The sequence below is a fragment of the Verrucomicrobiia bacterium genome (genome assembly GCA_019634625.1).
Taxonomy (GTDB): Bacteria; Verrucomicrobiota; Verrucomicrobiia; order Limisphaerales; family CAIMTB01; genus CAIMTB01.
The window spans coordinates 1-57,671 of record JAHCBA010000034.1 but is presented as its reverse complement, the minus strand read 5'-3'; the positions used below and the strand labels follow the sequence as shown (position 1 = coordinate 57,671).

The 57,671-nt window shown below is 65.9% G+C and carries 52 protein-coding genes and 1 pseudogene (1 of these 53 running past the window's edge); 38 read left to right on the top strand and 15 right to left on the bottom strand.

All coding sequences use genetic code 11. The annotated features are described in order from the left end of the window. The 3 genes from KF833_17930 to KF833_17920 form a co-directional block, all read right to left on the bottom strand. Positions 1–890, bottom strand: partial view of a cobalamin-independent methionine synthase II family protein gene (locus KF833_17930; GenBank protein ID MBX3747190.1) — the 5' portion only. Its footprint begins 361 nt before the window's first position; 890 of the gene's 1,251 nt are visible here — the first part of the coding sequence; it begins with the start codon at positions 888–890; its stop codon lies off the left edge, out of view. Positions 891–1,168: 278 nt separating this feature from the next. Further along, entirely contained in the window at positions 1,169–1,570 is a 402-nt protein-coding gene (locus tag KF833_17925) for a hypothetical protein (GenBank protein MBX3747189.1), read from the bottom strand. After that, on the bottom strand, positions 1,567–2,052 hold the full coding sequence (locus KF833_17920; GenBank protein MBX3747188.1) for a leucine-rich repeat domain-containing protein: 486 nt from the start codon (positions 2,050–2,052) through the stop codon (positions 1,567–1,569). The genes KF833_17925 and KF833_17920 overlap by 4 nt, the downstream gene beginning before the upstream one ends. Between KF833_17920 and KF833_17915 the strand changes: the two genes are divergently transcribed. From KF833_17915 to KF833_17780, 28 genes are all read left to right on the top strand, one after another. Continuing rightward, on the top strand, positions 1,992–2,459 hold the full coding sequence (locus KF833_17915) for a hypothetical protein (GenBank protein ID MBX3747187.1): 468 nt from the start codon (positions 1,992–1,994) through the stop codon (positions 2,457–2,459). The genes KF833_17920 and KF833_17915 overlap by 61 nt on opposite strands. Next, entirely contained in the window at positions 2,456–3,013 is a 558-nt protein-coding gene (locus KF833_17910; protein ID MBX3747186.1) for a vanadium-dependent haloperoxidase, read from the top strand. Before KF833_17915 ends, KF833_17910 begins: the two co-directional genes overlap by 4 nt. A gap of 473 nt (positions 3,014–3,486) precedes the next feature. After that, on the top strand, positions 3,487–4,482 hold the full coding sequence (locus KF833_17905) for a type II secretion system protein (protein MBX3747185.1): 996 nt from the start codon (positions 3,487–3,489) through the stop codon (positions 4,480–4,482). Positions 4,483–4,550: 68 nt separating this feature from the next. Then, positions 4,551–5,369 (top strand): hypothetical protein, encoded by an 819-nt coding sequence (locus KF833_17900; protein MBX3747184.1) that lies wholly within the window; start codon positions 4,551–4,553, stop codon positions 5,367–5,369. 12 nt (positions 5,370–5,381) lie between these two features. Next, positions 5,382–6,284, top strand: coding sequence for a hypothetical protein (locus KF833_17895; GenBank protein MBX3747183.1), 903 nt, complete (start codon positions 5,382–5,384; stop codon positions 6,282–6,284). 53 nt (positions 6,285–6,337) lie between these two features. Continuing rightward, positions 6,338–8,827: a hypothetical protein gene (locus tag KF833_17890; protein ID MBX3747182.1), complete on the top strand. Its 2,490-nt coding sequence runs from the start codon at positions 6,338–6,340 to the stop codon at positions 8,825–8,827. Between the two features lie 329 nt (positions 8,828–9,156). After that, a complete protein-coding gene (locus tag KF833_17885) occupies positions 9,157–9,921 on the top strand; it encodes a 3-oxoacyl-ACP reductase FabG (protein MBX3747181.1) in 765 nt (254 codons plus the stop codon). A gap of 448 nt (positions 9,922–10,369) precedes the next feature. Then, the gene (locus KF833_17880; protein MBX3747180.1) at positions 10,370–11,095 is read left to right on the top strand and encodes a single-stranded DNA-binding protein; all 726 of its coding nucleotides are present in this window, start codon (positions 10,370–10,372) and stop codon (positions 11,093–11,095) included. A gap of 40 nt (positions 11,096–11,135) precedes the next feature. Then, the gene (locus KF833_17875; GenBank protein MBX3747179.1) at positions 11,136–12,596 is read left to right on the top strand and encodes a HipA N-terminal domain-containing protein; all 1,461 of its coding nucleotides are present in this window, start codon (positions 11,136–11,138) and stop codon (positions 12,594–12,596) included. Positions 12,597–13,482: 886 nt separating this feature from the next. Beyond that, positions 13,483–16,644 carry a hypothetical protein gene (locus KF833_17870; protein MBX3747178.1) on the top strand — a complete coding sequence of 1,054 codons (3,162 nt, stop codon included), beginning with the start codon at positions 13,483–13,485 and terminating at the stop codon, positions 16,642–16,644. Positions 16,645–17,202: 558 nt separating this feature from the next. After that, complete coding sequence (locus tag KF833_17865) at positions 17,203–19,854, top strand: ankyrin repeat domain-containing protein (protein MBX3747177.1); 2,652 nt, start codon at positions 17,203–17,205, stop codon at positions 19,852–19,854. Positions 19,855–20,060: 206 nt separating this feature from the next. Further along, positions 20,061–21,326 carry an ATP-binding protein gene (locus tag KF833_17860; protein MBX3747176.1) on the top strand — a complete coding sequence of 422 codons (1,266 nt, stop codon included), beginning with the start codon at positions 20,061–20,063 and terminating at the stop codon, positions 21,324–21,326. A gap of 521 nt (positions 21,327–21,847) precedes the next feature. After that, on the top strand, positions 21,848–23,038 hold the full coding sequence (locus KF833_17855) for an efflux RND transporter periplasmic adaptor subunit (GenBank protein ID MBX3747175.1): 1,191 nt from the start codon (positions 21,848–21,850) through the stop codon (positions 23,036–23,038). Further along, entirely contained in the window at positions 23,035–26,133 is a 3,099-nt protein-coding gene (locus tag KF833_17850; GenBank protein ID MBX3747174.1) for an efflux RND transporter permease subunit, read from the top strand. Before KF833_17855 ends, KF833_17850 begins: the two co-directional genes overlap by 4 nt. Before the next feature lie 15 nt (positions 26,134–26,148). Beyond that, positions 26,149–26,391, top strand: a complete 243-nt coding sequence (locus tag KF833_17845; protein ID MBX3747173.1) for an AbrB/MazE/SpoVT family DNA-binding domain-containing protein — start codon at positions 26,149–26,151, stop codon at positions 26,389–26,391. Continuing rightward, the gene (locus tag KF833_17840; protein ID MBX3747172.1) at positions 26,375–26,797 is read left to right on the top strand and encodes a type II toxin-antitoxin system VapC family toxin; all 423 of its coding nucleotides are present in this window, start codon (positions 26,375–26,377) and stop codon (positions 26,795–26,797) included. The genes KF833_17845 and KF833_17840 overlap by 17 nt, the downstream gene beginning before the upstream one ends. A 35-nt stretch (positions 26,798–26,832) precedes the next feature. Beyond that, entirely contained in the window at positions 26,833–26,979 is a 147-nt protein-coding gene (locus KF833_17835) for a hypothetical protein (GenBank protein ID MBX3747171.1), read from the top strand. A gap of 94 nt (positions 26,980–27,073) precedes the next feature. Continuing rightward, positions 27,074–27,385 carry a hypothetical protein gene (locus KF833_17830; protein MBX3747170.1) on the top strand — a complete coding sequence of 104 codons (312 nt, stop codon included), beginning with the start codon at positions 27,074–27,076 and terminating at the stop codon, positions 27,383–27,385. Positions 27,386–27,575: 190 nt separating this feature from the next. Further along, positions 27,576–28,298 (top strand): DUF1559 domain-containing protein, encoded by a 723-nt coding sequence (locus tag KF833_17825; protein ID MBX3747169.1) that lies wholly within the window; start codon positions 27,576–27,578, stop codon positions 28,296–28,298. A 73-nt stretch (positions 28,299–28,371) separates the two neighbouring features. Further along, positions 28,372–29,469, top strand: a complete 1,098-nt coding sequence (locus tag KF833_17820; protein ID MBX3747168.1) for a zinc ABC transporter substrate-binding protein — start codon at positions 28,372–28,374, stop codon at positions 29,467–29,469. Continuing rightward, the gene (locus KF833_17815) at positions 29,466–30,419 is read left to right on the top strand and encodes an ABC transporter ATP-binding protein (GenBank protein ID MBX3747167.1); all 954 of its coding nucleotides are present in this window, start codon (positions 29,466–29,468) and stop codon (positions 30,417–30,419) included. The genes KF833_17820 and KF833_17815 overlap by 4 nt, the downstream gene beginning before the upstream one ends. Continuing rightward, entirely contained in the window at positions 30,416–31,252 is an 837-nt protein-coding gene (locus KF833_17810) for a metal ABC transporter permease (protein MBX3747166.1), read from the top strand. The genes KF833_17815 and KF833_17810 overlap by 4 nt, the downstream gene beginning before the upstream one ends. Continuing rightward, the gene (locus KF833_17805) at positions 31,249–32,493 is read left to right on the top strand and encodes a choice-of-anchor M domain-containing protein (GenBank protein MBX3747165.1); all 1,245 of its coding nucleotides are present in this window, start codon (positions 31,249–31,251) and stop codon (positions 32,491–32,493) included. The genes KF833_17810 and KF833_17805 overlap by 4 nt, the downstream gene beginning before the upstream one ends. After that, complete coding sequence (locus tag KF833_17800; protein ID MBX3747164.1) at positions 32,490–32,966, top strand: hypothetical protein; 477 nt, start codon at positions 32,490–32,492, stop codon at positions 32,964–32,966. The genes KF833_17805 and KF833_17800 overlap by 4 nt, the downstream gene beginning before the upstream one ends. An 89-nt stretch (positions 32,967–33,055) precedes the next feature. Then, positions 33,056–33,808, top strand: coding sequence for a choice-of-anchor M domain-containing protein (locus tag KF833_17795; GenBank protein ID MBX3747163.1), 753 nt, complete (start codon positions 33,056–33,058; stop codon positions 33,806–33,808). Positions 33,809–34,002: 194 nt separating this feature from the next. After that, entirely contained in the window at positions 34,003–35,028 is a 1,026-nt protein-coding gene (locus KF833_17790) for a hypothetical protein (GenBank protein ID MBX3747162.1), read from the top strand. Positions 35,029–35,164: 136 nt separating this feature from the next. Further along, positions 35,165–35,989, top strand: coding sequence for a choice-of-anchor M domain-containing protein (locus tag KF833_17785; GenBank protein ID MBX3747161.1), 825 nt, complete (start codon positions 35,165–35,167; stop codon positions 35,987–35,989). A 139-nt stretch (positions 35,990–36,128) separates the two neighbouring features. After that, positions 36,129–36,503 (top strand): hypothetical protein, encoded by a 375-nt coding sequence (locus tag KF833_17780; protein MBX3747160.1) that lies wholly within the window; start codon positions 36,129–36,131, stop codon positions 36,501–36,503. Between the two features lie 125 nt (positions 36,504–36,628). Here the strand turns inward: KF833_17780 and KF833_17775 are convergent, their stop codons facing one another. Together KF833_17775 and KF833_17770 are read right to left on the bottom strand one after the other, a co-directional pair. Then, positions 36,629–37,057: a type II toxin-antitoxin system VapC family toxin gene (locus KF833_17775; GenBank protein MBX3747159.1), complete on the bottom strand. Its 429-nt coding sequence runs from the start codon at positions 37,055–37,057 to the stop codon at positions 36,629–36,631. Next, positions 37,054–37,326: a type II toxin-antitoxin system prevent-host-death family antitoxin gene (locus KF833_17770; protein ID MBX3747158.1), complete on the bottom strand. Its 273-nt coding sequence runs from the start codon at positions 37,324–37,326 to the stop codon at positions 37,054–37,056. The genes KF833_17775 and KF833_17770 overlap by 4 nt, the downstream gene beginning before the upstream one ends. A gap of 80 nt (positions 37,327–37,406) precedes the next feature. Between KF833_17770 and KF833_17765 the strand changes: the two genes are divergently transcribed. From KF833_17765 to KF833_17745, 5 genes are all read left to right on the top strand, one after another. Continuing rightward, positions 37,407–38,225, top strand: coding sequence for a TonB-dependent receptor plug domain-containing protein (locus KF833_17765; GenBank protein ID MBX3747157.1), 819 nt, complete (start codon positions 37,407–37,409; stop codon positions 38,223–38,225). Positions 38,226–38,281: 56 nt separating this feature from the next. Beyond that, the gene (zigA, locus tag KF833_17760; protein ID MBX3747156.1) at positions 38,282–39,553 is read left to right on the top strand and encodes a zinc metallochaperone GTPase ZigA; all 1,272 of its coding nucleotides are present in this window, start codon (positions 38,282–38,284) and stop codon (positions 39,551–39,553) included. Continuing rightward, positions 39,550–40,350, top strand: a complete 801-nt coding sequence (locus KF833_17755; protein ID MBX3747155.1) for a prepilin-type N-terminal cleavage/methylation domain-containing protein — start codon at positions 39,550–39,552, stop codon at positions 40,348–40,350. The genes zigA and KF833_17755 overlap by 4 nt, the downstream gene beginning before the upstream one ends. Then, positions 40,347–41,570 (top strand): PepSY domain-containing protein, encoded by a 1,224-nt coding sequence (locus tag KF833_17750; protein ID MBX3747154.1) that lies wholly within the window; start codon positions 40,347–40,349, stop codon positions 41,568–41,570. Before KF833_17755 ends, KF833_17750 begins: the two co-directional genes overlap by 4 nt. Before the next feature lie 127 nt (positions 41,571–41,697). Further along, positions 41,698–46,014 (top strand): choice-of-anchor M domain-containing protein, encoded by a 4,317-nt coding sequence (locus tag KF833_17745; GenBank protein ID MBX3747153.1) that lies wholly within the window; start codon positions 41,698–41,700, stop codon positions 46,012–46,014. 71 nt (positions 46,015–46,085) lie between these two features. Here KF833_17745 and KF833_17740 read toward each other — a convergent pair whose 3' ends face one another. Both KF833_17740 and KF833_17735 read right to left on the bottom strand, forming a co-directional pair. Next, the gene (locus KF833_17740; protein ID MBX3747152.1) at positions 46,086–46,517 is read right to left on the bottom strand and encodes a PIN domain-containing protein; all 432 of its coding nucleotides are present in this window, start codon (positions 46,515–46,517) and stop codon (positions 46,086–46,088) included. Next, a complete protein-coding gene (locus KF833_17735) occupies positions 46,514–46,795 on the bottom strand; it encodes a type II toxin-antitoxin system prevent-host-death family antitoxin (GenBank protein MBX3747151.1) in 282 nt (93 codons plus the stop codon). Before KF833_17735 ends, KF833_17740 begins: the two co-directional genes overlap by 4 nt. On the opposite strand from KF833_17735, the gene KF833_17730 reads away from it, so the two are divergent. The 3 genes from KF833_17730 to KF833_17720 are packed head-to-tail and all read left to right on the top strand — an operon-like array spanning position 46,721 to position 48,542. Next, positions 46,721–47,293 (top strand): GTP-binding protein, encoded by a 573-nt coding sequence (locus tag KF833_17730; protein MBX3747150.1) that lies wholly within the window; start codon positions 46,721–46,723, stop codon positions 47,291–47,293. The two genes, KF833_17735 and KF833_17730, sit on opposite strands and share 75 nt — an antisense overlap. Positions 47,294–47,333: 40 nt before the next feature. Continuing rightward, positions 47,334–47,525, top strand: coding sequence for a hypothetical protein (locus tag KF833_17725; GenBank protein MBX3747149.1), 192 nt, complete (start codon positions 47,334–47,336; stop codon positions 47,523–47,525). 18 nt (positions 47,526–47,543) lie between these two features. Continuing rightward, a complete protein-coding gene (locus KF833_17720; protein MBX3747148.1) occupies positions 47,544–48,542 on the top strand; it encodes a WD40 repeat domain-containing protein in 999 nt (332 codons plus the stop codon). 107 nt (positions 48,543–48,649) lie between these two features. On the opposite strand, the gene KF833_17715 is transcribed toward KF833_17720, so the two are convergent. The 6 genes from KF833_17715 to KF833_17690 form a co-directional block, all read right to left on the bottom strand. Continuing rightward, positions 48,650–48,841: a hypothetical protein gene (locus tag KF833_17715; protein ID MBX3747147.1), complete on the bottom strand. Its 192-nt coding sequence runs from the start codon at positions 48,839–48,841 to the stop codon at positions 48,650–48,652. Between the two features lie 8 nt (positions 48,842–48,849). Further along, positions 48,850–49,731, bottom strand: coding sequence for an FkbM family methyltransferase (locus KF833_17710; protein MBX3747146.1), 882 nt, complete (start codon positions 49,729–49,731; stop codon positions 48,850–48,852). A 67-nt stretch (positions 49,732–49,798) separates the two neighbouring features. Continuing rightward, a complete protein-coding gene (locus tag KF833_17705; protein ID MBX3747145.1) occupies positions 49,799–51,574 on the bottom strand; it encodes a hypothetical protein in 1,776 nt (591 codons plus the stop codon). Positions 51,575–51,594: 20 nt separating this feature from the next. Next, positions 51,595–52,437 carry a prepilin-type N-terminal cleavage/methylation domain-containing protein gene (locus KF833_17700; protein ID MBX3747144.1) on the bottom strand — a complete coding sequence of 281 codons (843 nt, stop codon included), beginning with the start codon at positions 52,435–52,437 and terminating at the stop codon, positions 51,595–51,597. 9 nt (positions 52,438–52,446) lie between these two features. Next, the gene (locus KF833_17695) at positions 52,447–53,244 is read right to left on the bottom strand and encodes a prepilin-type N-terminal cleavage/methylation domain-containing protein (GenBank protein ID MBX3747143.1); all 798 of its coding nucleotides are present in this window, start codon (positions 53,242–53,244) and stop codon (positions 52,447–52,449) included. Positions 53,245–53,298: 54 nt separating this feature from the next. Further along, positions 53,299–54,099 carry a DUF1559 domain-containing protein gene (locus KF833_17690; protein MBX3747142.1) on the bottom strand — a complete coding sequence of 267 codons (801 nt, stop codon included), beginning with the start codon at positions 54,097–54,099 and terminating at the stop codon, positions 53,299–53,301. Between the two features lie 1,281 nt (positions 54,100–55,380). On the opposite strand from KF833_17690, the gene KF833_17685 reads away from it, so the two are divergent. Next, on the top strand, positions 55,381–55,827 hold the full coding sequence (locus KF833_17685) for a PIN domain-containing protein (protein ID MBX3747141.1): 447 nt from the start codon (positions 55,381–55,383) through the stop codon (positions 55,825–55,827). 53 nt (positions 55,828–55,880) lie between these two features. Here the strand turns inward: KF833_17685 and KF833_17680 are convergent, their stop codons facing one another. Together KF833_17680 and KF833_17675 are read right to left on the bottom strand one after the other, a co-directional pair. Continuing rightward, positions 55,881–56,513, bottom strand: a complete 633-nt coding sequence (locus KF833_17680) for a Uma2 family endonuclease (protein MBX3747140.1) — start codon at positions 56,511–56,513, stop codon at positions 55,881–55,883. Between the two features lie 21 nt (positions 56,514–56,534). Beyond that, positions 56,535–56,789, bottom strand: a pseudogene (locus KF833_17675) (ATP-binding protein). On the opposite strand from KF833_17675, the gene KF833_17670 reads away from it, so the two are divergent. Further along, a complete protein-coding gene (locus KF833_17670; GenBank protein MBX3747139.1) occupies positions 56,789–57,472 on the top strand; it encodes a sigma-54-dependent Fis family transcriptional regulator in 684 nt (227 codons plus the stop codon). The pseudogene KF833_17675 and the gene KF833_17670 sit on opposite strands and share 1 nt — an antisense overlap. The last annotated feature ends 199 nt before the right edge of the window (positions 57,473–57,671 follow it).

The window sequence follows — 57,671 nt, the reverse complement described above, 5'->3', positions numbered from 1 at the left end:
AGGTCGTTTTCGGTGGCTTCGATGGTCCAGACATCGCCCTTGAGGCGGTCGAGGTAGATCTCCATGGACTGGGCGTAGGACTCGTCCTTGAAGACCTTCTGCATGTTGGGATTGCCCCAGCAGGTGTGGATCCAGACCTCGACATCGTCGAGGCCCTCGATTTCGCGGTTGAAGGCGTCCACGAGGAAATCGATGAATTCCTTCTGATCGGGGGAGTAGCGGGCCATGAAGTGGAGGGTGGGTTCCTCGACCTGGATGACCTTGCAGCCGGAGGCGGCGAGCTGGCGGAGTTCGAGGTTCATGGCCTCGGCCATACTCCAGATCAGTTCGCGTTTGTCGTCGAGGGAGTAATGGGGCGTGTGGGAATCGAGGAAGAAGGCGAGGACCTGGGCGGAGCAGGTGCCGAACTTGATGGGGCGTCCGGAGGAGGCGGCGGCCTGCTGGGCGATGCGCCAGATCTTGGCGTATTCGAGGGGATTGCGGGGGTCATGCTGGACCTTGCCGACGACGCGGGGCCAGCGCCAGGTCTTGTAGATCGAGTCGAGCATGGTGCCGACCGGGTAGGAGAGGAGGGGGGAGCGGGTTTTTTCGGTCTGCAATTCCTCGTGCTCGAGCCCTTTCCAGCGCTGGAGCGGGTAATGGTGCCAGGAACGGCCGGCAACATCCTCGTCGAGGTGATAATCCCCGGTCGTGAGGATATCGAGTCCGGCGCGGCACTGGTCGGAGACGACCACGGCATGAGCGTCGGCGAACTGTTCGCGGAACCAGGGGTCCATCATGGCCGTATCGAGAGGGCGGCCCCACAGGTTCACGTTGTACCAGCGCGGGCGGGGCCAGGAGCCGGTGACGGTGGCGGGCAGCAGCAGGTCCTTGGTGGATGTCCATGCCATGGCAGTTCCTTTTCCTCGATGGGTTCCGAATGGGCCCCGGCCTCCGGGGTATTCCCCGGGGGCGCTGCCCTGTTCCGTTCCCGGCAAAGGGAAGCGGGTGGGGCGGTTGGGGTGGTGGGAAGGCTCTACCGTGACGCGGCGGCGGCGACAAGGATGGAGACGCGGGGGATTGGGTGGGCCGTGAATCCCGGAGTTGTGGGCGGATCACGGCCTCTTGCTTCATCCGTGCAAGTCGCGTTCCTGGATCCAGGAGATCGCCAGACCCGCGCTCTCGCTGGTCACTGCGCCAGGATCACCCGGTGGAACGTGGCGGACGCGGACGCCTCGAAAAGCAGTCTCGTCTGCCCCGAGCCGGCGGTGACAACCGCCGTGGTGTTCCAGGGACCCTCCGGCGACTCGGCAAATTGCGCCCCGTAGCTCCTGCCCGGAATGCTGCGGAAATACACGGCGCGAAGGCCCGGCCCGATCTCCGTCCGGTCCGCATCGGTCAAAGCCTCCGGTCGGGGTACGGTCTCAAGGGTCAGAACGGATACCGGGTCCGTGGGATCCGTCCCTGCGAGCATCTCGGCACGGTTGTTCATGCCGTCTCCATCCGGATCGTCTTGCTCCCCGCTGGCCTCGGGGTGCGCGGTCGGCAGCCCGCTGGATGCCAGCCAATCGGCGTAGAGGGGCGGCGTCACCCATCGTGCCGTGGGACGTTCTTCGAAGGTTGGCCCCCAACCCGAGGTCCCGGCTCGAGAATAGACAATGGCGCCCGGACTCTCCCGAAAGACAGGCTGCCGCACCCCTCGAACGCCAGTGCCCCGAGATTCGTGACGGTGTTCGGGATGGTCACACCAGTGAGCCGGAAGCATCGGGCAAAGGCCTGATTCTCCAGGGTCGTGACGCCATGGGGGATCGTGACACGGGTGAGGTCCTCCCGATTCGAGAAGGCGCGCACGCCGATGGCGGTGACCGGCAGTCCGGCGATCGTGTCCGGAATCGCGACGTCCGCAGGACCGGCAAAATGAGTTGGCCACCCCGGACCCCGCGAATGCGCATTGGTGTCGGAACTCGCCGGCCGCCGTTCACTGGCCGCGTCGCGTTCCCTCTCAATCGAACATGAAATCCACGAAATCCCACGAAACGCCCCCAGCCCTCCGTTCCGGACAACGACGGGCATGCCTGCTCCTCGCCGGCCTCCTTGGACTGACAGGCTGGACCGAACCCGACCCGGCCCGCGCCGCAGTCGGGCCCGTGCCTCCTTACTCTTCGCAGGTCGTCCGCACCTGGAACCTTCACACCATCGCCGCCATCACGACGGACGACGGTTACGCCGATCCCCTCCAAGCCACTCGCACCTTGGCCATGGTCCACGTCGCCATGCACGATGCGGTCAATGCCGTGCTCCCGTTCTTCGAATCCTATGCCTTCGACGGACGCGATGCCGCCGCCGATCCCGAAGCCGCCGCCGCGGCTGCCGCGCATGGGGTCCTTCTGCGCCTCTTCCCGAACCATGAGTCCCAACTCGACGCCTGGCTCCTTGCCTCGACTGGTACGAGTTCTCCGACCTGGGCTGGAACCGGGTGACTCGACTCGTCGGGCAAGGCTCCGGCCTGTCCCTCTGGGAGGCGGCCCGACTCTTCGCCCTTGTGAACATGGCCATGGCCGACGGCTACATCGCAGGCTGGGACTCCAAACTTCACTACGACTTCTGGCGTCCCCTGACCGCCATTCGGGCCGGCGACACCGACGGCAATCCGCTCACCGGACCGGATGCGAACTGGTCTCCGCTCCTGCCGACGCCTCCCATCCAGGACTATCCCTCCACCCATAGCGTGCTGGGCGATGCGGCCGCCGAAATCCTGGGACGCGTGCTCGGCGACCGGACGCCGTTCGCAATGGAATCGCCCACCGCGCTGGATCCCGTCGCTGGAACGCGGTCGTTCGAGTCCTTCACCCAGGCCGCCGACGAGAACGGGAACTCCCGGGTCATGGCCGGAATCCACTTCCGCTTTGCCGTCCGCGAGGGCCAGCGTCTCGGTCGTCGGATCGGGCAATGGGTCCATACCCATCATCTCCAGCCGAAAAAAGCCAGGGTGATCCCGGGCTTCGATTCGCGACGCGCCCCCGCTCGCCCGTGAGGCGGCTCGCCGGCAGCCGATTCCGATCCTCCGAAACTTCCAGGGCGGCGTTCCACGCCGCCCTTTTCGTTGCTCGACACGACTGCCACCCCGCCGTAGCAGCACGCCGTCCACCGCCATCGCATGGTGAAGCGGGATGGTGAGATCGGAGGGCTGGGTTCCACGAGGCCGCAGGGGGGTGGAGCGATGGATTGCGGACTCGCGGAGCTCGTCCCTCCGATTCACGGGATGCGCCGAGCGGACGATTGGCATGGCGGTTGGCATTGACTTCGCGGGGGGCACGACGTACACCGCCGAGGTCACAACGGCGTTCATGCGTGCCTGTTCCCGAATCCTCCTGGCGGTGATGCTCAGCGTGTCGCTGGGCTGGCACTGGGGGATGATCCAGTCGGTGGCGTGGGCGTCGATGTTCGCGGAGCGGGTGCGGACGGAACCGGTGGGGGTGGCGTTGGCGATGACCTTCGACGGCGATCATGCGTGCGGGATCTGCCTGTTTGTGCGCGAAGGGCGCCAGGCGCAGGGCAAGGCCGAGGTGCCGGTCGTGCAGCAGGTCAAGCTGGAGCTGGGGCAGCCGCTGGAACCCATGGCCCTGCTGTTCCCGCCCCCGCGGCTGGAGCCCGTTTTCCTCTCCTTCGAATCTTCCGGACGGCGTCTTGAAGCGCCGCCCTATCCTCCTCCCCGCAGGGCCTGATTCCCCATCTGGCGCGCCCGTGACGGCGCGTGTGAACGGTCGTCCGCGTGGGCGGGTGTTCCGTATCGGTCCATACCATACCGGGAGGAGTGTCGCTCTTCCCCCATCCTGCGGGAGTTCTGTGCCGTCTCGAAAGATCCATGCATTCACCCTGATCGAGCTGCTGGTCGTGATCGCCATTGTGGCGATCCTGGCGAGCCTGCTGCTCCCGGCGCTGGGGCAGGCCAAGGCGCGGGCGCGGGCGATCCATTGCGGTTCCAATCTGCGGCAGATCGGATTCGGCTGTGCCCTGTATGCGCTCGACCATGACGATGCGCTGCCGCGCTCGGCGCACCAGGGAGCATCGTGGATCGGACGGCTGGCGGTGTACGGGGTGACCAATGTGTACCGGTGTCCGGTGGATCCCCACCGCCTGCGGTTCACCAGTTTCGCGCTCAACGATTTTCTGACCCCGCACCCGTATGGGGCCGCGGAATTGAACTTCTCCCGGATGACGGCGATTCCGTCGCCCGCGGAGACGATGCATCTGGCGGAGGCGCACCCCGAGTTCGAGGGGTCGGACCATTTCCATTTCGCCGATGCGGCCGGGGGCGGGTACACGCCGCCCGCCTTTGCGACGCAGGTGGCGTCCGGGCGGCATCGGCACGCCGCCAACTACCTGTTCACCGACAGCCATGTGGAGTCCGTGCCCTGGGCGACCGTTCAGCGGCGCCTGGTCCAGACCGGGTCGCGCTTCGTGCGACCGGACGGGCATCCGGAAGCGCCGGCGGACGACTGATTTTCTCTGCCGATCGAGGCAGCAACCAACCTGAACAAGAACGAAAGCAGACACTGATGAAGGATCCGATGAACGACATGGAAATGAGCGACCGCTCCTCCGCCGGAGCGCCTTTCAGCCCGGCACCGGTACCCGGTGGGAGGTTTGGCGGGATGCCGCGATGGCCGCGAATGGGCCGGGCGGTACGTCTGGTGTGGGCGGGCGCCGCGGTGATGGGCATGGCGGCGGGAAGCTGGGCCCAGCACGGGCACCTCAACACCGGGGCAACGGGCACGAGCCAGGGGGACTCGCTGATGTTCGCCAATGGACACCTGTTCGCGGCGGAATCCGGGTATGTGAAGGACCTCCCGCTGGCCGACTCCGGCCGCTTTGCGGGGTTCTTTGAAGGCAACATCACCTTCACGGTGCTGGCCACCACGGTGGACAACGGCGGGCCGGTTCCCAACGCGCCGGCGTCGGGCAGTTTCGTCATGGCCGGGATCCAGTCGGTGTCGGGTCCGGAAGGGGGCCGGTTCGGGTTCTGGGAGGCGGGATCGACGGTTCCGACCTTTGAGTATGGGGTGGGTTATGACGTCGCGATCCCGACCGGGTTGTGGGCATTGAGTGACGCGAGTCTGGGAGCGGGGACGCCGGGGGCGGATCCGTACGGGCACCTGCATGGGCGACGATTCACGGCCACCGTGCCGGGTTTGTACGAGGTGTCCTTCCGGGCGTTCGATCTCTCGGGCAACGGCGCGGGCGGCGGGCCGATCCATACGCCGTCCGACGTGATCACCATTGCCTTCAACGCCGTTCCGGAGCCGGGCGTGGGAACCCTGCTGGGGATGGGGACGCTCGGCCTGCTGGCAATGGGATGGATGCGGCGCGGCGGCCGGCGCCAATCCTGATCGCCCAACCGGATGAACACCCTTCCTGATTCAGGAAGGCATGCACCCGCGGGCCGGCCTGACCGGTCGCCCGCGTGGTGTCATGCCCGAAGGCGCGTGCTGGCGGTGAGCCTGATCCTGGCGTCGATGCCGGCGTTGGGTTCCCACCAGCACATCAACGCCGGGGCGCTCGGGTCGCAGGCGGGCGCGCCGCTGTCCTTCGTGAACGGCGACCGGTTCGTGGCGGAATCCGGGTACGTGATGCCGATGCAGCCGGCCACGGCGGGTCCTCGCGCGGGGTTGCATGCGGGTTCGGTCACCTTCACGGCATTGCCGGCGGGCCTGGACTACGGGGGACCGGCCTTTGGACATGCGGCGCCAGGGTCGCGCCTTGAACTGGTGGTGGAGACGGTCGTTGGGCCGGCGGGCGGGCGGTTCGGGTTTTGGGAGACGGCGGGGGAGAGCGAAGGGACGGAGTTGACCTTCGAGGTGCCCGTGGGGGAGACCGACGGCAGCCACCGCTTTCCATTGAGCGAATCGTTCGGTGCGTCCGGTGACGATCCGTACGGGCACATTCACGGGCGGGTGTTCACGGTGGATCTGCCGGGCCTGTACCGGGTGGGGATGCGACTGATCGACACGTCGGTGAACGGGGCGGACGGGGGGCCGTTGCACCCGCCCTCGGAGCGGTACGTCTTTCAGCTCCAGGCGGGGGTCACCCTCGCGTGGATCGAGGTTGGGGAGAACACGGTGCAGATCGCGTTCGGGGCGTTGGCGAGGAGCGTGTACCAGGTGGAACGGGCGGATCGGCTTGGCGATCCCGGGGCCTGGTCGCCGGTTGGCGCGCCGGTCCAGGGCACGGACCGGTTGGAGACGGTGACGGTCCCGCTCGAAGCCGGGCCGCGGTTCTTCCGGCTTCGGAGGACATCGGTCTGAGCGGCGGGGAGGGATCCGGCGGCGGGAGCGGGGGCGCCCGTTGGGCGTCGCTTGTGTTGTTCGCCAGCGGCGCGGCGGCGTTGGCGCACCAGACACTGTGGACGCGGCGGTTGGTGGATCTGCTGGGGGCGGGGCCGGAGACGTTCTCGCGGGTGATCGGGGCGTTCTTCGTGGGCCTGGCATTGGGGGCGGCCTGGGCGGCATGGCGTCCGGCCGCGCCGGGTCGCGCCTGGCGGCGGGTGGTGAAGGCGGAGGGATTCGTGGCGGTGGCGGCGCTGGTGCCGCTGCTGGTGGTGGAGACGCTGACCCAACCCGGAGCGCCGGTGTGGGCCACGGGAGGGGTTGCCCGCCTGCTGTGGCCGCTGGTGCTGATCGGGCCGCCAGCCTTTGCGCTGGGGATGGTGTTTCCGGCCGTGGCCGGAGTGATACCCGCCGCACGAAGGGTGGCCGGGGTGCCGCGCCTCTATGCGTGGAACACGGTGGGAGGCCTTTTCGGGGTGGCGCTGGTGTTTTTCGTGGGGCTGCCTGGGTTCGGCCCGATGACAACCGGGTTGGTGGCGTGCGGGACCAACCTGTTGGTGGCGGCGGTGGCGATGGGATGTCAGCGGGGGATCCGGCCGGGGTCAGACGCGAGAGACGCGGCCTGGCGGATGGAAGGGGCGAACCTCCGGGAAGGGTCGGGCGGTTCGCCGGGCTGGTCGTTGCGGGCGTTCTGGTCCGGGTTTGCGGTGCTGGCGTTGGAGGTGGCCGTGCAGCATCAGGTCACCCAGGTGACCATCAACTCGCATTTCTCGGCGGCGGGCGTGCTGGCTTTCGTGCTGGCCGGACTGGCGCTGGGTTCGTTTCTGGTGGGGTATGGCCGGATCACCCTGGGCCAGGCGATCGTGGGGGCGGCGCTGATGTGCTTCGTGCAGCCCCTGGTGTTTCTGGCGATGCAGCCGGGATTGCGGAGCATCCCGTATGAGTGGGCGCCGCTGGCGTATTTCGGGCGGCTTGGGGTGTTGGGAGGCGTGGCGGTGGTGCCCCTGTTCGTGGGGGTCGGGCTGCTGTTTCCTTGGCTGTTGCGGGCGGCGGCTGGCGCGGGTTCCGCGGAGGGTGCGGCACCCGCGCCGTCCGTCGTGGCCCGATTGCTGGCGTGGAATGGACTGGGCGGCTGGCTGGGCGCGGAGGTCGCGCAGGGGTTGCTGATGCCCGGCTTTGGGCTGTGGACCACGGTGGCGGTCATTGGCCTGGGATATGCCGTCCTGGGAGTGCCCGGGTGGGTTCGTGCCGGGTGGGCGGGAGAGGGGGTGGTTGGGCGGCGACCGGGGTGGGGTTTGGGTCTGCTGGTGGCGGCGGCGGTGGCGGCGGTGGGTGGGTTTACCGTGGGGAGCCGCCTGCCCCAGGTATCGCCGGAACCCGGAGACCGTTTGGTCAAGGTGGCGGTGGGCCGGGAAGGCGTGGTCGCCACCGTTCAGGGCGGGCCGGAAGACTGGCGGATCGTATTCAACAACACGTACACGCTGGGAGGATCCCTGGCCGTGGGGAATCAGGAGCGGCAGGCCCTGATCCCGCTGCTGCTCCATGCGCGGGCTGAAAGGGTGGCGCTGCTCGGGCTGGCGACGGGAAGCACCGCGGCGGGGGCGGCGCGGGTGCCCGGGGTGCAGCGGATCGAGGCCTTCGAATTGAGCCCCCTGGTGGCGGGAATGGCCCGGGACCATTTCGGGCCCTGGAACCGCGACGTTCTCGACGATGCCCGCCTGACGTTGACCCTCGGCGATGCGCGGATCGCTGTCGGTCGGACGGCCGGCGGATACGATGGGGTGGTGGGCGATCTGTTTCTGCCCTGGCGGACCGGAGAGGGCCGGTTGTACTCGAGGGAGCATTTTCAGGCGGTGCGTCGTTCCCTCCGACCCGGCGGGCTCTTTTGCCAGTGGCTGCCGCTCTTCCAGTTGACCCGTCCGCAGTTCGAGACCATCGCGCGGACGTTCCACGAGGTGTTTCCGGGAGCCTTTCTCGTCCGGGGCGATTTCTACGCGGAACTGCCCATCGTTGGCATCGCCGCCTTCGCCGACGGGCGCGGCGTGGAAGGACTGGACTGGTCTGCCATCGAGGAGGCGTGCGCGTCGTTGCGGGAGGGGGTCCAGGGCACCCGCGATGCCCTGATGCGGCACCCGGAGGGACTGGCCATGTGCCTGCTGGGACCGTTGCCGCCGCCGCCGCCGGGTCCGGTCAACACACTGGCCAATGCATGGTTGGAATGGGACGCCGGTCGGAATGTGGTCGGGCTTCGCAGCCCGTGGTTCGTGGGGGTTCCCTGGGCGGAATACGCGCGCGACGTGCATCGTGCGGCGATGCCACGGATGCCGGAGACGTTCCGGGGCGCGCACGATGCGGGGCAGTTCTTTCTGACCCTCGAAGTCGCGGCGGTGGTGGGCGGGCCTGTCTTCGAGAATCTGCGAGCGCAGGTGGCCGACCGGTTGCCGGAGGCGCTGCAACGGGATGCGGAGGTGGATTGGAGCCGGTGGCCGGGCCGGGTCAAGCCCGGGTCAAGGGAGAGGTGAGGGGGAAGGGGGCGAGTGGCGAGTGGCGAGTGGCGAATGGCGAATGGCGAATGGCGAATGGCGAATGGCGAATGGCGAATGGCGAATGGCGAATGGCGAGTGGCGAATCGGTGGACTGACATTGCCTGAGGAGGTTGTGTCTCTTAGAGCCTGTCTGAAAACTGGAAGGGCCCCTCCCAGTTTTCAGACAGGCTTTTAGCCGTATCCATGCAGTCAGGAGGAAAGCGATGGCGCCGCAGATTTTCGGGCAGGACGAGGAGTGAGGGAGGCGCGTATCGGAACCGGGGACACGGCTTCCGGTTTTCTCCCGAGCCGGATAGGCTTCCTCCATGAGCACGACGACGGCCCCGCTGGAGGGGCGGGTGGCGGTGGTGACGGGAGCGAGCCGGGGCTTCGGGCGGGAGATCGCGCTGGCCCTGGCGCGGGCGGGGGCGCGGGTGGCACTGGTGGCGCGGACCGCGGAAGGGCTGGCCCGGGTGCACGCCGAGATCCAGGAGACGGGCGGGATCGGGCTGGAGATTGCCGGGGATCTGACCCGGGAACCGTTTGTGCGTGAGGTGGCCGGGCGGGTGCGGACGCGCTTTGGCGGGGTGGACATCCTGGTGAACAACGCGGGGGTGAACCTGCGGAAGCCGCTGGTCGAGTTCACGCTGGAGGAGTGGCGCGGGGTGCTGGACATCAACCTCACGGCGACGTTTCTGATGTGCCGGGAAGTGGTGCCGTTGATGAGCGGGCGCGGGTACGGTCGGATTGTGAATCTCGGCTCGACGATGGCGCACGTGGCGTTGCCGGGTCGCACGGCCTACGCGGCGAGCAAGTCGGCGATCCTGGGCCTGACACGGGCGCTGGCGCTGGAGCTGGCGCCGCAGGGCATCACGGTCAACGCACTGAGTCCGGGACCGTTCGCCACCGAGATGAACCGGCCGCTGCTGGACAACCCGGAATTGAACCGGCAGTTCCTCGAACGGATTCCGCTGGGGCGCTGGGGGGATCCGCGGGACATCGGCGGGCTGGTGGTGTTCCTGTGCCGGCCCGAGGCGGGGTTCATCACGGGGACCGATCTGGTGGTGGATGGGGGCTGGATCGCGCAGTGACGGGGCCCTGCTCCCTGCCGCGCCCTGGCCCCCCAAATGGACGGAAACGACGTGCATATGCACACCGTTTGCGGTGATTTGGAGGTGAATTGGCGCGTCGTGCTCGGAGGGTCTCGCCGTTTTCGAGGCCCAGCCAAGCCTTGCGTAGGTCCCCGGGGCGGCCGGGACGCGGTGGCGGACGTTGCGTCGGATTGACAACGGGTCCGGGATTCGCGCGGGATGAAGGGCGTATGGGGCGCATCGGAGGGTGGATCGGGACGGCGGGGACGGTTCCTGGGGCGGCTGTGCTGCCGGCCGGGGACGTTCCGACACTGGAACTGGACCCAGGCGACGCGGCCCGGGTGATCGGGTGGCTGCGGGCGGGCGGGCCCGGGAGGTGCGGGGAAGGGAGGCGGTGGTGAAGGGGCTCCAGGGATCGACGGGCGCCGCGACGCGGCATGGTGCCGGCATGCCGGTTGTTCGGGCGGCGGAGCGGTTGCGCGAGGCCACGCGCGGGCTGGCCTTCGGAGAGCCGGTGGCCTGGGTTTACAGGCCGCTCGATTACGCCTGGGAAATCCATCGCGCCTACGCCGGGCGGTTCGGAGACGGCCCCCGGCGCGTGATCTTCCTCGGGATGAATCCCGGACCGTTCGGCATGGCACAGACCGGAGTTCCCTTCGGGGAAGTGGCGGCCGTGCGGGATTGGATGGGCTTGGGCGGTGAGGTCAGGGCGCCCGACGGGACGCATCCGAAGCGGGCGGTCGAGGGCTTTGCGTGCCGGCGGAGCGAGGTGAGCGGACGGCGGTTGTGGGGGCTGTTTGCGGAGCGGTATGGGACGGCTGATGCGTTCTTTGCCGGGCACTTCGTGGTGAACTACTGCCCGCTGCTGTTTGTGGCCGCGTCGGGGGCGAACCTGACACCGGACAAGCTGCCCGTACGTGAGACAGCACCTTTGTGGGCGGCGTGTGACGCGCACTTGAGGGAGGTGGTCGAGGGGACCGGAGCGGCGTGGGTGGTGGGTGTGGGCGGGTTCGCGGCGGACCGCGCCGCCGAGGCGCTGGAGGGAATGCCGGTTCGGATCGCACGGATACTGCACCCGAGTCCGGCCAGTCCGGCAGCGAACCGGGGTTGGGCGGCGGCGGCGACCCGGGGGTTGGTGGAGGCGGGGGTTTGGGGGCTGGAAGCGGAGCCATGAGGGCGGCTGAACCAAAGCCATGGACGTGGGGTGAGCCGGCATGACTGCGAGGGTCCAGCTCTGGGGGCGCACGATTGGCGCAGTGTCCCTCGAGGAAGGGCGCGACGTGGCGGCGTTTCAGTACGATGCGGAGTTTGCCCGCAGCGGAATCGAGCTGTCGCCGCTGATGATGCCTCTGAGTGACCGGGTGTATGAAGCGGATGTGGGGTGGAACCGCAGGCTTCCGGAATGGGGTCCCTCCATTTTCCCCTACGTCGGGGGAGCGTCACTGGGCCCCTGTGGAGGAAGGGTCGTCCGCCGCCGTGCTGATTCCGTACCGGTCGGCAAGCGTCGTCGGCGTCGGGGCCGGGAGCATGCCGCTCTCGAGGGTCCGCAGAACCCATCCCCGGAACTCGTCCTCGGACGTGGCGTCGGGCAGGTTTCGGTGAACGTACCGGGCCTCGCGGGAATGGCGCATTTGGTATTCCAGGTAACCGGCCGGGGACAGCGCCGCGGCGATGGCCGCCTCGCGTTCGGTCCGCCACGCGTCCCAGGCTTCCTGGAGGGCGGGGGAAACCGGCCCAGCCATGAACTGGGGCGGATGGCTTTCGTTGAGTTCGTTGCGTCGCGTGTTGAATTCGCGAAAGACGCGGGCGAGGCGCAGCCGTTCGTCCGGCGACAGGCCGTCGGGAACCAGGTCCGGATTGCGGCCGATGACCCGGAAGCGAGTCCAGTAGGCGGGTTCTCCGAACAGGCTTTCGAGGGTTTCCTCCCACTCCCAGCGCAGGAGCATCCGCTGGCGGCGCAGGGCCTGGCGTTCGGCGGAACCCATGGTGGTGGTGCCGGGAAGCCACCACGGCGTCAGCTTCGCCAACTGATGCTCGATCTCGAAGGTCCCCTCCCGGTACTGCCGGGCGACCCGCCGGGTGACCAGGTCCCGCTGGATGGACGGGGGGCATCCCGTGGCCTGGAGCCGGGCGAGAAAGGTGGCCGGATCGTCCGACTCGATGGCGGCCCACGGGGTCGGAACCTGGGCCGGGCCGGAAGGCGATGGCTCAACACGGACGCGCGCCGCAGGGACGGGCATGCGGGGGGTCCCGATGGCGGCGGGAGGATTCGCGGGAGGGACGGGTTCGGATATGGCGGCGCGGTACCCGAGCAGGAGTCCGAGGACGACATTCGCCAGGACGCTGACCAGCAGCACGGCATTCCCAAGGTTCAGTCCGTCCCGGAACGGGAGGGTTCCCTCGGCCTGCCTTTCGCGGTTCATGTCTTGGGGAGTCATGGTGCTCGGAAGCCTGTGGGAGATTGGCGACGTTCGAACTCGGCGGCCCTGGATGGGCCCAGGACGCCGGACACCCATTGGGCCATTCGAGCGGCCTGTTCGGTGGGGGAACCCCGGGAGGGACCGGCCTGGAGGGGAGGGGCGGCCTCCCAAGCCCGGAGCAGGGCGACAAACTCGTCCGGAGTCGGCTCGAAGCCGCCCAACCGGAACCGGAGCCCCATCGCGTTGACCCCGTGACGAAGCTCGTACTCCGCGGCCTCCTCCGGGGTGAGCCAGGTGGTCAACTGACGGTGCCGCTCGGGAAGGACATCGCTGAAGTCGTCCGGACTGGCATCGGGTGCGGCGATGACGTATTCGCGGGCGAGGTGTCCGGAGAGACTCAATCGGTCGAGGACCTCCTCCCGGCGGTGTGGCTCCAGGAACATGAGATTCTCCTCCACCTCGATCATGGTGCCATTCAGCAGTCCGCCGAATTCCCGATCGCAGATCGGGATGTCAAAGAGTTCGGTCATGATCTCGGCGAAGGGCAGTCGGGCCGCTTCGACGTTGCGGCGCGTTTCGTCGTCGGGGACTTCGCGATCCGAATCCGGGCGCCAGTAGGGAACAGGTTTGGGCTGCCAGACGGCTTCAAAACGTCGGCGCTGGACCTGGGCGAGATCGGCGGCCACCAGGTCCTGGATCAACGTTTCGGGGCAGCCGATGGCCCGCAGGTTGGCGATGTAGGTGGGATAGTGGTCGGATTCGATGTCCGCCCAAAGGAATGGAGGCGGTTGGCCGCCACCCGCGTTGGGGACGGCCCGTTCCAAGGGCTGGCGCGTGAAGGAGAAGGGGACCGGGGTCGAAGAATCGGGGGTCTGGTTGGGAGCGCGGCTGGCGTCGGCCAGGGGGGGCTGAGGCGGAGAAGACCCTCCGCGCATCAGTCGGGCGCCCAGGAAGAAGTTCAGCGCCAGAGACAGGGCGATGACCAGGAGGAGCGTGGGGCGGGAGATGCGGCGGCACGGCGGGGATGGGTCGAGCCGGTTCGCGAGCATGCGATGGAGACTATTCCGGGCCCACCGGGTGTCGAGCCCTCGAAGCTCCCCACAATTGACGGTTGGGCCGGTGCGTGCCTCCTTCGTCGATCATGCGACGTCCTGCCCTTCGCGCTGTTGTTCCATTCCTGCTGGCCCTCGTCCTGGGAACGGGTGCGTCCATCCCGCCTTCCGCAGGTGCGGCAACGCGGCTTTCCATCGACCGCGACCCCTCGGGGGTGCCGCGATTGTCGGCGGAGGCCGCGGCCGGGGATGTGGTGGTGGTCGAAGCGGCCCCGGACCTGGGATCCTGGACGGAATGGTTGCGGGTGCACGGGCCGTTCGAGGACATCGCGGATCTGACCTTCGGCGCCGCGCCCGCGGCCTTCTACCGGGCACTGGCCCGGCCGCGCGGGGAAGGCGATGACTGGAAGAACGTGGTGTCCGGCGGAGGGAACGATCCGTTCCAGTCCGAACCCGTGCCCCGGTTGAGGCCGGAACCGCGATGGATCAAGTTCGCCATCCTGCTCGACGATCCCCACCGGGTGTACTTCCAGGACAGCGGCCGGTACCTGTTCCACTACGACTTCGCGGTGGCGCGGCTGCCGGGGTTCACGGACATGACCCGGAGCGAGTTCGATGCGGTCACGCTTCGGATTGCGGGACAGCGGGCGGTCTTGGGCGCCGTGCTGTTCGCACCGACGCCCGGCTTGAATGAGATCGCCATCCAGTTGGTCGGGCATGATCCCTACCCGAGGGAGCGGGTGGCGGAGTGGTTCCACACCGTGCGCGCGATGGTGGTGGCTCCTTCCGGCATGGGCGCGTTTTATCTGCCGACCTTCGAGCAGGCCGATGTGGCGCGTGCGAACCGGGACTGGTTCGAGAGCGAGGGGATTCCCATCGGGTCCGCAGGACGTTGGATGAGCGGGGACGACTGCTACGCGCCGGGCTGGACCCTTGGGCGGCTGGTGTTCGTGCCGGGCGTCGAGATTGCCGACGCCTACCGGCAGGGGCGGATCGGGCCGCGTGACGTTCTCCTGACCGACGCGGTGCCCGCCGAGGTGCCGCCGATGGCGGGGATCGTGTCGTTGAGCCCGGCCACGCCCAACTCGCATGTCGCCCTGCTGTCCCGGGCGTCGGGGATACCTTTCGTCCACCTGGAAGGGGACGAGGCGGAGACGGAATTGAGGTCGTGGGACGGGCGCGATGTGCTGGTGCGGGCCATCGAGCAATTCCTGGGATGCGAGGTCAGTGTGACGGTCCTGGGCAGTCCGCTGGATCCCGGGATGCGCGGGGAACTGCTGGCTCTCAAGGACCCGCCCCAACTCGACGTGGCGCCCATCGAGTCCGCCGGGGCGCTCCACCTCGGCGTGGATGGATTGGGCCCGGCCGACATCCGCTTCGTGGGGGGGAAGGCCGCCAATCTCGGCATCCTGCGACAGGCCATCCCGGATCATTCCCCCGAGCCGGTCATGGCGTTCACCTTCGACCTTTGGGACGGGTACCTGGGACAGGTCCGGCCGGACGGGCGAACCCTTCGCGAGACGGTGGAGGACGCCCTGGACGGACTGCAATGGCCGCCCGACATGGCGGCCTTGCAGACCACCCTGGCACAGCTCCGGGAACTGTTTCGCAACCGCACCGACTTCAGCGACGGGCAGAAGGAGGCCATCCTCGGGATCCTTCAGGACGCCGGCTTCGACACCCATCGCCGCATCCGCTTCCGCAGTTCCACCAACGTCGAGGACAGCGAGCACTTCACGGGGGCGGGGCTCTACGACAGTTACAGCGGGTGCCTGGCGGACGACCTCGACGGGGACACGCAGGGACCGAGTCACTGCAATCCCGCGGAGAACAACGAACGCGGCGTGTTCCGCGCCCTGCGCCGGGTCTTTGCGAGCTTCTACAACGACAATGCCGTGCTCGAACGCCTGCGCCACGGCGTGAACGAGGCGGACGTCGGGATGGCGGTGCTGGTGCATTACTCGACTCCGGACGAGATCGAACTGGCGAACGGGGTCGGCACACTGTCGATCCAGCGATCGGGCGGGCAGAGGATCATCGAGGCGACCCTGGTGACCCAGGCTGGCGCCGTCTCGGTCAGCAACCCCGACAACACCGCGGTGCCCGAAGTGGTGAAGGTGTCGCAATGGGCATCGTTCCTGGATCCGACGCTGATGGTGGAAAGCCGGTCCAGCCTGGTGCCCCTGGGTGGAACGGTCCTCGGCTGGCCGTCGGAATACGAGGCGCTGTACGGGTTGCTCAATGCGGCAAGCCAGCGGTGGGAAGCGGGGACACCCGGGCGCTCCCGCTGGATCCTCGATTTCGAATACAAGAAGATCGCCCCGGACGGCGTACTGAGCGTGAAGCAGATCCGCCCGATTCCCCTGCCGCCGTCCGGCGTGGCGCCCACCGACTGGCTGCTGAACACGACCAATCGTTGGGGCGTGCTTCAGGGCGAGTTTGCCAACGTGTATTCCCTGCATCGCCTGAAGTCGTACTGGACCCTCCCGGTGCGCCATACCCGGATCGGGGCGGGACATCCCGACGAGACCCTGTTCGGCCACATCGACGGGATGTGGATCGAAGGCACCGAGGAGCAGCGTCTCTCCGGTTCCATCACGAATCTTCCGGGCCATCGGTTCGAACGCATGGGGAACCGGACGGAGGATGCCTGGACCTCCGGGGACGAGACGCGCTTTCTGCGGGTGAACCTCGATCGGTTCGCCCTGCCGGAGGCCGGGCCGATCGCCATTCTGGACGATCTGCGCCTGGAACTCGGCGCGCGCTACGCCACGGCACGGAACCGGCCGAACTTCGGACCGGACGGCACCATCACGATGGAGCCGGTGCAGGAGGAGACCGTCTCGCTGGTCCCGATCCGGAGGGTCGATTCGGAAAGTCTGAGGCAGGAACGGCACATGGCGTGGGGGGGGCGCCGCGTCACGACCACGTTCTACTGGCCGCCACACCCCAAGGGCCCCACCGCCGGATACACCGCGCCGCTGCTGGCATGGGTCGAGACCACACTCGAAGGCTTCACCACGCGGCCGATCCGGCTGCGGGGCGGGTTCTCCCAGACCTATCGTCCGGGGCATCACAACTTCTCGGAGGATTTCCTCTTCGATCCCTGGCTGGAACCGGACGTTGATCCGGATCTCCTCGCCGAACTCGCCGCGGACAACGTGCGCGGGATCGTCGTCCTTCGAAGCATCGATGGCGACGCCTGGCACTTCCTTTGGGGCCTGGACGGGACATTCCGAACGGTTCCCTGAGGGGTGGGAACATGTGCGGCAGAAATCACAGCAAGCCGGCCACGAAAACCAAAGCTGGCTGGACCCGAACCCCTGGCCTGCAATCGAATTGCCGGAAGCACCGCCGGCGCATGCGTCGCCAGCACTGGCGAACGCCACGCCCTCCCCGATCAGGCCGAGGGAACTGCCCGGGGGCGTCGCCTCGGTCTGAAGGACGCCGATGTCCCTGGAGAACAATCCGGCGGCCTGGCCATTCACGGCCGAAAAACTCCCCTCGTAACTGATGAATTCGATCACCTCGCCGTTCACATCGAGTTACGGAGAGGGCCTGGTATGGCTCGCCGAACCGCGCTCCGATCGGGAAGGCGACCCGGTCTGTGCACCCAGGCCATCGAAGCCCAATGGGCGCAGGCGCTTCGCCAACTCGAAGCCCAATGGTCCCGATGTTCCCTGAGCGCCCGGCACCGCGGGGAGCGCTTCGACGTTTGCGACGCGAGCCCGATCGGTTCCCGAGCCCGAATCCGCGAATCTTTACAAATCCCTGACAACTGCCGTCGCGCGGGGCGATAAAGAGGGCGCGTGAAAGCGCTCCTCGTTGCCATTGTTTCGCTGTCGCTCTGCGCCTCGCCCGCCGTCCGGGCCGCGGAATCCATCGACCGCCTGTTTCAATCCGCACTCCTGGCCGAGGAAGGACGCCGGGACCTGGTGTCGGCGATCCGCGATTACGAGGCGGTGGTCGCCCAGGTGGACGCCCAGCGGGCGCTCGCCGCCACCGCCGTGTTCCGTCTGGGCGAGTGCTACCGCAAGCTCGGTCGCACCAACGACGCCGTGGCCCAGTACCAGCGGCTCCTCCGCGATTTCCCTGGCGAGTCCGACCTGGGCCGGCTGAGCGAAGAGAACCTTGCCGGGCTCGGGCATTCGGTTGCGGAACGAGCCGACACGCCCACGACGCCGATCCCGGACCTCGCCGCCACGGAGCGCGAACTGCGGCTGCTGCAACGTCGGTTGGAACGGTTCGATGCCCTGCCCACGACGAGTCCCGAGGCGTTGATCCTGATCCAGCAGTGGTTCCCCGACCGGCTTCTCGCGGAACTCGAGAGCGAGCGGATGTCGATCTCCCGTCGTTTGGCCGGGGTGAGTGGGCAATTCGGACAGAATCATCCCGAGCACGTCTTCCATTCGCGCGCGCTCAAGCACGTCGAAACCCAACTCGACGAACGTGTCCAGAGCCTGTTGAACGCACAGCGGTCCCACCTGGAGACGCTGAAGGCCCTCGCCGACACCGCCGCGACGCCGATCCCCGTCACCCCCACGCCGCTCGACGTCGAGCAACGCGAGATCGCCCGATTGCGGGCCATGCTCGACCAAAGTCCCGATCGCCTGAACGTCCCCGACTCGGAGGGCCGATTGCCCCTGGTCGCCGCTGCCGCCGAAGGACGTCTGGGAGTGGTGCGGGCCCTCCTGGATTGGGGCGCCGACGTGCATCGGACTTCCCCATCCCAGCCGACGGGCTTCACGGCGCTTCACGCCGCGGCGAGTGAAGGCCACAAGGCGATCGTCGAGGCTCTGCTGAACGCCGGTGCGGATCCGCACCGCGCCGACGGACGTGGTTTCACGCCTCTCTCCATGGCCATCCGAAACGAGGTGCCCGCAGTCCTCGATACGCTCCTGTCGCACGGCGCGGATCCACGGAACGAACCCGGCGCCGCCTCCCTCCTCGCCGCCATCGACCGCGGAAACACCAACCTGATCGAGCGTCTCGCCCAGGCCGGGGCGGACCTATCCCATATCGTACGGAGTGGCGGACCCGACGGCGATCAGAAGCCTCTGACGGCAGCGCTGAAGGCCGACCAACGGGACGCCGCCAGGACGTTGATCCGCCTGGGGGCGACGCTCGATGTGGGCGATCTGACCCGGCTGATCGGGGCGAACCGGTCCCTGGAACCCGATTGGTTCGAGGAACTCCTGCGGCTCACGCCTTCCGAGCAACTCGGCCCCGAGAACCTCAACGGGCTCCTGGTCGAAGTGCTGGCGAAGGCCCATCACGACGCGTTGATCGCGCCCTTGATACGCGCCGGCGCGTCTCCGAACGCGGTCGGAGCCGACGGAAGCCCTCTCTGGTTGTCCACGGTTTCCCGCACTTCGCCTCGAGCCTTGGAGCAATTGCTGGCAGCCGGCTCCGATCTTGGCGCGACCAACGCGAACGGCAGGACGGCCCTGCACTTGGCTGTCGAACATGTCTGGCAGCAGGGCGAGACGAATCGGGTGCGGATGCTCCTCGACGCGGGGGCGGACCCGAATCGTTTGAACCGGGACGACGAGACACCCCTCAGCCTGGTTCAATCCTTGCTGAGACAATCGCATTCCAAGCCCCCAATTCGCAGGCTGGGGGGTGGCGGATTGAGCCAACGGGTCTGGCGGCGTCCGGGCCCCCAGTCCGCCCCCCCACTCGCCGCCCTCGAGGCCGTGGAGAAATTGCTGAGGAAGGCCGGGGCCCGCGACGATGTGGCGCGGCGTCCCTACGTATCCTTCCGGCGAGGAGACGACCTGGTGCAGTTCCGGCGGCGGCCCTCGGAGGACCAGCCTGCACCTTCCCTGGGCGATATGCTGACCCTGTTGTTTTCCAGCAGCGTCGGCGGCGTGGATTCGATCCGAGGTTGGCCTGCCCTGGATCAACTCCGAGTCCATCGCTGGGCCCAGGACGGTTCGCACGAGTTCGTCGTCCCTGTTGCCCCGGACTGGTTCGATCGCGCCGACTGCGCATGGAACCTCGCCCTCGAGTGGGGCGATACGATCGAGATCCCGCAGTTCCTCGATCGCCCTGCGGCAGCCGGTTGGCCGGGCCTCCCCGATGCGGCTCGCAAGTCCCTTCTCCGCTGCACCGTACGCACGGTCGTCTTAAGCCTCCACGGAGAGTCCGTCGATCTCGTGCTTCATCCGGCCCATCTGCCTATCTCAAACGAAGGGCTGGCAATTCGAGTTGGCGCAGGGGAAATTGGCACTGGCTTTGTTCGTTTTGGTCCACCGCCTGGCGAAATCCATTCCTGTTATCTCGTGCAGGTGCTTCGGGATTCCGAGCGTCTCCGAGCCTCCTCGGATCTTACCCGCGTCCGCGTCACCCGCGGGGGCACCGGACAGGCATGGACCCTCGACGTGCAGAACGACGACGCGGCGAAGCGGTTCTGGCTCCTGGACGACGACCGGATCGAGGTGCCGGCGAAGCCCGAGTAATTCCGCACCCGGAATCGAGCGAACGGTAATTGGCGACGGGCCTCTCCTCGGAGACTCGGGAACGCCATGCCCTGGCCGATCATCGCGATCCGCTGCGGATTTCCCCCCCCGGGAAGATCTGCCGCCGGCCAGGATCCGACAAACGATGCGTCGCAAGCATAATGTCTGGCAAACATCATCAGGATGACGAAGCTGGGCGGATGCGCATGGCGTTTGTCGATCGGGCGGCGGAGCTTCGCGAGCTGGATCTGGCGGCGAAACACGGGGGCCTGCTGGTGGTTTACGGGCGACGACGCATCGGCAAGACGCGGCTGCTGCGGCACTGGCTGGACGGTCGAGGGGGGCTGTACAGCCAGGCCATCGAAGCGCAGCGGGACCAGCAGATCCAACAGGTGTTCGCCGACCTCCAACCGCGGCTCGCAACCCAGCTCGTTCCTCGGACCTGGCCGGAACTTCTCGAAACTCTAACGCTGCAAGCGCGCCCGTGGACGCTGTGCCTGGACGAGTTCCCATACCTCGCGGCCGTGGACCCGTCGTTGCCAAGCCAGTTGCAGCGGTGGCTCGATCACTCGCTGCCGGCGGGCTGCCTCATGATCCTGGCGGGATCGAGCACCCACATGATGCACGACCTCTTCCTGCATCGGTCCGCCCCCCTGTACGGCCGCGCGCGGAAGCTCCTTCAGCTCCAGCCGATGGACTACGCGTCCTTCTGCGACGCCTGTGATCTCCGCCGCCGCGAGATGGATTCGTTCGAGATGTTCTCCTGCCTGGGCGGCATTCCCAGGTACTGGGAATTCCTGGAGCCGGGGCAGGATCCCGTGACGCTTGCCCATACGCTGTACTTCGACTTTGCGCCCTACATGGAACAGGAGCCCCAACGGCTTCTGCGCGACGAGGGCGTCAGCGGCCTTAACGCCAATTCGGTGCTGGAGGCGGTCGGGCGCGGAGCCGAGCGTCCCTCGGAGATCGCCGCACGGCTGGGAACCGCGCAAACCAACCTGTCCCGCCTGCTCACGCAACTGCTCGATGCATCGCTGCTAAAGCGGGAACTGCCGTTCGGGCAGAGCGTGCGAACGTCGAAACGAACCCTGTACCGCATCGCCGACCCGGCATTGCGGTTTTGGTTCCGGGTTTACTCGCCACACCGGACCCGGTGGCACGGCTACACCAAGCCCGAGAGGCGGAAACTTGTCCGCGATCACGCCGCGACGGTATTCGAGGACTGGTGCCGGGGACGCATTGCCGGAGCCCAGAGATTCTGGGAGAGGGACGTGGAATTGGACCTGGTCGCGCAGGACCCGGAGGATGATCGGCGGCTACTGGTGGCCGAGATCAAGTGGAGGCGCCTGACCGCCGCGGAACGGGCGCAGGTACTGCACCAACTTCAAGCCAAATGGTCTCGATGTTCCCTGAGCGCCCGGCACGCAAGCGTGCGATTCGAAGTCTGCGATGCGAGCGCGATCGATGCCTGAGATCGGCTGGGCGAATCTTTACATATCCCTGACAACTGCCTTCGCGTGGGGCGATATAGAGGGCGCGTGAAGGTGCTCCTCGCATCCATGGTCCCGCTGCCTCCACCTCGATCATGGTGCCATTCAGCAGTCCGCCGAATTCCCCATCGCAGATCGGGATGCCAAAGAGTTCGGTCATGATCTCGGCGAAGGGCAGTCGGGCCGCTTCGACGTTGCGGCGCGTTTCGTCGTCGGGGACTTCGCGATCCGAATCCGGGCGCCAGTAGGGAACAGGCTTGGGCTGCCAGACGGCTTCATGACCAGGAGGAGCGTGGGGCGGGAGATGCGGCGGCGCGGCGGGGGTGGGTCGAGCCGGTTCGCGAGCATGCGATGCAGACTATTCCGGGCCCACCCGGTGTCGAGGCCCCAAAGGTCTGTGGGCATCCCGACGCGTCAGCCTGCGATTGCTTGAGGCGTGGGCATCCGCTTAGACTCCGGGGCATCGGCATGAACGGTTCGCCCCATCTGGAGGACTGGACTGAGTGACAGTGCCCCGTTGCATTGGATGGGCGGTGGGCGTGCTGGCCTGGTGGATGGTCCTGGCGATGGGATGTTCGCCGTCGGGAGGTGGGGGCAGGAGCGGCGGGGGAACCCGGGAGGAGGAACGCGTGGCGGCGATTCGGGCGGAACCGGCCGTGAGGAGGTCGCTGGAACTGCGGAGAACCTTCAGCGGCGCGTTGGAAGCGGCGGACAAGGTGGTGGTGGCGCCGAAGGTGGGTGGCCGCATCGAACGGCTGACGGTCGATTTGGCGGACCCGGTAAGTCGCAACCAGGTGGTCGCCCTCCTGGATGCGGCGGAGTTCGCCCAGGACGAACGACAGGCGGAAGCGGAACTGGCGGTGGCCGAGGCCAACCGCAGCCAGGCGGCGAATGCCCTGGAGATCTCGCGCCGGGAGAATGGCCGGATCGAACTGCTTCGCGAACGCGGCATCGCCTCGGATGCCGAGCATGACGTCGCGCGTGCCGACCTCATGCAGAAGGAATCCCAGGTGCAGGTGGCCGAGGCGCAGATCCGGCGGGCGGCCGCCGTGCTCGAGTCCGCCCGCATCCGGCATGGATACACGCGGGTGACCGCGGATTGGAGCGAGGGGGACAGGGAGCGGCGCGTCGCCGAGCGGTATGTGGACGAAGGGCAGACCGTGTCGGCCAACGAGCCGCTGTTCCTGATTGTGCAGCTCGATCCGATCCTCGCGGTGATCTCGGTGGTGGAGCGGGATTACAGCCGACTGCAGGCCGGGCTGGAGGCGAGGGTGGAGACCGACGCCTTTCCGGGTGAGGTCTTCGTCGGGCGGATCGAGCGGGTGGCGCCGGTATTCCGGGCCACGAGTCGCCAGGCGCGGGTCGAAGTGGCCCTTTCCAATCCTGATCAAAGGCTCAAGCCGGGGATGTTCGTGCGGGTTACCCTGGTGCTGGACGGGGTGGAAGACGTGCTGGCTGTGCCATCCCGGGCGCTGGCCCGGCGTGACGGGCGGGAGGGGATCTTTGTCGTGGTGGAGCCGGGTGACCGGGTGGCCTGGCAGCCTGCCCGGACGGGACTTGAGGCGGACGGCTGGATCGAATGGCGGGGACCGACGCCATCCGGTCCGGTGGTGACGCTGGGACAGCACCTGATCGACGACGGTTCGCGGGTACGGGTGGTGCCGGAGGACGTTGTGGTACCGGAGGCCCCATGAGCCTGCCCGCCTTCAGCGTCGGCCGGCCCGTGTTCACCAGCATGGTGATGCTGATCGTGACGGCGCTGGGGTTGTCGGCGTTGAGCCATCTCAAGGTGGACCTGTTGCCGAGCATCGAACTCCCCACGGTCAGTGTGCGCACCGGGTACGACGGGGCCAGTCCCGAGGTGGTCGAGGCCCAGGTGACGCAGATGTTGGAGGAGATCGTGGCCACCGTGCCCGGGGTCGAGCGGATCGAGTCAAGGTCCATGGAGGGGCGGAGCAATCTGCGGATCCAGTTCGCCTGGGGGAAGGACGTTGACGCGGCGGCGCTGGAGGTGCAGTCGAAGATCGAGGATGAACTGAACGAACTGCCGGAGGATGTGAGGCGGCCGTGGGTGGGGAAGTTCGACATCCAGGGTTTCCCGGTGGTCATTCTGGGGATATCGAGCGGGATGGATCCGGTCGAGATGACCGAACTGATCAACCGGCAGATCCGGTACCGGTTTGCCCGGATTCCCGGCGTGGCCCAGGTGGATCTATTTGGGGGATTCAACCGGGAGATCCGCGTGGAACTGGATCCCATCCGGCTGGAGGCCCTGGGCCTGCCCTTGAACCAGGTCCTGCAGGCGTTGCGCGACGCCAACCTGGACCGTCCTTCCGGGCGGATCGAGGAAGGCCGCCACGAACTGGCGCTGCGGGCTCCGGCGCACTTCCGGGATGTGGACGAGATCCGGAACACGGTGATCGCGATTCGGGATGGCGATCCGGTGGCCCTTGGGCAGGTCGCGACCGTGCTGGACACCTACGAGCGGCCCACGGAGATCGACCGGGTCAACGGACGACGCGGTCTGCGGGTGGGGATTCGGAAGCAGGCGGAGGCCAACACGGTCGAGGTGTCGCGGGCGATTCTGGAGGAGATCGAACGGGTCAACGCCGACTACCCGCAGCTGGAAATCCTGGCTGTGTCGAACTCAGGGAATTTCATCGAACGCTCGATTGCCAACGTGGCGCGATCGGTGCTGTACGGAGGCGTGCTGTCGGTGCTGGTGCTCCTGTTCTTTCTGCGGGACTGGCGGAGCACGCTGGTGATATCGCTGTCCATCCCGATCTCGGTCGTGGCCACGTTCGCGTTGCTGTACTTCTCGGGCTTCTCGCTGAACCTGATGTCGCTGGGGGGTCTGGCCCTGGGGGTGGGGATGATGGTGGACAGTTCGATTGTGGTGCTGGAGAACATCTTCCGGCGCCACTCGAGCGGGACCGAGGCGCCCGCGGCAGCCGCTTCCCGGGGGGCGGGCGAGGTGGCGGCGGCGATTGTCGCCAGCACGTTGACCACGCTGGTGATCTTCCTGCCGGTGGTCTTTATCCAGGGCGTCTCGGGGCAGTTGTTCCGTGAGATGGCGTACGTGGTGTCGTTCTCGCTGGTCTGCTCGCTGGGCGTGTCGCTGAGTTTGGTCCCCATGCTGGCGGCCCGATTGCTGGCCGGTCGCGGTGCCGTGCGTGGCCAGGGGGAGGCCACCCTGAGGTCACGACTGGGCGGCGGGGCGGAGCGGGCCTTCCAGCGCCTTGAGGAGGGATATGCAGCGATCGTGGGCGCGGCGGTCCACCGGCGGGCCGTCACCGTGCTGGCTGCCGCGGCGCTCCTGGCAGGTAGCGTGGTGGCGGGCCGGCAGATTGGGACCGAACTGATGCCGCCGAGCGATGAAGGGGAAGTGCGGATCGACGGGGAGATGGAGGTCGGCACGCGCCTGGACCTGGTGGACGAGGTCGCCCGGGGGATGGAGGCACTGGTGGTCAAGGCGGTGCCCGAGATGCGGGCAAACGTCGTCGAAGTCGCTCCCGGAACCGTGGAGATGGATTTGTCCCTGGGCCCGGCGACGCAACGGCAGCGTTCCAATACGGAGATTGCCGCCCATTTGCGCGAGGTGCTGGGGGATCGGATTCCGGGGATGGAGGTGCGGGTGCGGGCCCGGGAGGGGCAGTTTCTGCTGAACCGCCTTCTTGGGGGTGGCGAGTCCGGGATCGAGATTGAAGTGCGCGGCTATGAACTCGACACGCTGCGCGCGCTGGCGCAGCGGGCGGCGGAAGTGGTGGCCCCGATTCCTGGGGTGGCCGATGTGGACCTGGGGTTCGATGAGGGGGTGCCGCAGCGGGAGTTGCGGGTGGACCGGGACAAGGCGGCGAACCTCGGGCTCAGCGCGCGGGACGTGTCTGAGGCCTTGCAGACCGCGATTGCGGGATCCCAGGCGGGTGAGTATCGGACCGAAGGGCAGGCCTATCGCATCCTCGTTCAACTCGCCGATGCGCAGAGTTTGTCCATGGACCAGGTGCTCGACCTGACCTTGCGGACGCCCACCGGAGATCTGGTGGCCCTGCGCAACGTGGTGACCGACCTGTACAGCCGGGCGCCCACCGAGATTGAACGCCGGGACCAGCAGCGGCTGGTGACGGTCCGGGTCAATTTGGGCGATCGACCGTTGGGCGACGTGGCGCGCGACATTCTGGCGGCGCTGGACACGATCCCGAGGCCTTCGGGCTACCTGTTCCGGCTGGCGGGCGCCTACGAGGAGCAGCAGGCCGCGCGCCGGGATTTCACCCTGGCCATTGGTCTCGCGCTGGCTTTGGTGTTCATGGTGCTGGCGTGCCAGTATGAGTCGCTGCGCGACCCGCTCATCGTGATGGTGGCGGCGCCGATGGCTGCGGTCGGGGTGGTGCTCACCCTGCTGCTCACCCAGACCACCTTCAATCTGCAATCGGGAATCGGCTGCGTGATGCTTGCGGGAATCACGGTGAACAACGCGATTCTCCTGGTGGACCAGGCCAGCCGGCTTTGTCGTGAGGGCATGCCCGTGTCCGATGCGGTCAGGGAGGCGGGGCGCCGCCGGTTGCGGCCGATCCTGATGACCACCCTGACCACCGCCCTGGGCCTGCTGCCTCTGGCCCTCGGGGTCGGGGAGGGAGCGGACGCCCAGGCGCCGCTGGCCCGGGCGGTCATCGGGGGGCTGATGGGATCCACGGTGATCACCCTGGTGCTGGTTCCCGCGGTCTATTCGCTGGTTCATGGTGCCGTTCTGAGCCCCGGGCCGGTTTGCCGATTGACGCGGTTGGACCGGTAAGTATTGCTTACTGGGGTGACGACGACGCTTTCGAGCCGCGGCCAGATCGTGATTCCGCAGTCGGTCCGCGAGCGCTGCCATCTGCAAGCGGGTGACCATTTCGTGGTCGAGGACAATCCGGAAACCCAGGTCCTGACCCTGCGGAAGGTGAAGGACGGCGGCGATTGGTTCGGCATCTACATGGAGTGCCCGCATTCACTGGAACTTCCGCAGCGCCGACGCCAGATGTACCGCCCGAAACATGAACTGGCTCGTTGATACGGACATTCTGAGCGAACGGACCAAGCCGCATCCCGACGCCAGGGTGCTCACCTGGTTGGAGGCCCACGCCGACGCCATCTACACCAGCAGCCATGTCATTGGAGAGTTGCAGACGGGCATCGCTCTTCTCTCCGAAGGGTCCAGGAAACGCGCCCTTCAGGCCTGGCTGAACCGTCTGGTGGAGGCGATGGAAGATCGAATTCTGAACTTCAATACCAGCGTTGCGACCGTGTGGGGGCGACAGGAGGCGGAGTTCAGCCGGAAAGGCTGTCCCATGCCCATGCCCGACAGCTTTATCGCCGCCACGGCGCGACGGCACGACCTGATCATTGCCACGCGCAATATCGCGGACTACACGCGGCCTGGCTTGAAAGCCATGAATCCAGCCGCCGGCGAGCCCTGAATCCCGCCCATGACGACCCAGGAGCGGGGCGACAGATGCGGCAGCACACCCCGCCGATCGACGAGACGGTGCTCCGCGCCAACGCCGATGCTGAGATCGAGTACGGCAATTCAGTTCGGGCGGCGGATCGGCTGGAAGTGCTCAAGCCGCCGCACTGGGAAGGTTTCATGGCGGTTCCCTGAGGGGTGGGAACATGTGCGGCAGAAATCACAGCGACCCGACCACGAAAACCATTGCCGGCTGGCCCCGGATTCCTAAACTGCAAACGAATTGCAAATGGGCGGCACCCTCCAGCGACACAGTCTGCGGCGGTCCCTGATCGGGGCCGGGCTGCTGGTCGTCGTGATGCTGCTCACCTTCGCCGGGGTGGTGCCGGCGGTGCATCACCTGTGGCACGCCGGGCATGGTTGCGATCAGCCGGACTGTGTGGTGGTCGCCTTCGCGCAAGGCAAGGTGGACCCGACGGCCGCGCCGATGCCGGAGTTCATCCGGGTGGCCGGGGTTCGGGATCTGCCCGAGCAGGGGGTGACCGCGGTTCTGATCGCCACCGACTGCCCGCCGCTTCCCGGTCGCGCTCCTCCCGTGTAGGACCCCGGACCGACCCGAATTCGGGCGGTCCTGGGTCGGTCCCCTGGCGCCGCGGGCGGGACGTGTCCTGCGTCCTCTTCGAACGACCCGCGGTACGGTGCCCTTCCCCAGGAAGGGCGGTCCAACCATCCCCTCCGGAACGCATCCGGGGGAACCCACAGGTCCCGGGAGAAACGAAGTGAAGCATTGCATCCAGATCGGAAGGGCGCGCGGGTCGCGGGGGTTCACGCTGATTGAGCTGCTGGTCGTGATTGCCATTGTGGCGGTGCTGGCGAGCCTGCTGCTGCCGGCGCTGGCGTCGGCCAAGTCGAAGGCGCGCCAGGCGGGTTGCGCCTCGAATCTCCGGCAGATCGGGCTGGCCCTGTTGATGTACGCGGACGACCACGACGGGTGGCTGCCGACGACCACGCACGGCACCACCGACACCAACCGTTCGTGGATCGTCACCCTGCGGCCGTATCTGGGGAACGCGGACGAGGTGCGGATTTCTCCGGCGGATCCGAAGGGCCGGGTGCGGTTGGCGAACCACGCCTCGAGCTACATCCTCAACGAGTACACCGCGGTGGACGCGATCGACCCGTTTGGGAATCTGGTGGAATCGTTCCGGCGGATCGACAGCCTGCGGTTTCCTTCGCGGACGCACAGTGTCTTCGCCTGTTCGGTCGACCTGAGTCCGAGCGTGTATTCCGACCACACTCATTCGCGGAACTGGGTGAAGAACGGGCGGGGCAACTGGCCCGGGGTGGTGAGCGACATCGCACCGGATCTGCACCGGGTGGGCGGGGCATCGCCCGATCACACGCGCGGATCGGCGAACTATCTCTTCGTGGATGCGCATGTGGAGGTCATTCAGGCCCTGCGTTTCAAGGCGCGGATCGATGCCGGGGACAACCCGGCGCGACCGCCGCAGTAGTCAACCCTCAAGCAACGGATTGAACCCTTGTCTCTGCCTGGCGTGTGCCTGGCGGGTTGGAGGAAGTGTATCGATGAATGCTCTGAACGTCCTGATGGGTCGATGGGGGAGTCTGCTTTCGGCGACGATCCTCGCGTGTCTTGCCGGGTGGGGCGGTGTTCGGGCCGTCGCCGCGGACAGGCCTGTGGGGCCGGTGCCGGTATGCGTCTCGACTCCGGATCTCGAGGGTCTGGTGCGGGAGGTGGGTGGCGCACGGGTGGACGTGATGTCCTTCAGTGCCGGCCCGGAGGATCCGCATGAGATCGAGTTGAAGCCCGGGCTGGCGGTGGCATTGGACCGCGCCGAACTCTTCGTGCAGGTGGGGTTGGGGCTGGAGAACGCCTGGCTCGAACGGTTGATGCGGCGGGTCAGGAACGAGGCGGTGAAGCCGGGCGGCCCTGGGAATCTCAATGCGGGCGTGGGGGTGGAAGCGCTGGAAGGCGGGGAAGGGGCGCCCGTGCCGGGCAGTTTTCATGAGGACGGGAATCCCCATTACCTGCTCGATCCCCTCGAGGGATTGCGGGTGGCGGCTGCGATTCGGGACCGGCTGACGGCGTTGCGCCCGGCGTGGGCGGCGGAGTTTCGGGAGCGGCACGAGGCGTTCCGGCAGCGGATTGCGGTGGCGTGGGTGGGTGAGAAGTGCGCACGGGAGGACGATCTGGAGACGTTGGTGCGGGAGTTTGCCGGACTGGGCACGGTGGCCGAGGCGGAGGCGTTCCGGGCGCGGCACGGGCTGGAGGGGTGGCTCGGGCGGCTGGTGCCTTTCCGCGGCCGCAAGGTGGTCGGAGATCACGATCTCTGGCCCTACTTCGCGAGGCGCTGCGGGATCGAGGTGCTGGTCTATCTCGAACCCAGCCCGGGCGTTCCGCCCAGCACCCGGCATCTGCGTCGGGTGGTCACGGAGATGCAGCGGGACGGCGTCGGGTTGATTCTGTCGGCCCCTTACTTCGAGGCGCGGCATGCCCGGTTTGTGGCGGGGCGCACCGGGGCCCGGATTCTGCCGATGGCCCACCAGACGGGTGGGCGTCCGGGGACGGAAACCTACGAGGCCATGCTGCGGCACAACTTCGAGCAACTGCTGGGCGGCCTGGGCGGCCTCGGCGGAGCGGACCCGGGAGGACCGTCGCGATGAGTCTGGAGCCGGACCCGGTCGGGGGAACAGGGCGGGTGCTGCACGGGCGGGACGAGATCCTGTCCGCGCTGCGACCGGGTGCGCCGGGCAGGGGAGTGAACGGAGACCGCACCGGGCAAGGGACGGGGGAGGCTGTGGGGTCGGGGGAACGGGAAGACCGCCAGCCGGAGGTGGCGGAGGCGGGCGGAACGGCCGGCGAGCCCCCCATCGTCGTGGCGGAGCAGGTGACGCTGGGGTACGGGCGGACGACGGTGTTGCGGGATGTCACGCTGGAGATCCGGGCCGGGGAGTTCTGGGCATTCCTGGGACCGAACGGCGAGGGGAAGACCACCTTGATCAAGGCCTTGCTGGGGGCGATCCAGCCGCAGCGGGGCCGCATCGCGCTGCGGCCGGATTTTCAGAAGCGGACCCGGCTGGCGTTTGTGCCGCAGGAGACGGAACTGAACCCGTCGCTGCCGACGACGGTGGAGGAATTCGTATCCGGGGGGTTCGTGGGGTTGAGGCTGGACCGGGCACGGCGCCGGGCGCGGCTGCGGCAGTCGCTCGAGTTGATGGGGATTCCCCTGCTGCGGGAGCGGAGTCTCTGGACGTTGTCCGGGGGGCAGCGACAACGGGCGCTGATTGCGCGGGCGCTGGTGCGGGATCCGCTGTTGCTGGTGGTGGACGAACCGACGGCGGGACTCGATCTGGCGGCGGCCTCGAGCCTGTTGCGGACGTTGACCGGATTGAACCGGGAGAAGGGGATCACGATCGTGTTCGTGACCCATGATCTGTCGATTGCCGCGCGGCACGCCACCCATGCGGCGTTGTTTCGGAGGGGCCAATGCCAGTGCGGGCCCCAGGCCTCGGTGCTGACCGAGGCGCATTTGTCGCGGACCTTTGGCGTGCCGGTGGCGGTGCGTCGGGACGCTGTGGGAGAACTTCACCTGGTGGCCGCGGGGGTCGCATGATCGAAACCTTCATCGAGACGTGGGGCATGTTCCGGGACACCTACCTGACGGCGGTGTTCTCGGGGTTGCTGCTGGCATCGGTGGGGGTGCTGGTGGTGGCGCAGGGGCAGGTGTTTCTGGCGGTGGCGGTGGCCCAGGCCTCGATGCTGGGCGTGGCGGTGAGTCTGGCGTCCGGTTGGGGACCGCCGTGGGTGCTGGCGGTGGGGTTCAGCGTGGGGGCGGCGCTTCTGACCGCGGGGAGCCGGGCGCGGGATGCGCATCGGCGCGAGGAAACGGCGGCATGGGTGTTCCTGGTGGCGTCCAGTCTGACCATTCTGCTGCTGGCGCACCAGGCGCTGGGGATGAAGCAGGTGCAGGCGTTGCTCGCTTCGAGCCTGATCGGGGCCACGCCGGGAGATGCCCTGCTCTATGGACTGCTCGCCGCGGCGTCGATGGTCACCCTTTTGGTGCTGCGGGCCCGGCTGGTGTTGTATCTCGGGGACCCGGTGATGGCGGCGGCGGTGGGCATCCCGATCGCGGTCTGGTCGCTGGCCATTGCCACGGCGCTGGGATTGGTGACCGGGCTGTCGATTCACACCTCGGGGCTGCTGTTCACCTTCGGGTGCCTGACGTTGCCGGCCTTGGTGGCGCGGCAGTGGTGTCGCCGGGCCTCGACCCTTTTCCTGCTGGCCCCCGCGGTGTGCGGACTGGCCCTGGTCCCGGGGTTGGTGCTGGCGCACGCGTGGGACTATCCGCCGGGACAGGTCATCGTGGCGTTGCTGGCGGCCATGCTGTGGCTGGCCTGGGGCGGACGGTGGCTGATGGCGCGCATCGAAGGCGGAGGTGGAGCATGAAGCGGGACGAAGGTCGGATCAGCGTGAGCGCACGGGTGCCGGAACCGGTTTCCGACTGGCGACGTTGCCAGCGGAGGGTGGGTGGTGTGAAGACGGCGGACTGCAGCGCCTCGGGGCGTGGCAGTCCGCCCAATCCCGCGTGGCGAAGGTGGAATGCCGGTCGTCGCGGAGCGGGGATCGCGGGGTTTTTGCTTTCCGGGGCACTGGCCTGGGGAGGGGTGAGCGGGGAGGAACCGGTGCGGTTGACGTCGGGGCATCTGGATCTTCGGGTGGCGTACCACGCGGACCGGACGCCGCCTCTGGAGTTGGTGATCGCGGATGGCGATGCCCGGCGTGAGTACGCAGCGGGGGACGTGATCCTGGTGGTGGGTGAGACCGGGCGGCTGGAACTGCCCATGGACTTTCCGCCGCTTGGCCAGATGGGCGAGGCCCTGTGGGTGTTGCCGCAGGCGCAGGAGCCCGATCTGCCGTTTCTCGGGTTCTCTGCGGAAGGCAACCCGACCGGTGTCTTCGCGGGGCCACTGGCGGTGCGTCTGGTCGGCATCGAGGGGCCCGGCCATTTCTTCCTGTGGCAATCCGGGTTCGGGACCTTCGAGTTCTTCATGAACTCGCGGGATGGGCTGGACCCCGGGGATCGGTTTCCGCTGGCGGTGGGGAGCCATTCGCACGCGAACTGGGGATTCACCTCGAACGGGGTCTATCGGGTGACCTTCCACGCCTCCGGGCCGGGTCAAGGCATGGCAACGCCGTTGGAAAGCCTGCCCACTACCTTCGTGTTTCACGTCGAGCCGGTGCCGGAGCCCGAGCCGGAGCCGGGTGCGTTCGCCCTCTGGCAGGCCCGTCACTGGCCGGCAACGACGAATCCGGAAGTCATCGGGCCCGACGCGGACCCTGACGCCGATGGACGTCGCAATCTCGAGGAGTACGCCCTGGGGACGGATCCAACCCGGGCGGACGCCCCCGACACGGGTCAGCCCTGGATCCAGTTGGAGCACGGGGAAGGGGGAGTCCGCGTGTGGGTGGGAGTGGAGGTGCTGGCGGATCGGAGCGACCTGGAGATCGAGTTGCTGAGGAGTCCCTTTGTGGGAGGGGCATGGGGCCCGGTCGGAGCGGCACCCGAGGTTTCCGAGCCGGTTCCCGGACCGGAGGGGGCGAAAGTCACCCTTCGATGGCCCGGCGTTGTTCCGCTGACGGAGGGGGGGGCGACCCTGTACCGTGTCCGGTACCAACTGAAACCATGATTATGAATCGAATCCTCAACAGTCTGCTGTTCGCCGCGCTCGCCCTCCTGATCGGTCCCGGGTGCGGGGAGTCCCACCACCACCACCATCCTTCGGGCGGCGGGCATCGGCATGCGTCACCGCGCGGCGGGGTGGCCGTCGAACTGGGCGATCACCAGTTTCATCTCGATGTCCTCCACGACCGGGAGGCGGGCGTGCTTGGCGTCTGGGTGATGGATGCGCATGCCGAACATTTCGTGCGGGTTCCCTGGGCCAACCTGGATCTGACCGTACAGGCAGGGAGCGAGGTCCACGCATTGTCACTGGTTCCGGTGGCGAACGACGCGACCGGGGAGACGGCGGGCAACACCTCGCAGTTCCGGGCGGAGGCGGAATGGCTGAAGGGCCTCGAGCGGTTCACCGCCACGGTGCCAGCCATTGAGATCCGGGGTCAGAGGTTCTCGGATGTGCGGTTCGAATATCCGGAACGATGACCGTTCGATTTCCCCGCCGGTCCAGGGCGCCGGCGGGGAGTTTGGTGCAGGGCCCTGTCACACAGACCCAACCTGAATCCAACATGCCAATGAAGAATGCTGTTACCCTCTGGGCGCCGGCCGCGGTGGCGCTGGCCTCGATGGCCGCGCCTCTGGCGCACGGCCAGTTCATCTACACCGCCGGCCACGGCGACATCGGCCTCGCCTACGAGGATGGGGCCTTCGAGCCCCACTGGCACCTGCACTCCGACGCCGTCGTCAACGGAAGTCCGCTGGGGAGTGACGGTGAGTTCGAAGCCCACGAGGTGCTGGCCTATGTGCCGGATCCGTCCATTGCGCGTCCGCCCGGGTCGCAGTGGGATTTTCTGGGGATCGCCGAGGGGAGCCCGCTGTGGTACCTGCCGCAGATCGAGGATTCGGGGAAGCCGTTTCTCGGCATTGCCAGCGAGGAACTCACCGGCAGCGAGTGGAGCAGTCTGACGATCTCACTGGTCAGTGTCAGCGGTCCGGCAGGCGGCCATTTCTCACTCTGGCAGGACGGGTTGTTCGGTCCGACTGTGCATATGACGACCAGCAACGGCATTGATGGCACTGATCTCTACGCCATGACCCCGGGCGGGCATGCCCATTTCAATTTCGGCTTCACCGAGCCGGGCATCTACGATGTCACCTTCCAGTGGAACGGAATGCACACGGTGGACGGACTGATCTCGGCCAGCGAGACCTTCACCTTCGGGGTGACGGCCGTTCCGGAACCGGGCGAGATCGGACTGGCGATGGCCCTGGGCCTGGCCGGCTTCCTGGGCGTGCGCCAGTGGCGGCGGCGGGCGGGACAGCAGTGATTCGGGCCGGCTGATTCTTCGGGTGCCCCGCCGCCGCGGTGCAGGCTGCGACGGCGGGTGCACCGGACCTCTGCGCTGAATTCTCCCTGCCAGAACCGGTCTTGCTCCAAATTGCAAACGATTCGCATTTACAGACCCCTTTCCCGCCGGGGCAACCCGGCGGGCTGTTGAAACCCATGATCCAAAGAAATCGAATGACTCGTCGTCCATTGTCTCTCACGCAACGCATCCTGGTCCTGATCCTCGCCGCGGGAGGCGGCCTGGCTCTATCGGCCCCGGCCCAGATGGTGAACCTCTATGTCGGCATCGACGGCCGGGCCGTCTTTCCGTCGGGAACCTATGCCGGAAAGGACAACCCCAACTTCGGGCGATTGACCCTTCTCTACGCCCATCACTATCGCTACGGCGAATTTGCCGGGAACCATTACCACGGCATTGGCGGCTACTCCTACAGCGGTCCGGCCGACAACCCGACCGTCAACGACACCAGCGCCGGCAACCGGATTCCGGAGGTCTATACCGCGCTGCCCGGAATCACGCTGGTCACCGACACCAACGCCGTGTGGGCGGGCAGGCTGATCAGCAGGAAGCACGTCGAGCATTACAGTGACTTCCGGTTTCGCTCGGTGCACAGCCTCGCCTCGTTCGGTCCGGGATCGAGTGAGCATTTCATGTTCTACAGCAGTGCGGGCACCCGCACCAACCTGATGACGGATGCCGTCATCGCCCTCGAACTGGTCTCCAAGTCTGAGGGGTTGCACATCGCCAACGCGGCCGGGGAACCCATCCTGGCGAACCCGGGGGACCGGCAGGTCCTGGGCGATGGCAACGATGCCGGCTTCGAGTATCTGCCGGTGTTCTGGACCGCGGCGGACGCGACGCCGGGTGCGTATCACGCCGAGTTTCGGCTCGTGGACATCAACGACGCGGATGGACACACCCCGTTTCCGTCGTCGGGCCGGTTCTTCCTCGATCTGCGCGTTCCCGAGCCGGCGACTCTGGCGATTGCGCGGACCGTGACCCTGACGATGCCGCTGGTGACGGAGGGGTATGTGCTGGAGGCGGCGCCGAACGCGGACGGGCCGTGGACGGACATTCCGTTTCCGGCGGGCGAGGACACGCTGCACACGCAGACCACCACCACCAAGGAGCTGACGCTTCCGGTGACGGCGGAGAGAAACTTCTACCGGCTTCGGAAGACGACGCCGGCGGTGCAGTAAGCAAACGCCTTCGATGAGAAGGGCGGCGGGTTCCGGGAAATCCGTGTGTGCCGGAACCCGCCGTGATTTTCCAGAGGAACGGATGTCTCCAATCGTGCGGTCGAAAATGAGGTGGCGTTTGAAAGGACTCCCGGCGATGGGATTCGCGGCCATGCTGGCCGGGGTGACCGCCGCAGCGCATGTGCATGTCCAGATCGGGTATGGGCAGGGGCGCTGGGATCTTCATGTGTACGATTTCGATTCGGGGCGGTCCGACCCGGCCGACGTCCTTCTCGTGGTGTCGCCGGCGGCCAGGGGTGTCATCGCTGACGACCCACGCTACGCCGCATTCCTGGGGACGCCGGGGGATCCGGTTTGGATTCTGCCGCAGCATGCGGTGGAAGGGATTCTGGATCTCGGGGTGGGAACGTCGGCCATCGGGCCGGGGGTGTTTGCGAACAACCAGGTGCGGCTGCATCTGGAGGCCTTCGAGGGACCGGGCGACTTCGCGCTGTTCACCACGACGGCCCTCGGGGCGCCGGTGGTGTCGATGGCCACCCGCGATGGAGTGGATGCGGAGGCGGACGTGCTGAGCGTTCCGGCGGTGGGAGGGCATCTGCACCTGAACTGGGCCTTCACAGCTCCGGGCCGGTACCGGGTCCTCCTTGGCGCATCGGGACGTCTGGTGGCGACGGGTGAGATCAGCCGGAGCGAACCGGTGGCCTACCATTTCGAGGTGAGGCTTCTGCCGCTGCGGTTTGAGGCGGTGGAACGGGCTGGGCGAGGCGCATGGGTGCTCGCGCTGCGGGGGGAACCTGGCATGGAGGTGATGTTTGAACACAGCGCCGAAGGTGGTCCGTGGGCCCAGTGGTCCGCGGTACCGGACGAAAGGCCGAGGCTTGATGCGGCTGGGTTCTGGCAGGGCGAACTGCCGCTGGGCACGGAAGGCGTTGTGTGGGTGCGTGCCCGCTATTCCCTTTGAACATGAGTGACAGCGAACTGCAGCGACCGCCGGCGAGTTACGGCGCCGGACGAGCCCTGCTGGCGTACCGACCGCAGGCGGATGCGGTCGGTGCGCTGACCTCCGGGGTCTGCGTGGTGCATTGCACCTTGCCATGACGATGAATACTGCACGATCCAAGTCCTTTAAACCGCTGCCCGTGACCGTCCTGTCCGGATTTCCCGGTGCCGGCAAAACCACTCTCCTCAACCACGTCCTCCACATCCGCGAAGGCCTCCGCGTGGCCGTCATCGTCAATGACATGAGCGAGGTGAACATCGACGACGCGCTGGTGGCCAACGGCGGCGCGAAGCTCTCGCGCAAGGAACGTCGCGCCGCGCTCAACGCCGACGATGAGCGCACCGTCACCGATTTGCTCATTGATCAAGTCGAGTTCTGCGACGTGATCGTGCTGAACAAGACCGACCTCGTCACCGCCGCGGAACGAAAGTCCCTGCGCGCCATTCTCACGAAGCTCAATCCGCGCGCGAGATGAAGGCCGGCCCCAAGGCGTGGTCCCAGCTTCCCGATCCATTCCCCGAATGGCGTCCCGTCACGGCGGAGGAATGGCCGGCCGAAAAAGGCGAAACCCTGATCAGGAACTGACCGATGCGATCCGTTTCACGGCACGATCAACTCGAACACTCCAAAGACGCGGAAGTCGTCGGGGTTCGACGTGAGCAACCGGCGCACCCCGTGGCGGTGGAGCGTCGCGGCGAGCTGGGTGTCGAGGATGCGCTTGCGGCCGAGGCGTCGCTCTCCCAGCCAGCGAAGGCACAGCCGCACATCGGTTTCCTCGACTGCCAGGATCACCGTTTCCTCCTTCGCCAGCCAGGCCTCCACCCAACTGAGGGCTTCTTCCATCAACAACGGCGGGCTGAACCGCCGCGAGTCGGTGGAGACATGAAGGAACTCCGCCAATACGGCCGCCGTGGTGACCAGACGCCGGCCGGCGGCCAGTTCGGCGGCCACCCATTGGACCGACCGGGATTGCAGTGGATGACCGCCGATGGCCAGCGCCACGAGGATGTTGGCGTCCACGCCGGTCATCGGCGGTCAAACATCTCCTCGGCGATTTCGGCCGAGGTGATGTGCGGGGTGAGCACCTTGTGGCCGTGGAAGACCGGCAGTCCAAGCGGGGCCGGGGTGGTCGGCTGGCCGGCCGGTTGGGGGAGGGACCGCGCTTCCTCCGCCGCCGCCAGCACCCGCGCCACCGGGCGGTCGTTTTCGGTCACCACCACCTCATGGCCGGCGGCGACCTCCTTCAGCCAGTGGGTGAAGTTGGCCGCCACGTCTTTCACATCCGCCGTCTTCGTCATGCTCGACACCGTAGTCCCGGCTCGCCGCCAAGTCGACCCGGCATCTGCAACCCACCTTCAACCTTGATTCATAACCGACCATGCCTGCTTACGCTTACGAAACCATCCCCGCCGACGCGAGCAAACCTCCGCGCCGGTTCGAAGTGAAGCAATCCATGAAGGACGCCGCGCTGACGCATGACTCCCACACTGGAACTGACGCGATGCCATCTGTATGGCCTGGCGGGAGGCGGACTGCCGGGCGACTCCCAGTTTTTGTTTTGGGCGTGCTTTGTCTGCAGTTGTCGCTAACTGCTCAAGAGCAGACCCAGCCCCCGCTGTTGAATCCCCAGTCTCCTGCGGGCGACTCGAACGTGGTTCAGCTTCCGCCCGTCATCGTCAGTGGGACGACTACGGCTACGCTCACGGAGCGGGAGATGGATCGAATCTCCAAGCCGCTGTCGGTGCTGACCTCGGCGCAGATTGACATGCGCGCACCGGTGAACGTGCAGTCGCTGCTCGACGATGTGCCCGGCGTCTCCTACTCGCGCGCCGGCGGTCTGGGCGGCCAGGTGGTCATGCGCGGGTTCAACTCCAACATCCCGCGCACGCTCCTGCTGGTGGATGGCGAACGGTTCCGCGGCCTCGGCTGCTTCCTGGGCGGAGAACGATGTCGTGCACAGTTGGCTTACCGGAGCGGCGCTGGTCAGCAGTCTGGCGGCTTTTGTCCCCGGTTGGTTGCGTCATCGGGAGGGGCGGGTGTGGTCGTGGGCCATTTCGGGGTGGCTTCTCATTCTCCCCGCGGCATCGGGGGGAGCCATGGATTCCGCTGGAGTCGGAGGCGGGCTCTTCCCGTTGGCGGGGGGCGTGGTGCTGTTGGTGGCGCACCGCCTCAATCATTCCCTTTCTTACTGGTGTGACCGCTCGTGAGGGTCGCGAATCCCGGAGCAACCCTGTTTCAACCTTTTTCATGACGATGAATACTGCACGATCCAAGTCCTTCAAGCCGCTGCCCGTGACCGTCCTGTCCGGCTTTCTCGGTGCCGGCAAGACCACACTGCTCCAGCACATCCTGCAGAACCGGCAGGGGATGAGGGTTGCACTCATTGTAAATGACATGAGTGAGATCAACATCGATGCCGCGATGGTGAAGGGGGGCGGGGCGCGGCTGCATCGGACCGAGGAGAAGCTGGTGGAAATGACCAACGGATGCATCTGCTGCACGCTGCGGGAGGATCTGCTCCGCGAGGTGGCGGCGATGGCCCGCGAGGGACGCTTCGACTACCTGGTCATCGAGAGCACGGGAATCTCGGAGCCGATGCCGGTGGCCGAGACGTTCACCTTCGAGAGTGAAGACGGTGCGAGCCTGGGGCAGGTGGCGCGGTTGGACACGATGGTGACGGTGGTGGATGCCCTGAACTTCCTGCGCGACTACGGCTCTCCGGATTCGCTGGTGGATCGGCGTCAGGCCCGGGACGAAGCGGACGACCGTTGTGTGGTGGATCTCCTGGTGGACCAGGTTGAGTTCGCCGACGTGCTGGTGATCAACAAGACCGATCTGGTCGATCCGGACCGGTTGGTTCAACTCACCGGAATCCTCAAGGCCCTCAATCCCCGCGCGGCCATGGTCACCTCGGAATTCGGCCGGGTGGACTTGAAGCACCTGTTGAACACGGGCCGCTTCAGCATGGAGGAGGCGCGGGAGGCGCCCGGCTGGCTGCGGGAACTGCGGGGCGAACACACCCCGGAGACGGAGGAGTACGGCATCTCCAGTTTCGTGTACCGGGCCCGGCGACCGCTGCATCCGCAACGGTTCATGGACTGCCTGCGGACGGAATGGCCTGGGGTCTTGCGCAGCAAGGGCTACTTCTGGCTGGCCACGCGGATGGACTGGGCGGGGCACCTGTCCCAGGCCGGAGCCGCCTGTCGCACCGAGGCGGCTGGATTCTGGTGGGCAGCGGTGGAACGGGACCAATGGCCGGAGGATGAGGATCAGCGGCGCGGGATTGAAGCGCTCTGGGTCGAGCCCTGGGGCGACCGACGTCAGGAAATCGTCATCATCGGACAGGACATGGATCAGGAGGCGCTGACGGCCCGGCTGAATGCCTGCCTGCTGACGCGGGAAGAGATGGGCCTGGGTCCGGAGGCTTGGGCGGCAACCTTTCCCGATCCGTTTCTGGAATGGCGACGGGTCATCGAGGAGGAGAGCACCGAGGCCAGCGTAGGTCGATTGGAGGAGGAACGATGAAGACTTTCCCATCGGTCGACCAGCCGGGACGCATCGCGGCGGCCTTCACCCTGATTGAGCTGCTGGTGGTCATCGCTATCATCGCCATCCTGGCAAGTCTTCTATTGCCGGCGTTGAGCAAGGCAAAGGCGAGGGCGCACCGGTCGGTTTGCCTGAGCAACCTGAAGCAGTTGACGCTTTGCTGGACACTGTACGCCGACGACCACCGCGACGAACTGGTGGGCAACAAGGAGCTCACCGATCCGTCGAATCCAGCCGGACGGGACTCATGGATCACCGGCGATCTGGCGCTGAACCCGCGGGATGCCACCAACGATCACCTGATCCGTCTGGGCCAGCTCTTTCCGTACAATCAGGCGGTGGCCATTTACCGGAGCCCGGCCGACGTCGGGCGAGTCCACCTGGGCGGCAGGAAGTTCGAACGCAACCGCAGTTACTCGATGAATTGCATGATGAACGGGCGCAGCCATTCCAACCCGACGCGGTTCGTGGTCAATCGCCGCCTGATAGACATCCGCCATCCCGGGGCTTCCCAGGCACTGGTCTTTCTCACGGAGCACGAGAGCAGCATCGACGACGGACATTTCGGTCTAACCGTGGACGGGCCCGTCTGGCGGAACAACTGGCCCGCCACCTACCATGACCAGGGAGCGACGCTTTCCTTTGCCGACGGTCATGTGGAGTACTGGAAATGGCGGGATCCGCGCACGTCGCGGATCAGGACCCAGGGAGAGTCGCATCCCGGCAATGGGGATCTCTCCCGGCTCCAGGCAGTGATTGCTGTTCCTGCTCAATGAACGCCCCCGATTCGTTTCTGGACCGTCCCCGGCAGTGGGCCGGGCGCCGGGTGATCTTTCAGGTCCATCTCTGGTCAGGACTTCTCCTCGGGCTGTATTTCCTCGTCATTGGGCTGACTGGCAGTCTGATCGTCTTCCGGGGCGAGATCGAGGACGCATTGCGACCGCAGTTGACGCGCGTGAGTCCGGGCGGGGCACTGGGGGCGGTGCAACCCATGCTGGACGAGGCGGCGGTTGCGTTTCCCGGGGCACGATTTCACACGGTCAACCTGCCCACTCAACCGCGGCGGTCGCTTTCGATCTGGGGGCACGATCCGAAGTCCCGATCGTTTCACGTGTATTTCGATCCGTGGACGGGCCGGATGCTGGGTTCGGATCTGGCCGGAGACAACGTGACCGAGTGGCTCTATGAACTGCATGCCAATCTGCTGAGCGGGCAGACGGGCCAGCAGGTGAACGGGATCATTGCCCTGCTGGTCGGGTTGCTGCTTCTTTCCGGCCTGGTGGTCTGGTGGCCGGGTCGTGGACGGGTTGTGGGGCAGGGACTCACCCTGCGTTGGCGGGCGGGGTGGAAGCGACGCAACTACGATCTCCACAAGGTGGTCGGGTTCTACACGGCCGTGCTCCTTCTGATCACCGTCGTCACCGGCATCTGGTTTCCCTTCAAGGCTCCGTTCCGGTGGATGGCGGAGGTGCTGACACAGTCGAGCGCCCGTGAGGACTCGCCCGTCTCGGATCCTGCCCATCGAGGGCAACCGCGAATCACGGTGGACGCGGCCTTGGCGGCCACTGGGCAGGTGCTCCCGGGAGTCGCGCCCAACTGGATCCGCCTGCCCCAGGGCCCGGAGGACGTGTACTCGGTGCGCAAGCGTCTTTCCGGGGAGTGGCAGTTGGAAGGGATGAACTACATCCATGTGGATCCCCAGAGCGGGGCGGTGATCCGCGCGGACCTGCATGCGGAGACCACATTGGCCCAGCGCATCCTGCGCACCTTCTTTCCGTTGCATGTTGGGAGCTTTGGAGGTCTGAGCACGCGCATTCTCTGGGTGGTGCTGGGCCTGGCTCCGGGACTCCTCTGCGTGACAGGAACACTCATGTGGTGGAACCGGGTGGGACGAAGGATGGCGCGACCGGGGCAGGCCGCCGGGCAGGCAGCGGCCACTGAGCCCCAGTCGCCCCGGCCTGCGGTCTCTGAGAGCGCAACCTTCCACCGCTCATGAACGCGCGACCTCGCACCGGGCCCATTTGTCAGTCAGGCACAATTCGGTGGAGGCCGGCCCTGACCGTTCCCAGCGACCCCTTAATCCCGGAATCCACTTTGAGTCGAAGACTATGAAACCAGGAATCATGAAAACAGGAACCCTGCTGAGATGGATTGGCGCAGGTGCGTTGGCGCTTGCGGGCGCATTGGCTGTTGCCGCGGCCCCGACCCCGCCGCCCAGGTATCACCTGGAGAGCGCCTACGACATGAACAACGCGGGACAGATCGTGGGCTGGGGTCGGAAGGATGGGAACACCCGCGGGTTCCTGCTCACGCCCGCTCCGGGCAGGCTCTACGCCATGGGCGGCTATGATCCTGAGGACACCGGCATGGTGCCGCACCGGATCTACGAACTCGATCCGGTCACGGGAAAGGCGACGCCCCTGACCGGCAGTTTCGGTCCCGAGCCCGCGGGCCTGGCCGCCACGGCGGACGGTCGGATTCTCGCGTTGAACGTCGAGCATCACCATCATCACGGTGAGGAACCGCCCCCGGCGGAATCGGCGCTGGTTGAGATCGATCCGTACACAGGCTTCCTCACCAAACTGGCCACCGTGCCGGTCGAGGCTTACGGCTTCGACATCCTGCCCGACGGGCGTGCCTTTACGATTCCCCTGGCAAGCGAGGGAACGTTTGTCCAGTTGCACTTGGTGAACCTGGAGACGGGGGCCGCGGTGCCGGTCGGCAGTGCGAGTGCGATCAACGAGGCCTTTGCCGCCGCGTTTGGCAGCGAGCCCGCATCCAACACGCGCGCCACCCAGCTTGCCAGCGTGGGTGACCACCTCTACGCCGCTGTCCGACACGGCACGCTCGCGAACCTCGTTCGCATGGATCCCGATACGGGAGCGGCCACGGTGATGGGTGCGGCCAATGCGGTGAACACCTCCGGCGGAGGCGCGTACTTCGGCATTCCCGGTCTGAGCGGGCGCGACTCCAACGGCGACGGGCAGTTCGATGAGCTGTACGGGGTTTTAAACTACCACGACCACGACGGCGATCCGGAGACGTATCCCCAGGTCGTTGGAGCACTGATCCGGTTCAATCTCAACGACGGCACCTGGAGCATTGTGGGAACCAACCCGGGCCTCCTATTCAGCGGACTGGCGAGCACGGCCGAACTCAATCCAGCGTCGCTGGACCGGCTCGTTTATCGCATGGAGGAGATTTCGGGCCTGGGCGGCCCGATCACGTTAGCCATGAAACTGAACGACAAGGGCGCAGTCACTGGCAGTTCTGACAACTCGGATGGCGGATACAACGCCTACCGCCATCAGGCGGGTCAGACGGTTCCGCTGGCTCCGTTGGGCGGGGAGTTGGTGAACAACAGCGGCCTGGGTATCAATAACCATGGCACTGTGGTCGGAAACAGTGAGAGCGAGGACTGGTCCAAGTCCATGGCATGTGTTTACACGAACGGATTGCCATTCCCGCTGGGCACGCTCGGCGGGGCCAACAGCTTCGCTTCCGGCATCAACCACCTCGGGCACGTCGTCGGTTGGGCCGAGAATGCTGCCGGCGAGAAGCATGGATTCCTGTGGCGTGACGGTGCGATGGCGGATCTGGGCCCGCCCGGGATGGAGCCGAGCGAAGTATGGGGCATCAACGACATGGGGGAGGTCATCACCACACGGCGGGTCGGGGACGGACGCCAGGGGAGTGTGCGGCAGGCGGGCACCGGAGAGTGGGTGAACCTGGGCACGCTCGGCGGAACCAACAGCAACGCCCAGGCGATCAACGCGCGGGGACACATCGTGGGGGGAGCGCAGGATGCCAGCGGTCATGTGCATCCCTATCTGTGGAGGAACGGAGTGATGACAGATCTGGGGTCGCTCGGTGGCCCGTCCTCCCAGGCCAATGGTCTCAACGATTCCGATATGGTGGTTGGCTCGTCGGGCAGCAGCAGCGGCCAGCGAGCATTCCTGTCGGTGGGCAACCGGATTCTCGACCTGAATGAGAGGGTCCTTCGGCCGGCGGGGCTGGACTACCCACTGGAGATTGCGACGGACATCAACAACCAGGGGCAGATCGTCGGGTTCAGCTTCGCCGGTGCGGGCAGCAAGGCCTGGTTGCTCAGCCCGTCCGTGCGCTTCGACCACGGAGAGCTGGACATCGGTCTGGCCTATCACGACGGCGAGCTGGAGTTCCATGTGCATGATGAGGTGAACGGGGTGGAATATGGCGCGCCGGGAGTGGTGCTGGCAGTCGGAACTGCGGCCGAGCAGCCCATCCCGGACACCTTGGGCTTCCAGTTTCTCGGGCGTCCCGGTCACTCGGTGTGGATACTGCCAGCCGTCGAGGACGAGGCATTGCTCTTCCTGGGTCTGGCCGCTGAGGAGATCGAGAGCGGCATCTTCGTGAACAACGCCTTGCGGGTCGAACTGGTGAGCGTCGAGGGCGCGGGCGCGTTCTTCCTCTACACGACCGACCCGTTCGGCGCGCCGCAGGTCCACATGAACAGCGCCGACGGCATCGGCTCCGCGGATTTCTTCGCGCTGACCGCCGGCAGTCACCAGCATGTGAACTGGGTGTTTGGCGCGCCCGGAACCTACCGCATCGGCCTGCGCGCCACGGGCACGCGGATCGAGGGCAGTGAGTTGGTCGCCAGCGAGGTGATCCACTTCACATTCAACGTTCCGGCGGCACAACGGCCCCAGCCGGAGGAGCCGGATGACCGTTTCGTTTACAAGGTGGACCTCATCGAAGTGACGGATGCGGGGTACATTGCAGGGGAGGACTTGAACGAACTCGGGGAGGTGGCGGTGGGTGCCTACGATGCCGGGAACAGGCCGATGGCCGGACGATTCTCCGAGACATTCACACCGCTCGCCCCGCTGACCTCAGCCGGTGCCTACGCCAGTGGCATCAATGACGCGGGTGTCGTGGTGGGCTGGGGTCTGGACGACGGAGGACTGCGGCGCCCGTTGATGTGGAGCAACGGCCTGGCGACCGATTTGGGCACCCTGGGAGGAGATCGTGGCGAGGCGCGGGCAGTGAACCTTGCCGGGAGGGTGGTCGGTCAGGCCCGGAACGCTGCCGCCGAACCGCGGGCGTTTCAATGGACGGCAGCCGGCGGCATGACCGAACTCCCCATGACCCTTGGCGGAAACCGCAGTTCGGCCAGCGCCATCAACGATGCCGGCCTTGTGGCGGGCAGTGGACGTCTTCCTGACAACCTCACGCATGCCGTGCGGTACGATCCGGTCAGCGGCACAACGCTCGACCTTGGCACACTCGGCGGCGCCAACAGCTTCGCCAACGGCATCAATGGTGCCGGCCATGTCGTCGGCCTGAGCGACGCATCCGATGGGACATTTCGGCCGTTCTACTGGTCCCCCGAAACAGGGATGATGGACCTCTTTGCCGGGGGCGATCTGGGTGTGCCGTCGGGTTCCGCCTATGACATCAACGCTGCCGGCGAGGTGGTGGGTTATGGGGGGATCAACGATGACTTTGACAGCCACGCCTTCGTCTGGAGCGCCGGCGCCGGCCTGCGAGACCTGAACGAGCTGGTGGTACGCATGAGCGGACTGGAACTCCACGGCGCCGCCGGCATCAACGACGCGGGCCAGATCACCGGATGGGGCGCGATGAACGGACGGCGGGTGGGATATCGACTCAGCCCCGCCACCCGCCTCAAGCGCGGCGAGGTGGACGTGGGCCTGGAATGGCACGACGGCGAACTTGAGTTCCACGCCCACGACCATGCCGCTGACATCGAGTATGCGGCGGACGCCGTCGTGTTCCATGTCCCGGCCCTGGGCCAGACCGAAGTGCCGGCCAGCCCGGCCTTCGCCTTCCTCGGCGCACCCGGCGCACCCGTGTGGATTCTGCCGCAGACGGAGGACCCCAAGCTGCTGTTCCTTGGGCTCGGAGCGGAGGAAGTGGACGCCGGCGTGTTTGTGAACGACCGCCTGGAACTGCGGCTCGCCAGAGTGGAGGGGCCGGGGCAGTTCGCGGTGTTCAGCGTGGACGGTCTGGGTCAGCCGGTCGTCCACATGAACTCCGGCGACGGCATCGATGCCGGGGACATCAAACCGCTGCAGGCTGGCTCCCATGAGCACGTGAACTGGGCCTTCACCGCACCTGGCGTGTACCGGGTGACGTTCCGGGCCGCGGGAACGCTGGTCGAGGGCGGGGCGGTGGTGGAGAGCGAGGCGGTCGAGTTCTGCTTCGAGGTCATCGGCGGGGAGCCGCGGCTGATGTTCGCCAGGGACGGCGGCCAACTGGTGCTGTCGTTGCGGACCGAGGACGGACTGATCCACCAGATCGAGCAGGCCACGGCGTTGAACGGGCCGTGGACGGCCGAAGGTGCGGCGTTCATCGGCACCGGACGACTCAAGACCGTGGGCGTTGCAGCGGACAATGCCTCGCGATTCTTCCGGGTGCGGTCGGAGACCCCATGAGCCCAGGGCACCGCATCGCGACGGGATGCGGCTCGGTCCGCGCCATGCGCTGGCGCGGACCGGGCTGGCATTCACGGCACGACCAGGTCGAAAACCCCGAAGACCCGGAAGTCATCCGGATTCGAGGTGAGCAGGCGGCGCACGCCATGCCGGTGCAAGGTCGCCGCGAGCAGGGTGTCGAGGATGCGCTTGCGGCCCAGATGGAACTCCGCCAACCAGGTCTGAGTGAGCCGGAGATCTTCCGAGCCGATTTCCATCACTTCGACTTCCGGGCGGGCCAGCAAGGAATTCAGCCAGTTCAACGCGGCGACCATGTTCCGAGGCTTGTCGAAACGTTTTGCATCGGTGACGACATGGAGGAATTCGGTCGCCACGAGTGGAATCAGCGCGAAAACTGCATCGGCTGCTGCCTCTTGTTCAAAACCTCGCACGCTTCGCTCATGAAGCTGGTGATCCTCCATGGCGAGCTGCACCAGGATGTTGCAGTCCAGCCCCGTGCTCATTCGCGATCAAACATTTCGTCGGCCAGTTCACTTTGCGAAACCGGCAAGTGCGAGCGAGGCCGTCCCTGGTGCGCATTGGCCCGAATCCAGCCTGCGAGATTCTCCGGGGGGCGCGGCACGTTGCGTGGGGCGGGGTCCCGGACTCGCGTCGTGGGGCTGACGAGCCGCGCCACCGGGCTGTCGTTCTCGGTCACCAGCACTTCATGGCCGGCGGCGACCTCCTTCAGCCACTCGGTGAAATGGGCCGCGACGTCTTTCACATCCGCCGTCTTCGTCATGGTGGCCACCTTGGTCCCGGAGACGTGCGAAGTCGAGGCGGCTGTTGCAACGGGCGCGCCACCGATATGACGGAGGTCGAGGGGTGCCATGCGCTGTTCACCCAGCATCATCCGGACGAGTTTGGCATGACGGTCACCCGGGACGGGGAGACCGTGGTGCCGATCGCAACGGAGGCGTACACGCCAAGCCACACCCATGACAATGCCGTCACGTCGGTGGGCATTGTGGAGGACGGCGCGCTGGACCCGCAGCGCCTGAACGACTGGATGGGGGATCTGCTGCGGGCGAAGGGGGTCGATATCTTTCGCATGAAGGGAGTCCTCAATGTCCAGGGGTCGCCGAACCGGGTGGTGTTTCAGGGAGTCCACATGCTGTTCGATGCCCAGGCGGACCGTCCGTGGAAATCCGGGGAGCCGAGGCGCAATCAACTGGTGTTCATCGGGCGCGATCTTGACCGGACGGACCTGGTTGAAGGGTTTCGGTCCTGTCTGCGGTAGGGAGGCTCGTTTCCTTGAAGGCAGGGGACATCCCTTTTGCATGCCTGGACCTGACCAGAAACTGCGCTTCGGCCTCAGCGGCTGCGTCATTGCCGGCACCCGGCTGAATCCGGACCGGCAGGCGTTGCGGGTCGATCTGGCGGGCGCCCGGGTGCCGGTTCGGGTGGAGGCTTGGGTGCGCCGTGAGAGTGGGGCCGTCGGGGTGCATCCGGTCACGATCTACCGGCCCTGACCCCTCCGCGATCTCCTCATGAAGCCTGCCGCCTCGTTCCGACTCGAAGACTTTCCCCGTGCCCTTGCGTGGTCACCGGACTCCGCCGTGCTCGCCATCGCTCTCGCCAACGGCCGCGTTGCGCGGCTGCACGCCCCATCCGGCGAACGCCTCGCGGACCTGGCTTCCCACACGGCCGGGGTGCTCGCGCTTGACGCGTCGCCCGACGGCCGCACGCTCGCCACCGGCGGCGAGGACGGCCGGCTCGTGTTCTGGGACGCCGCCAGTGACGAGGTTCGCACGGAGGTTCGACTTGGCCGCGGCTGGGTCGAACACGTGGCGTGGTCGCCTGCGGGCGGTGTGCTCGCCGCCGCGGTCGGGCAGCAGCTTGGCTTCTTTCAAGCGGACGGCACGGCACTGCCGGCCCCGGCCGCCTTCGGCAGCACGGTGGCGGGTCTCGCCTGGCGGGGTGACGGCGTGGCTTTGGCCGCGGCGGGCTACGGCGTGGTGACCCTGTGCCGGCCGGGAGAGACCGCGCCCGTGGAGGCATTGGCCTGGAAATCCGCCTACATCTCGCTGGCATGGAGCGGAGACGGACGGCACCTCGTAGCCGGCACGCAGGAAAGCAACCTGATCTACTGGCCGCTGCCCTTCCGCGACGAGCAGCCCCTGCACATGAGCGGCTACGCGGCCAAGGTGAAGCAGCTCGGCTTCGACGCCCGCAGCCGCTTTCTCGCCACCAGCGGTGGCGGGAGCGTGACGGTGTGGGACATGGCGGGTCGCGGGCCGGCGGGCACCCGGCCGCTGCAACTGGAAGGTCACGGAGGGCGGATTACGGCCCTCGCGTGGCAGCGGCGCGGGCAGATGCTCGCCACCGGCGCGCAGGACGGCTCCCTCTGGCTGTGGAACCCTGCCGCCGGCGAAGTCGGTGTGCCCGCACGCCGCGAAGGTTCCGAGATCACCGCGCTGGCGTTCGCTCCCGACGACCGCAGCCTCGCGGTGGCCAGCGCCGATGGCACCGTCTTCGTCGCCGCCTGAGCCGCGTCGCATTGCGGCCGCAAGGTTTCACAGGGGCAAGGCGCCCTTCCCGGCCGGCTTGCACCCTATGGCACTTGTTCGGCGATTTGGGCTTTCATGGTAACCGTTCACAGGATTCCGAGCGGCAAGGCGAGCGGAGGCGTTCGGAGCGGGGGGCCACGCCGATGTGCTGCGGAGGATTGGGAGAGAGCGAGGACGGGACCTTCCCTCAGGAGGAGTCGGGGGTTGGTCGGTTCGATTCCGGGATCGGTGACGAACCGGAAATACGCCTCGCCGTGCTTGTCGAACCGGGTGGCCATATTGCGGATCAACCGGTGAACCGGGCCTTCGAATTGCGGCAACGCCGCGCACCAGATTCGATAAGGGCGAGGAAGAGGAAGTCGGCATAACCCTTTCTCAGGTAATCATCCATTTGGTCGCGGCTTAAGGCCGGCGAGCGTGTCCCCTTGGCAAGGCGATGAACTCGATAACCGAATTCGGCCAGAAAGTGAACGATCCGGTCCACGCTTGATCCCATGGTGGCTAACGCTGGCGGATCGATTTCGATGAACAAGGCGGGATGGTGACGCCAAAGCGTATCGCGCATTCCCTTGAGGACGCGTTCTTCAGCTCCCTGAACGTCGATTTTGACCAGGCTGACGACTGCATGGGGCCGCTGTACCAGCAGATGATCCAAGGTGTAGGCGTCAACCAACACTCCGGCGTCGTCCATTCGATGGCCGCCCGGATGGAAGGGATCCACGTGCAGCCTGACCTTGCCGTTCTCGTCATTGGCAGCGCCCTGGATTGGCTCGACAATGGACCTGAGTCCGCGTCGATGCACCATGTGTCTCAGTCTCTGGAAATTGGTGGTCTCCGGCTCGATGGCCAGGACCCGTCCGCCACCGCTCACCCAACCCGCGAATCGCATGGTGAAAAAGCCAATGTTCGCTCCGACGTCTATAATCGTCGCTCCGGATGCGACCAGAGAGGCCAGATAATCCACGTCCCCAGCCTCCATCCAGGCCTTGTATTTGTCATAGCAAAACTCGGAGAAGGCCCGGCCCGCCCCAGTGGAAGGAAAGCCCGTGAGACACGCCAACCTGTAAAGCCGCAGAAGAGAGGCCTGCATCCGCCGATTCATCTCGTAAACCTTAGCAATATGGCCCCATGCAGAACCATCTTCAGCAGCAACCACCCATGCCTCCATCGGGCGATGTTTGTGCTGCCATAGCTGCGAGCCTGGTAGTGGACCGGCATGTCAACAATACGCAGGTTCAACTTGGAGGCGCCGAAGAGGAGGTCGAAATCGCCAAACGGGTCGAAATCGCCAAAGTACGAACGGTTCCTGTCGATGGCCTCATAGTCGTCCTTGAACAATGCCTTGGTCCCGCAAAGGGTGTCCTTGACCGGCTGGCCCAGAAGAAATCCAAGCGCCAGGCTGAAGAACTTGTTTCCAACCATGTTACAGAACCGCCAAGCATATAGTGCGCCTCCAGATGGTTCGACCTAAGCACCAGGACCTCCCTGAAACACTCGATGGCCTCCTCAGCCCGGCCTCGATCCAGCAACAGGCCGCCACGGAGCTCCCTGGCCAGACTGTGATTAGGACTGGTTCGGACCACTTCCTTCAGATGCTCGTCCGCGGCCGAATAGTCCTCCACGTTGGTCAAGGCGACAGCCAGATAGCAGCGGGCCAGGATGTTCCCAGGCGCGATCTCCAGGGCGCGAGAGAATAGGGTGACGCTGTCTTCCCAGTACCGAAGCTGGCGCCGGGTGCCCCCTATCGAGGCGATCAGGATCAGGCAGGCCAGGACGGCCACGCACCTATGAACCACCGGACGGCGTTCGGCAAGGTCACCCGCGAGCCAAATCGCCGCGATAAACAATCCAATGATGGATATATAGGTATAGCGGTCGGCGATGAACTGGGAACCCACTTGAACGATTCCAATCATCGGTATCAGGGTGATGAGACACCAAAACCATCCAACCAGAAGATAGGGATGCCGGCCTCGCCAGCGGAAGCAGCACCAGGTCAGCCCGATCAGAAAGCACCCGGCCAAAACCACCTTCCACAACGGCCAGGCCTCGCCACGGACGTAAATCACGGAGAGATTCACCGGCCAGACGGTTTTCCAAAGATACGCCAGGTACGCCATCGGGGCGCTGCTCATCCGATCCGCAAGCGGGAGGGTCTCCAGCGGCACCACCGCGCCGATCTCGCGTTGCGCGGCGAACGTCGCCACGGCAAGCAGCAGGCTCAGAGTCAACAAGGGTATCTTTTCGGCCAACAGGGGTACCAGCGGAACGCTGCCAGCCACTCCGGCCTTCCATTGGGTGAACCGTCCCAACGGCCAGTAGTCCAGGAGAAGAAGCACCGTGGGCAGGACCACCGTCGTGGGCTTTGACATGAGTCCCGCGATGAAGGCGAGCACCACGACCAGGTAGCGCCTGAAGGAAGGGGCGCGAGCACAACTGAGGTAGGCGTTCAGAGTGGCCATCCAAAACAGGCCGCTGAGCACGCCCTTTCGCTCGGCGATCCAGGCCACGGTCTCGACATGAAGCGGGTGCAGGCAGAACAAGGCAGCGACAAGCGCGCTCCGCGGCCATTCCTTCGTGGACTCGCTCAAGAAGCGGAAGAGCAGGAGCCCTGAGCCAACGTGCAGCACGACGTTGGTAAAATGATGGGCACCGGAACGAAGCCCAAAGACCTCGCAATCCAGTTGATGCGACAACCAGGTCAGGGGATGCCAGTAGCTGACATCGGCATGGAGGGTTGTAAGAGCCCAGGAGAGGTTGGCAATCGAGAGCCCGGTGTTGACGTAAGGGTTCATCATCACGTAGCTGGGATCATCCAGGGTGATGAAGTCCATCCCAAGCACGGGAAAAAAGACCGCGAGGGTGACGAATGCGAGGGCGAGATACACCCAGTCCCGCCATTCCTCCCGATCCAGCGACGGTATCTTCGAGGCCACCGCGTGTTCCCGATTTCTCAAAGCCAGTATCCAATCGGCAATCAAGCGGCCAGACCCGCCGCGGACAGCCAACACGCCCCTATCGTACCATCCATTCAATCCACGGGGACGTGTATCTCGATCTCATGGGCTTCGTTATCATAGTTCCATCGCCGCACGGACGTTGGCTTGGTCGAAAAGAGCTCCCGGGGTTTGAATCCTCTGACGTGTCCATCGCAAAAGACGGCGTTAAAAAGACCCGTATGACGCCCCCGCTCCGCCGCCTGCCGTTCATCGTGGAGAGGAAGCCACCTGAGCATGAAATAGGACTGCGGATTAAACATACCAAAGGTCGATCCCAGCGCCGTCTTCCCGTCGGCACGGGGCGCCGTAATCGGGGTGTCGCCCATGGCCAGCATATCGCTGGGAGACCAGACTTCTGAAGTAAGGCGCGTCTTAAGGGGACGGGAATCCGCCCTGTAGAGTTCCTGGTTGAGGCCTAGTGACAGAGGCGGCCCCCAACCAATCGTGTTATACCCATAACTGCCTACTGGGTCCAGTGTGTTCAGAAGGGTTCTTTCATGAAGAAGTCCTTCCCTCACAAGGCCGCGATACCCCGGACACCGATACAGCGGATCGAGCCACCCGCTGCTGGTGTACGGTCGCAGATAATCATCCAGATGCAGACCGCCGCGTTCCTTGTCATAGTCGCGCCAGGGCGGGTAGTGATCATGATCCAGCGTGTACCCGGCGAGGGCGATCCCGAGCTGGCGCAGATTGCTCCTACACTTGGCACCGTGCGCGAGGCCCTTGGCCCGCGACAAGGCCGGCAGCAGAAGAGAGGCAAGAATGGCAATGATCGCGATGACCACCAACAGCTCGATCAGGGTGAAACCGGCAGATCGCCTTCGCATTCGACGGCCCTCTAAGGCCCTGTCTGAACAAGACTTGCGCATCACGCCTTTCGCTCAATCCAAAGGTATGAATGGCGGGATCTCATGGGCTTCGTTATCATAATTCCATCGCCTAACGGCTGTTGGCTTGGTGGAAAAGAGCTCCTGGGGTTTGAATCCTCGGACGTGTCCATCGCAAAAGACGGCGTTGAAGAGACCCGTGTGACGCGCCCGCTCCGCAGCCAACCGTTCGCCGTGGAACGGAATCCGCTTGAGCAAGTAGAATGCCTGCGGATTAAACTCGCCCAATAGGGAAGTGTATGCGACCACCCCGTCTGGCCGGGGCGCGGCAATCGCGGTGTCGCCCATTGCCAGCATATCGCTGGGAGATCTGACTTCTGTACTTCTGCGGGTCCTCAGGGGATGGGACTGCGCAGTGTAGACGCTCTCATTGAGGCCCAAGGACAGAGGCGGCCCCCAGCCGAACGTGTTGTACCCGTAGCTGCCTATTGGGGTCGTCGTGCCCACGAGGGTGGGTTCAAGAAGTCTCCCTTCGCTCACATAGCCGCGATAGCCCGGACACCGATACAGCGGATCCAGCCATCCACTGCTCGTATATGGTCGCAAATAATGATCCAGCCGCAGACCGCCACGTTCCATGTCATGGAAGAGCCAGGGTGGGTAGCGATCGTGATCCAGGGTGTACCCCGCCAGTGCGATCCCCAACTGGCGCAGATTGCTGCGGCACTTGGCTCCGTGCGCGAGGCCTTTGGCCCGCGACAAGGCCGGCAGGAGAAGGGAGGCCAGCACGGCGATGATCGCGATGACCACCAACAGCTCAATCAGGGTGAAACCGGCAGATCGCCTTCGCATTCGACGCTCCTTTAAGACGCTGTCTGAACAAGACTCAACCATCGCGCCCTTCGCTCAATCCAAAGGTATGAATGGCGGGATCTCATGGGTTTCGTTATCATAATTCCATCGCCTAACGGCTGTTGGCTTGGTGGAAAAGAGCTCCTGGGGTTTGAATCCTCGGACGTGTCCATCGCAAAAGACGGCGTTGAAGAGACCGTTGTGCCGGGCCCGCTCCACCGCCAACCGATCGCCGTAGCGTGGGTTATGGCGGCTTAGGTGAAATACCTGGGGATTAAACCCGCCGCCGACAAAACTAGGGGTGGACCTCACCCCGTCGGCCCGGGGCACTGTGACCACTACGTCGCCTATGGCCAGCATATCGCTGGGAGACCGGACTTCTGAACCTCGGCGCGTCTTAAGGGGACGGGGATTCCCGTCGTAAAGTTGCTCGTTGAGGCCCAACGACAGAGGTGGTCCCCAGCCGAACGTGTTGTAGCCGTAGCTCCCCACTGCCTCGACCGTGCCGAGCAGGGTTGATGCAATAAGTATCCCTTCCCTTACATAGCCGCGATAGCCCGGACACCGATACAGCGGATCGAGCCACCCGCTACTCGTGTACGGTCGCAGATAATCATCCAACCACTGACCTCCGCGTTCCGTGGCATAGTCGCGCCAGGGCGGGTAGTGCTCATGATCCAGCGTGTACCCCGCCAGGGCGATCCCGAGCTGGCGCAGATTGCTCCGGCACTTGGCTCCGTGCGCGAGCCCTTTGGCCCGCGACAAGGCCGGCAGGAGAAGGGAGGCAAGAACGGCGATGATCGCGATGACCACCAACAGCTCGATCAGGGTGAAACCGGCAGATCGCCTTCGCATTCGACGCTCCTTTCCATTGAATCTGCCCCCCCCCGAGTGCGGGCCAATTTGCAAACCCGGCGGCAAGCGTTCGGGCCGTCGATCCCTCCAACATCAGGCCGGGGAAGGGCTTCCAAGCAGCGGCGTCCAAACGAGGGATCGCGGCGCGGACGTCTGGCTGGTTGACGGGTGACGACGAATCCTGACCTGCCCGAAGGGATGGGCCCGAAGGGATGGGCCCGAAGGGATGTGGCGACCCCCTCATGCCCCGATGCCAGGCTTGAATTCGCTGAGGCCATCTTTTCCAGGATGCGTGGGAGCGTGCAGGTCCGGACGATCCCTTGGCAAGCACCTTTTTGACATCGGTGGTGTAAGCAGTGCATCCCGGAGTTGTCGGTAGAGGTGCGAACTCCGCCAAGCGGCGCTTCGGAGGGCCGAGTTCCACGAGGCCGCAACGGTGTGGAGCGTTGGGTTGTGGACTCGCGGAGCTCGTCCCTCCGATTCGACGTCATCGGCGGAGAGCCGCGGCTGATGTTCGCCCGGGACGGCGGCCAACGGGTGTTGTCGTTGCGGACCCAGAACGGACGGATTCGAGGAACGAACGGTGCAACGCAAGATGCTCGGATTTCCCGCCATGGACGCCGGTCCCGCATGCGGTCGGAGCGTCCCGGACGGAGTGGTTGGCGCTGGCGTCGCTCAACATCGGACACGGTGTCTGTCGTGCCGGTATTGCTCCAACCTCTCTCTCAATCCCCGCCGATCCAGCGGGACGGGCCGGCGCCAATCGCCCTTCAGGACCGGATTCTCCCCGTCGAAGGCCTCTCCGCAACCCCTCGCACCCCGCCAAACCTCCCCCACAGACGTCATTCGACACCTGAGACCACCCAGACCCCCTCAACAATCTCCAAGCCTATACGCTCGCCAAGGATTCGGGTAACGTCCTCCATGTTACGCACTGAATTGACCTTGGGAGGCGACTCTGATAGCCCGAATCCAATAGTTTACAATCAGAGGAGGATCAACATGCCCGCCACGACGATCGCCACCCAAGTCTCGCCCGAGACCGCTTGCTGGCTTGAGAACCAAGCTCGCGCTCTCGGACTCGATAGCGCCCGCATTGCCGCTGCCGTCTTGGAGGACGCTGCCAGGACCGGAGCGTCGCCGCTCGTCGATGCCTCCAGGCTTTCGCCGCAGGAACGCCTCCGAAGGTTCGACGCGCTCATGGCCAAGGTGCCGGAACGTCCTGGACCTCCTGTCGATGCCAGCCGCGAGAGCATCTACGATTAGAGGGAGCCGAAGGTAATGCGCCTCCTGGTCGATTCGAACATCCTCTGTCGGCTCGCCAAGCGAGATGACCCTCAGCACGAAGAAGCCAGGCAGGCGGTTCGCGGAGCCATCGAGATCGGCTTGGAGCCTGTCGCCTGTCCCCAGTTCGAGCGGGAATTCTGGGTCGTCGCCACCCGGCCACGGGCTAAGAACGGGCTAGGGATGACGCCTGATGAGGCGCACAAGTGCCTTCGCGACTGGCGGGAGGATTTCTTCGGCTTCGCCCCAGACACTCCGGCAGTTCACGCCAACTGGCAGGCCCTCGTCACCAAGTACTCCGTTTCTGGCAAGGAAGCGCATGACGCCGCCATCGTTGCGGCCGCCAAGGGCGCCAACGCGGAGCAAATCCTTACGTTCAACACGGAAGATTTCAGCCGGTTTTCGCCCGAGATCGCGATTCGAACCCCAAAGTATGAAGTCTGAGATCGCGGCCTCAGAGGCGGAGCACTTGTCGGGGTTGGCGGAAAAAGTGTGTCTTACGAGAACAGTTCAGCAACCGCGATTCGCAACGACGGGACGCCGGAGCATTCGATGGTATCCTGGAACTCGAAAACCCGCGTTTCCTGGTAACAGCCATTCTCCGGGCGGCGATAGACCTCCACTCGTCGTTCCGTTGCCAACACAATCCAGTATTCCGTCACCCCGGCTTCGGCGTAGAGCGAGGCGTTTTCCCGGTCGAGCGCCGGGCTGGAGACAGCGACTTCCACGACGAGTTCAGCCGTGGTGGGGTGGGCGGAGGAGAAGTCCTCATCACCGCCGCGGGTCACCGAAATGTCCGGTTCCGGCTCTGAATCCTCCGAAGCAAGCGGCTCATCCTTCCACACCGAGTGGCCTTCCGGCAGGCGAGCCAGCATCAGCTTGTAGAGGAGAGAGGCGACAATGCGATGGAGCGGCGACTTGGACATTTTCTCGATGACGATGCCCCGGATCAATTCCGTGCGGCGCCCGTGCTCGTTGAGCTCGTCGAGCCGGTGGTACTCCTCGACCGTGAGCGGGGAGACGCGCCGACGGACCTCGGGAAGTTCCAGGATTGCTGACATGTGTGGGCGGCGGCGTGAAAGTGGTGGAGAACGGGCGGTTTGAAATTCCGGCGGAAGGAGCGGCTTCAAGGGGGATGGGCGGTGGGCGGTTCAGGTGGCGGGGTTGTCGCGATCCTTCATCCGGTAGCTCGGACCCTCGATGAGGACGGGTTCGGCGTGGTGGAGGAGCCGGTCAAGGACGGCGGAGGCGAGGGTGCCGTCGTTGTTGAAGATCGAAGCCCACTGCTTGAAGGGCTTGTTGGTGGTGACGATGAGCGAACCGCGTTCGTAGCGCTGGCTGATGACCTGGAAGAGCAGATCGGCTCCATGCTGGTCAATGGGAAGGTAGCCGATCTCGTCCAGTAATGTGGTGCACTACATTACTGGACGAGGTCGGAGAGATTCCCCTTGATTTGCAGGGCAAGCTTCTTCGCGTCCTGCAGGAGAAGCGCTATGAACGGGTGGGGGAAGAACGCACGCGCGCGGCTGATGTCCGCATCATCGGCGCGACGAATCGCGACCTGAAGAAGGAAGTCGCGGCGGGACGTTTCCGCGAGGATCTCTACTACCGGCTCAACGTGTTTCCCATCCAGGTTCCAACCTTGAGAGACCGGATGGAAGACATTCCGATCCTGGCAGAACACTTTATTGATTTATCCGCCAAAGAACTTGGCTGCCCGAAACCGCGCTTGACCCGGGCCGGCGTCGTCGAGCTTCAGGGTTATCCTTGGCCGGGCAACATCCGGGAATTGCGAAACGTCATTCAACGAGCGGTCATCCTGGCCCGCGGCAGTGTGTTGGACTTCGATTTGCCTGCGGCGGATTCCGCGCTCACCTCGCCCAGGCAAGCTACGCAAGTGGGCGATGGCGAGCCGGAGTTTCTCACCGAATTGGAATTGGTACGACGGGAACGCGAGAACCTGCTGGTGATTCTTCAGAGGACGAATTGGAGAATCAAGGGGGCTGACGGCGCGGCGGAACTCCTGGGAGTGAAACCAACCACCCTGGTCACGCGAATTCGTAAGATGGGCCTGCGGCGTCCGGGGTGAAATCGAGTCGTAATTGATCTTCGGGGCGGCTCTCTGCGTCCCCTGCCTTCAGCGCTTCTATTTGCGGCGTTCCTCGGCACCGGACGACTCAAGACCGTGGGCGTTGCAGCGGACGATGCCTCGCGGTGCTTCCGGGTGCGGTCGAAGACCCCGTGAACCTGAAAAGCGATTCTGGAGTGGCTGCTTTGGAAGAAATAAT

Excerpts from the sequence above, each read along its gene's own strand:
- KF833_17695 (MBX3747143.1), bottom strand. The coding sequence starts at position 53,244 with ATGCGAAGGCGATCTGCCGGTTTCACCCTGATTGAGCTGTTGGTGGTC.
- KF833_17735 (MBX3747151.1), bottom strand. The coding sequence starts at position 46,795 with ATGACGAAGACGGCGGATGTGAAAGACGTCGCGGCCCATTTCACCGAG.
- KF833_17875 (MBX3747179.1), top strand. The coding sequence starts at position 11,136 with ATGACTGCGAGGGTCCAGCTCTGGGGGCGCACGATTGGCGCAGTGTCC.
- KF833_17805 (MBX3747165.1), top strand. The coding sequence starts at position 31,249 with ATGAAGCGGGACGAAGGTCGGATCAGCGTGAGCGCACGGGTGCCGGAA.
- KF833_17670 (MBX3747139.1), top strand. The coding sequence starts at position 56,789 with ATGTGGTGCACTACATTACTGGACGAGGTCGGAGAGATTCCCCTTGAT.
- KF833_17690 (MBX3747142.1), bottom strand. The coding sequence starts at position 54,099 with ATGCGAAGGCGATCTGCCGGTTTCACCCTGATCGAGCTGTTGGTGGTC.
- KF833_17880 (MBX3747180.1), top strand. The coding sequence starts at position 10,370 with ATGCCGGTTGTTCGGGCGGCGGAGCGGTTGCGCGAGGCCACGCGCGGG.
- KF833_17720 (MBX3747148.1), top strand. The coding sequence starts at position 47,544 with ATGAAGCCTGCCGCCTCGTTCCGACTCGAAGACTTTCCCCGTGCCCTT.
- KF833_17785 (MBX3747161.1), top strand. The coding sequence starts at position 35,165 with ATGGGATTCGCGGCCATGCTGGCCGGGGTGACCGCCGCAGCGCATGTG.
- KF833_17860 (MBX3747176.1), top strand. The coding sequence starts at position 20,061 with ATGGCGTTTGTCGATCGGGCGGCGGAGCTTCGCGAGCTGGATCTGGCG.
- KF833_17715 (MBX3747147.1), bottom strand. The coding sequence starts at position 48,841 with ATGGCCACCCGGTTCGACAAGCACGGCGAGGCGTATTTCCGGTTCGTC.
- KF833_17905 (MBX3747185.1), top strand. The coding sequence starts at position 3,487 with ATGCGTGCGGGATCTGCCTGTTTGTGCGCGAAGGGCGCCAGGCGCAGG.
- KF833_17685 (MBX3747141.1), top strand. The coding sequence starts at position 55,381 with ATGCGCCTCCTGGTCGATTCGAACATCCTCTGTCGGCTCGCCAAGCGA.
- KF833_17915 (MBX3747187.1), top strand. The coding sequence starts at position 1,992 with ATGAAATCCACGAAATCCCACGAAACGCCCCCAGCCCTCCGTTCCGGA.
- KF833_17745 (MBX3747153.1), top strand. The coding sequence starts at position 41,698 with ATGAAAACAGGAACCCTGCTGAGATGGATTGGCGCAGGTGCGTTGGCG.
- zigA (MBX3747156.1), top strand. The coding sequence starts at position 38,282 with ATGAATACTGCACGATCCAAGTCCTTCAAGCCGCTGCCCGTGACCGTC.
- KF833_17755 (MBX3747155.1), top strand. The coding sequence starts at position 39,550 with ATGAAGACTTTCCCATCGGTCGACCAGCCGGGACGCATCGCGGCGGCC.
- KF833_17725 (MBX3747149.1), top strand. The coding sequence starts at position 47,334 with ATGCCTGGACCTGACCAGAAACTGCGCTTCGGCCTCAGCGGCTGCGTC.
- KF833_17810 (MBX3747166.1), top strand. The coding sequence starts at position 30,416 with ATGATCGAAACCTTCATCGAGACGTGGGGCATGTTCCGGGACACCTAC.
- KF833_17895 (MBX3747183.1), top strand. The coding sequence starts at position 5,382 with ATGAACACCCTTCCTGATTCAGGAAGGCATGCACCCGCGGGCCGGCCT.
- KF833_17795 (MBX3747163.1), top strand. The coding sequence starts at position 33,056 with ATGAAGAATGCTGTTACCCTCTGGGCGCCGGCCGCGGTGGCGCTGGCC.
- KF833_17870 (MBX3747178.1), top strand. The coding sequence starts at position 13,483 with ATGCGACGTCCTGCCCTTCGCGCTGTTGTTCCATTCCTGCTGGCCCTC.
- KF833_17770 (MBX3747158.1), bottom strand. The coding sequence starts at position 37,326 with ATGACGAAGACGGCGGATGTGAAAGACGTGGCGGCCAACTTCACCCAC.
- KF833_17815 (MBX3747167.1), top strand. The coding sequence starts at position 29,466 with ATGAGTCTGGAGCCGGACCCGGTCGGGGGAACAGGGCGGGTGCTGCAC.
- KF833_17840 (MBX3747172.1), top strand. The coding sequence starts at position 26,375 with ATGAACTGGCTCGTTGATACGGACATTCTGAGCGAACGGACCAAGCCG.
- KF833_17710 (MBX3747146.1), bottom strand. The coding sequence starts at position 49,731 with ATGGAGGCATGGGTGGTTGCTGCTGAAGATGGTTCTGCATGGGGCCAT.
- KF833_17765 (MBX3747157.1), top strand. The coding sequence starts at position 37,407 with ATGCCTGCTTACGCTTACGAAACCATCCCCGCCGACGCGAGCAAACCT.
- KF833_17780 (MBX3747160.1), top strand. The coding sequence starts at position 36,129 with ATGAATACTGCACGATCCAAGTCCTTTAAACCGCTGCCCGTGACCGTC.
- KF833_17820 (MBX3747168.1), top strand. The coding sequence starts at position 28,372 with ATGAATGCTCTGAACGTCCTGATGGGTCGATGGGGGAGTCTGCTTTCG.
- KF833_17920 (MBX3747188.1), bottom strand. The coding sequence starts at position 2,052 with ATGCCCGTCGTTGTCCGGAACGGAGGGCTGGGGGCGTTTCGTGGGATT.
- KF833_17885 (MBX3747181.1), top strand. The coding sequence starts at position 9,157 with ATGAGCACGACGACGGCCCCGCTGGAGGGGCGGGTGGCGGTGGTGACG.
- KF833_17750 (MBX3747154.1), top strand. The coding sequence starts at position 40,347 with ATGAACGCCCCCGATTCGTTTCTGGACCGTCCCCGGCAGTGGGCCGGG.
- KF833_17850 (MBX3747174.1), top strand. The coding sequence starts at position 23,035 with ATGAGCCTGCCCGCCTTCAGCGTCGGCCGGCCCGTGTTCACCAGCATG.
- KF833_17830 (MBX3747170.1), top strand. The coding sequence starts at position 27,074 with ATGGGCGGCACCCTCCAGCGACACAGTCTGCGGCGGTCCCTGATCGGG.
- KF833_17800 (MBX3747164.1), top strand. The coding sequence starts at position 32,490 with ATGATTATGAATCGAATCCTCAACAGTCTGCTGTTCGCCGCGCTCGCC.
- KF833_17790 (MBX3747162.1), top strand. The coding sequence starts at position 34,003 with ATGACTCGTCGTCCATTGTCTCTCACGCAACGCATCCTGGTCCTGATC.
- KF833_17835 (MBX3747171.1), top strand. The coding sequence starts at position 26,833 with ATGCGGCAGCACACCCCGCCGATCGACGAGACGGTGCTCCGCGCCAAC.
- KF833_17775 (MBX3747159.1), bottom strand. The coding sequence starts at position 37,057 with ATGACCGGCGTGGACGCCAACATCCTCGTGGCGCTGGCCATCGGCGGT.
- KF833_17900 (MBX3747184.1), top strand. The coding sequence starts at position 4,551 with ATGAACGACATGGAAATGAGCGACCGCTCCTCCGCCGGAGCGCCTTTC.
- KF833_17740 (MBX3747152.1), bottom strand. The coding sequence starts at position 46,517 with ATGAGCACGGGGCTGGACTGCAACATCCTGGTGCAGCTCGCCATGGAG.
- KF833_17730 (MBX3747150.1), top strand. The coding sequence starts at position 46,721 with ATGGCCGGCGGCGACCTCCTTCAGCCACTCGGTGAAATGGGCCGCGAC.